This window comes from Streptococcus sp. HMSC078D09 (assembly GCF_001813675.1).
In the GTDB taxonomy this organism is placed as follows: Bacteria; Bacillota; Bacilli; order Lactobacillales; family Streptococcaceae; genus Streptococcus.
In genome coordinates, this window is sequence record NZ_KV813650.1 from 248,312 (window position 1) to 305,982 (window position 57,671).

A 57,671-nucleotide genomic window follows, 5' to 3' on the forward strand; every position below is an offset into this window, starting at 1 on the left:
GATGATCTATCCGGATTTTATTCGACGGTGCATTCTCTTTGTCGAAAATATTCAGGACTATCAAGTAACTCAGTTGGCAGATGGATCCATTACCATTGCCTTGAGTCACCGGACAGAGTCTATGGAGCAAGCGATCTTTACTCAATTTGAACTCTTAGCTCAGCAAAAACAATTCATTCTCCCAAGTATTCTATTTATCGATTACCAATGGGACTCAACACGTAAATTAAAACGTGTTCAACGACTTCAATAAAAGGAGAATCCTATGACTACCGTAAAAAGACATTTGCAAATTAAAGGCTATGGAACAGCGCTTCCAGCTCATACAGTAACTTTCAAAGACCAGACTCGTTACCGCGTGAAAGAAGGAGAAGAAACACAGATTGATCTTGCAGCGCGTGCGATTGAGGCAGCTTTAAAACATGCAGGACTTGATATGACAGACATCGACTGCCTGATTTCTGCTAGTGCGGTTGGTGTTCAGCCCATTCCTTGTACAGCAGCTCTTATACATGAGCGCGTGGCCAAGGGACTGACGATTCCTGCTATGGATATCAATACCACTTGTACCAGTTTTGTATCAGCTTTGAGCACTGTTTCTTATCTGATTGAAGGTGGTGAATACCAACGGGTTCTGATTGTATCCAGTGAAGTAGGAAGCCTAGGGCTTAATCCCAAACAAAAAGAAAGCTTTGAACTGTTTAGCGATGGCGCTGCAGCCTTTATTTTTGAAGCAACAAAGGAAGATAAAGGAATCATTGCCAGTATGCAACGTACCTGGTCTGAGGGAGCCCACGATACCGAAATTCGTGGTGGTTTGACAGCTTATCATCCGAAATTGTACTCTGAAGCAACCAAGACTGATTTCATGTTTGACATGAAAGGGAAGAAAATTCTTTTGCTTTCTGCCCGTGTTATTCCAGAAATGTTCCAAAAATTCCAAGAAAAATCAGGCATTTCTAAAGATGCTGTTGACTATATTATTCCCCACCAAGCAAGTCGCGCTTTGCCACTCGTCATGGATAAATTGGGAGTTAGCAAAGACAAGTACCTCAATATTGTCAGTGATTATGGAAATATGGTTTCGGTAGCCGTGCCTTTCGGCCTAGCCTATGCACTGGATCATGGCTATGTGAAGGAAGGAGATACCATCTTCTTGATGGGAACTGCAGCAGGGATGACGGTCAATATGTTGGCACTGAAACTTTAATGATGAATCCTCTTACTTCAAGCTCAAAAAGCATCAAGTCCCGCTAGTCTTTAGCGGGCTTTTTTGATATAATGAAAGGTATGGAAATTGAGAAAACCAACCGAATGAATGCGCTCTTTGAGTTTTATGCAGCGCTCTTGACGGACAAGCAGATGAACTACATCGAGCTTTATTACGCAGATGACTACAGCTTGGCTGAGATTGCAGAAGAGTTTGGAGTGAGCCGTCAAGCTGTTTATGATAATATCAAGCGGACGGAGAAAATCCTAGAGGATTATGAGATGAAATTGCACATGTACTCGGACTACATTGTACGCAGCCAGATTTTTGATCAGATTTTAGAACGCTATCCGGAAGATACTTTTCTACAAGAGCAGGTTGAAATTTTATCAAGCATTGACAATCGGGAGTGATTATGGGCAGTCTCGTCATTTATCAAGGAATACCTTGCAAACTATTAGTAGCAGAGGAAGTATTTCCTACTCGACTACAGATTATCTCGCCCAATGATATCTCCAAAGCTATGCAAATAGGTTTTAGCTGTTGGGGATATCCAAATGAAATCATGAAAGAAGTCACACCCGAAGAACTAGAATGTTTGCAACATTTCGAACGATTTCCACTGAATTGAAAAAATAGGAGAAAATAATGGCATTTGAAAGTTTAACCGAACGTTTACAAAACGTCTTTAAAAATCTTCGTAAGAAAGGGAAAATCTCTGAAGCGGATGTCCAAGAGGCAACCAAAGAGATTCGTATAGCCCTCTTAGAGGCCGACGTTGCCCTTCCTGTTGTAAAAGACTTCATCAAACGGGTCCGCGAACGGGCTGTAGGGCATGAAGTCATCGAAACCCTCAACCCTGCCCAACAAATCGTGAAGATTGTTGATGAAGAATTGACAGCGATTTTAGGTTCAGAAACAGCAGAAATTATCAAATCTCCAAAGATTCCAACCATTATTATGATGGTCGGTCTTCAAGGGGCTGGTAAAACAACCTTTGCGGGGAAATTAGCTAACAAATTGGTCAAGGAAGAAAACGCACGTCCTTTGATGATTGCGGCCGATATTTATCGTCCAGCAGCCATTGACCAGTTGAAGACCCTTGGTCAACAGATCAATGTCCCTGTCTTCTCACTTGGTACAGAAGTCCCTGCAGTAGAGATCGTTCGTCAAGGTTTGGAGCAAGCAAGAGCCAACCACAATGACTATGTCTTGATCGATACGGCTGGTCGCCTGCAAATCGATGAAAAACTCATGGGCGAGTTGCGGGATGTCAAAGCCCTTGCCGAGCCAAATGAAATCCTCTTGGTTGTCGATGCTATGATTGGTCAAGAGGCAGCCAATGTGGCGCGTGAGTTCAATGAACAGCTCGAAGTGACCGGGGTCATCTTGACCAAGATCGATGGGGATACCCGTGGTGGTGCAGCCCTTTCTGTCCGTCAGATTACTGGGAAGCCAATCAAATTCACTGGTACTGGTGAAAAAATCACTGATATCGAAACCTTCCACCCAGACCGTATGTCTGGTCGGATCCTCGGTATGGGGGATATGCTGACGCTGATCGAGAAGGCTTCTCAAGAATACGATGAGAAACGCTCTCTTGAACTCGCTGAAAAAATGCGGGAAAATACCTTCGATTTCAATGACTTCATCGATCAATTAGACCAGGTTCAAAATATGGGACCAATGGAAGATCTGCTCAAGATGCTTCCAGGTATGGCCAACAACCCAGCTATGAAGAACCTCAAGGTTGATGAACGAGAAATTGCTCGCAAACGTGCGATCGTATCATCCATGACCCCAGCTGAACGGGAAAATCCAGATCTCTTGAATCCAAGCCGTCGACGTCGGATTGCTGCTGGTTCAGGAAATAGCTTTGTCGAAGTCAATAAATTCATCAAGGACTTTAACCAAGCCAAACAGATGATGCAAGGCGTCCTCTCTGGCGATATGAACAAGATGATGAAACAAATGGGGCTTAATCCAAATAACATGCCGAAGAATATGCCTGGTGGCATGCCTGATATGTCTGCCCTCGAAGGTATGATGGGACAAGGTGGCATGCCTGACTTGTCAGCTCTTGGTGGAGGCGCTGGAATGCCTGATATGAGCCAAATGTTTGGTGGTGGTCTCAAAGGAAAAGCCGGCGAATTTATGATGAAACGGGCGATGAACAAGATGGCCAAACAAATGCGCAAGAATAAGAAAAAACGGAAATAATCGTTTCTAATATGGGCCTGGAACACACTGTTCTGGGTTCTTTTAGAAACTACTACTAGAGAAAACATGTTAAAAAAACTATTTCAACAAGTCATTCGTTTCTTTGCAAGATTGTTTTCTTCGCACAGCAAGCCCTTTGAATTCCCAAAAGGGTCAAAGAAACCTCCGATCAGACCGATTATCTTTGTACCTGGGAGTTCAGCCAGTATCCAGCGATTCAACGGAACCATCCGCATGCTCCATCGCTTTTCTAGAAAAAAGCAAAGTCTCTTAAAAATAAAGGTCAATAAAGATGATTCTATAGAGATGGAAGGAAGACTAAATACAAAAGAGCCAAACCCTATGATTGTGATTGGCTTTGAGAATAATCGAGATGGCTACAGCAATATCAAGCAGCAAATCGAATCCCTTAAAATTGCTTTAACCTATCTCCTTGATCACTATTATTTTACAGAGTTCAAGGCAGTCGGGCACTCCAATGGTGGACTAGTTTTGACTGGTTTATTGGAAAGTGGCTTTTTAGAAAAGAAAAAACTGACCGTAAGGAAGCTCGCTATTATTGGCAGTCCTTACCAATTCAATCAAGAAATGTATGAAGATTTTCAAAAATGGAAGCATCGATTAGATAAAGAAGTAGAGGTCCTTAACTTTGTCGGTAGCTTTGCTGGGAAATCAGACGGGATCGTCCCCCTTTCTAGTGCACAAGCAGCACAATCTATTTTTGAGAAACAAGCCTATACAGAAGTAAATTTAAAAGGACGCAAGGCTCATCATTCAGCTTTACCCACTAATCCAGATCTAGTGAAACAATTAAGTCTATTTTTGAATCTATAAGTAAATTACATAATTTCGGTTATGTAATTTTTATTTGTCTCTTGCAATCCTTAAGTAAATATGGTACATTTTTGGTAGCGATTACACATACTTAAGGAGGATTTTATGAAAGATCCCAAATTATTAGAAACAATGAAAGATTATAAGGGACGAGATGAGGTTCCCGCAGATTTTGATACCTTTTGGGATCAAGCCCTAGCAAAGATGACTGAACTGCCTGAATACAAGCTTGAAGAACGAGATTTCAGCATTCCAAATGTTGCTTGTTATGAATTAACCTTTAAAGGAACACGAGATGGATCCGTTTATGCGCGGGTTGTTTTCCCAAAAACGGATCAAAAGGTTCCCGTTATTTTCCATTTTCATGGCTATATGGGCCGTTGTTGGGATTGGGCTGACATGCTGGCTTATACAGTAGCCGGCTATGGTGTTGTGTCTATGGATGTAAGAGGTCAGTCGGGCTTTTCAACCGACGGAGATCGTTCACCACTTGGAAATACGGTAAAAGGACAGATTATCCGTGGCGCCGTGGAAGGTCCGGACCAGCTCTTTTATAAGGATGTCTATTTAGATCTTTACCAGTTAATTGAAATTGTAGCCAGCCTTCCTCAAGTAGATGACAGCAAACTTGCCAGCTACGGAGCCTCTCAAGGCGGTGCCCTGGCCCTGGTTGCTGCTGGATTGAATCCTCGTATACAACGAACGGTAGCCATTTATCCATTTTTATCGGATTTCAGACGTGTATTAGAGATCGGGAACACCAGCGAGGCCTATGACGAGCTTTTCCGTTATTTCAAGTTCCATGATCCATTCCACGAAACCGAAGATCGTTTGATGCAGACTTTGGCCTATATTGATGTAAAAAATTTTGCCCATCGTATCAAAGGACAAGTTCACATGATTACCGGGCTAGATGATGATGTCTGTCATCCTGAAACACAGTTTGCCATTTATAATCGATTAGAATGTCCAAAAGAGCATTTAATCATGCCAGAATATGCCCACGAAGCCATGAACGTTCAAGTCAATGATCGAGTCTATAATTGGCTCTGTGGTAGCAAGATTTCATTTCAATATGTAGAAAAATAAGTTAGAAAAGAAAATAATCAGTAGATCCATGTGATTTGCTGATTGTAAAACTAAAAGTTTATGTACAATTGACCAAACAAGACCTAAACCATTGATACAACTAAATTAGAAGCATAAAGTACATTCTTTAAAAAGTGTACTTTATTTTTATTTTGTACATTATTTTGGAATGGTATTTTGTATGTTTGCTAGTGCATAATATCAGCTAATCGAAGAAATTGATTTGTACATTTTTTTACTCTAGTAACGGTAGAAGAAGTGGTGGTTCAATTGTACATTTTATTTAAAATATTTATAGTTATAAGATTAGTATTTGAAGCATAAATAAAGTAGATACAGTGGTATAATAGTGTCAAAAGACTTTCAGGAGAAATGACATGAGATCGCACACAGTTATTCTAGGTGCTGGTGCTACTATTGCAGCAATTCCAGATGGTGATAAAAACGGCAAAAGTTCTTCAGTTATGAATGGATTGCTAAAAAAACTAAATTTAGAAGAAATTCTTGCTGGTGTTGAATTACAGACAAAGAGCGAAAATTTAGAAGATATCTATTCAGAATTATTTGAGAGAGAAGAGTGCTCCGAAATAGTTAAAAAACTAGAAGAAAGACTCTATGATTATTTTGCTTCGTTGGAGTTACCTGATGAACCAACAATTTATGATCTTTTAATATTAAGTTTAACTAATAAAGATTGCATAGCTACGTTTAATTGGGACCCTTTACTTATACAAGCTTATGTTCGCTGTTCAAAAATTACTCTGAACCTGCCACAAATTCTTTGTTTACATGGGAATGTAGCTGTCGGTTTTTGTGAAGAACATACTGAGTTTGGAACAGTAGATTACTATTGCCCAACATGTTATAAAAAATTAAATCCAACAAAATTATTGTATCCCGTAAAAAACAAAGACTATTCTTCCGATGGATACATAAATTGGTGTTGGAAAGCATTAGATTACTTTGTCGATCATTCATATATGTTAACTATTTTTGGATACAGTGCTCCTAAGAGCGATGTAGATGCTGTTAATTTAATGAAAAAAGCATGGGGAAATATTGAAGACCGACCACTTGAAGAAGTTTCCGTAATAGATATTATAGACGAAGAGACTATGCTAAATACATGGAAAGACTTTATTCATAGCCATCATTATAGGTATTCAAATTCATTTTTTGATTCTTACTTAGCAAAATTTCCAAGAAGAACTTGTGAAACCGTATTTGCAACATTTTCATTAAATGTTCCTTCTGATGGTAGTAGAGGATTTAAAGAGAATTTTAATTGGGACATGATAAAAGAGTTTTTATCTGATATGTTAGTTGAAGAACAGGAAAATAAAGGAAAATCAAATTTAAAATCGAGATATTTAGTTTGGGGTGAAGATGTTAACAAATAATCCAATTAATCATAGTGTACTTAAATTGTCAATGGATTTCGATAATGCTTTTAAACATAAAAATATAGAGGAAATCTATAGACTAATAGAATTTGGAAAAAATATGGAAAACACTATTGATGATATTTCCAAAATTCAATTATTTTATTCTATTGGGACAGCATACGCTGATATATTTGAACTAAGTGATAACTTAGTTTTCAACATAGATACCGATTTTACAGTTCAACAAATTTATTACTTAAGAAAAGCTATAGAAATTTCAAATAACGTTGATATAAATTCTGAGAACAGTAGGTTTGTTTTCCCATTATTATGTTCACTTTACACTAATTACGCAAATTTATTAGATGCTTGTGGTAGAAAGCAGTTAGCTATTAAGATGTATTGTAAATGTATACAAATCAATCCAAGATTCACAATGGCTAGTGGTAACTTGGCTATTTGTCTAGATCATTATCGTAATTTTTTGAATGATAACGAACACCTCCACTTTATTAAAAAAATTAAAAATTTAATAGAAACAAGCATAACTGTTTCAGATCCAAACAGAGTTGATTATGCAGAAAAGCGATTTATTGAACTTTACGAACAATATCTTAATTATAAAGACTTAGATGAATGCTCTTGTAAAACCATCGATTATAATCCTAATTCACAAAAGTATCGCGAATGGTGTTGGAATAACGGGCTGTATCTTAATCCACTTAATGACTTACAAGCTGACGATATAAATAGATATGATGATAATCTTTTACTACCAAGTTTATTATTTCAATCGGATAAAGATTTAAACAAATATATTTCTATGTTTAATCAAATTAAGCAAGAATATGTTTATGCGCGTTATCTCTGTTTTAATAGCATTGAAATTGATTCGGTTCATTATGCTGATGAGAATGTTTATCTTATTGATTGTCTAGACTATGTACAATACTCTATCCGAGTTGAAGGATTAAAAGCATCTTTTAAAACACTATATTCATTATTAGATAAAGTAGCTATGTTTATAAATGAATATTATTCTTTAAAAATTAAAACTCGACAAGTAAATTTCCATTCAATTTGGAGATCAAATAGTGATTTAAATAAAATGTTGGATAAGAATATTGGTCTGTCATCTATATTTTGGATAGAGAAAGATTTTGATAATGGTGATAATTCTTTAACAGCTAATCCAAACTCAAAGCGATTGAAAATTATTAGAAATTATTTAGAGCACAGATTTACTAATATAACATTGAATATTTTTAATGGAAGTGAAGATAATGAAGATAATAATGAAACCAGACTGTATCTAACTGAATTTGAACTTCAAGAGTTTGCATTAGATTTATTAAATCTTGTAAGAGAAGTTATTTTTTCACTCAAAAATGCCATTCAAATAAGTGAAAATGAAAAACAATCTACTATAAGCAGTGAAGTTGCTTTAATTCCGATAAATTATGAAGAAGTAGATTCGGAAGATAAATTATAGCATTGAACATACAATTTATAGTCGTTATAAAAAGCAATAGCCTAAATTCATTTAACTAATCGACTTAACTAGATCTAAACCATTGATAAAACTGAATTAGAAGGATAAAGTACACTCATTAAGCAGTGTACTTTATTTTTGTTTTGTACATTATTTGTTGATTGCTTAATCAATACTACATCGCTATCAGGCAATTCAGTCTCCATTTAGTCCTCTAAAACCCATGTTGAGGCGGTAAGTTTGCTAGTCAAGGAGTAAAACGACGAAGATTAGCATTTACTTCCGCCCATGCGATAGCTGTCCGTGATTGACAAGTGCTAGCACGCAGACAGAACGGAGATAGCGAACCGCTGAGTGTGTCGCTCTGCTCGTAAAAGCTTAGAAACCTTTGAACGAAAGGGATAATGAAAGCCTTGATTGCAAGGCTTTTTGCTTTATGGTGGGTAAGTATCAGAGTGAGAAAATTTTTGGAATGAATAGAAGTGATAGCTAGAAATTATCAGTTTCTATTTCCATTTACCCTGTGGGTACGTGTTTGTTTCCATTGACAAGGAGTTTGTGGGAATAGAAATGTACCCACCTTGTTTGAATCAAGTGAAGTGTAGTTGAAGGAAATCTGTTGAAAGCAATACTTCATTTTACCGAATAAGTAATAATTTAGGCAACTTCAAATCGATTAAAAAAAACTATTTTAAAGGTTAAGAGTAGACAAAAATTGTCCACTCTTTTTTGCAAACTCAATTTATCAATAAATGAAATGAGGGAATGTAAAATGAAATATTTTGAGGTTGAGTTAGAAAATCCTGATGAATTTTTAAAACTACAAACAGAAGATTTTGTGAAAGCTAATCGCTTGCTACTAAGGAAGATAATCCAGAGCGTTACAGTCTATGAAGAAAACTTCGTCATATCCTTTAAATCTGGCATCGAATTGGAAGTATGAGTCTCATTCCATAACTTTTATATTGAACATATCATCTTGTTGTGTTATACTATAAATTGATATAAACAAAGATGTAGGAGGAACCGAAACTATGACAGCCTCAATGCGTTTAAGATAAGCTGGCAATAAAAAAAGCAGAATCTATACCCGATGATAGGCTTTTTTGTTGTGCTTATTTATACGATATTGAGCATTCATTAGTTACGGTGAGGATATTGGTTATTTAACTATACCTTTATTTAACTATGTCTTTAATATGAATGTTTCCAAATTGTATGTATGCAGACCAAAAGCCACATTGTGGGGTTTGGCCTGCATTTTTTATTGCCTAGAATGCTATTCAAAATAGAAATTCAAGCAAAATAATATGCAGGAGATAATATAAATGGAAAAATACAACAATTGGAAACGAAAATTTTATGCAATATGGGCAGGGCAAGCAGTATCATTAATCACTAGTGCCATCCTGCAAATGGCGATTATTTTTTACCTTACAGAAAAAACAGGATCTGCGATGGTCTTGTCTATGGCTTCATTAGTAGGTTTTTTACCCTATGCGATTTTGGGACCTGCCATTGGTGTGCTAGTGGATCGTCATGATAGGAAGAAGATAATGATTGGTGCCGATTTAATTATCGCAGCAGCTGGTGCAGTGCTTGCTATTGTTGCATTCTGTATGGAGCTACCTGTCTGGATGATTATGATAGTATTGTTTATCCGTAGCATTGGAACAGCTTTTCATACCCCAGCACTCAATGCGGTTACACCACTTTTAGTACCAGAAGAACAGCTAACGAAATGCGCAGGCTATAGTCAGTCTTTGCAGTCTATAAGCTATATTGTTAGTCCGGCAGTTGCAGCACTCTTATACTCCGTTTGGGATTTAAATGCTATTATTGCCATCGACGTATTGGGTGCTGTGATTGCATCTATTACGGTAGCAATTGTACGTATACCTAAGCTGGGTAATCAAGTGCAAAGTTTAGAACCAAATTTCATAAGGGAGATGAAAGAAGGAGTTGTGGTTCTGAGACAAAACAAAGGATTGTTTGCCTTATTACTCTTAGGAACACTATATACTTTTGTTTATATGCCAATCAATGCACTATTTCCTTTAATAAGCATGGAACACTTTAATGGAACGCCTGTGCATATTTCTATTACGGAAATTTCCTTTGCATTTGGGATGCTAGCAGGAGGCTTATTATTAGGAAGATTAGGGGGCTTCGAAAAGCATGTATTACTAATAACAAGTTCATTTTTTATAATGGGGACCAGTTTAGCCGTTTCGGGAATACTTCCTCCAAATGGATTTGTAATATTCGTAGTTTGCTGTGCAATAATGGGGCTTTCGGTGCCATTTTATAGCGGTGTGCAAACAGCTCTTTTTCAGGAGAAAATTAAGCCTGAATATTTAGGACGTGTATTTTCTTTGATCGGAAGTATCATGTCACTTGCTATGCCAATTGGGTTAATTCTTTCTGGATTCTTTGCTGATAAAATCGGTGTAAATCATTGGTTTTTACTATCAGGTATTTTAATTATTGGCATTGCTATAGTTTGCCAAATGATAACTGAGGTTAGAAAATTAGATTTAAAATAAACAATATTGGAGGAATATTTATGTATCTTATTTTCATGTAACTCTTCCTGCTAAAATCGCAGGGTTTTCCCTGCATACAAGCAAATGAAAGCATGCGATTATAGACAGGAGGAAATGTTATGGAATTAATATTAAAAGCAAAAGACATTCGTGTGGAATTCAAAGGACGCGATGTTTTAGATATAAATGAATTAGAAGTATATGATTATGACCGTATTGGTTTAGTAGGAGCAAATGGTGCTGGAAAAAGCACTTTACTCAGGGTACTTTTAGGAGAATTAACTCCCCCAGGATGTAAAATGAATCGTCTGGGTGAACTTGCCTATATTCCCCAGTTGGACGAAGTAACTCTGCAGGAGGAAAAAGATTTTGCACTTGTAGGCAAGCTAGGTGTTGAGCAATTAAATATACAGACTATGAGCGGTGGTGAAGAAACAAGGCTTAAAATAGCACAGGCCTTATCGGCACAGGTTCATGGTATTTTAGCGGATGAACCTACGAGCCATTTAGACCGTGAAGGAATTGATTTTCTAATAGGACAGCTAAAATATTTTACAGGTGCACTGTTAGTTATTAGCCATGACCGCTATTTTCTTGATGAAATAGTAGATAAAATATGGGAACTGAAAGATGGCAAAATCACTGAGTATTGGGGAAACTATTCTGATTATCTTCGTCAGAAAGAGGAAGAACGTAAGAGCCAAGCTGCAGAATACGAACAATTTATTGCGGAACGTGCCCGATTGGAAAGGGCTGCGGAGGAAAAGCGAAAACAGGCTCGTAAAATAGAACAGAAGGCAAAAGGTTCTTCAAAGAAAAAAAGTACTGAAGACGGAGGGCGTTTAGCTCATCAAAAATCAATAGGAAGTAAGGAAAAAAAGATGTATAATGCTGCTAAAACCCTAGAGCACAGGATTGCGGCCTTAGGAAAAGTAGAAGCTCCGGAAGGCATTCGCAGAATTCGTTTCAGGCAAAGTAAAGCATTGGAGCTCCATAATCCATACCCTATAGTCGGTGCAGAAATTAATAAAGTATTTGGGGATAAGGCTCTGTTTGAAAATGCATCTTTTCAAATTCCGTTAGGAGCAAAAGTGGCGTTAACTGGTGGTAATGGAATCGGAAAAACAACTTTAATCCAAATGATCTTAAACCATGAAGAAGGAATTTCTATTTCGCCTAAGGCAAAAATAGGTTACTTTGCACAGAATGGTTACAAGTACAACAGTAATCAGAATGTTATGGAGTTTATGCAGAAGGATTGTGACTACAATATATCAGAAATTCGTTCAGTGCTAGCATCTATGGGGTTCAAACAGAACGATATTGGAAAAAGTTTATCTGTTTTAAGCGGTGGAGAAATTATAAAATTGTTGCTTGCTAAAATGCTCATGGGTAGATATAACATCCTAATAATGGATGAACCCAGTAACTTCCTTGACATACCAAGTTTAGAGGCTTTGGAAATACTAATGAAGGAGTACACCGGAACTATCGTGTTTATCACCCACGATAAACGATTACTCGAAAATGTAGCAGATGTAGTTTATGAAATTAGAGATAAGAAAATAAATCTGAAACATTAAATTTAAGGTAGTCGCTGGTCAGTATAGTCTGTTCTGGTTGGCGACTCCATTGTTAAAGAGTATAAAGACTTTAGATTTTATGAATATTAAAAATAGGAACAGTCAATTGAACTGCTCCTATTTTTCTGCTAAATATATTGTAGTTTTCTTATATGTATAATGATAGATTAGCGGATTCTCATCTACGGTACTTACTTCAAATATGAAGAAGTGATCGCGGTTATCTCTGGACTTTTCCTTATTGAGGACAAAGTAATTCTTACGTGAAGTCGCCATTGTTTTTAGGATATCATCAGTTAGGAAGGTCAATGGAATATTCATGTTAGAGTAGCGGTAGAAGTCACGTTCAAAATCTTGGTAGCTCTCGCTATAATAGTCCATTTGTAGGTGATTACGCTGAAACTCAAGCTGATTCATAGAGCACCTCCTCGACAAGTTCAATACTAATAATGTCTTTTAATTTCAAATTGATGTGACCTGTTGTAGTTTTTATCAAAATGAAATCTTTGGTCAGACTTGGTATTGTTCCAGTGTAGGAAACACGCTTGTTTTTTTTAATCACTTGAATGCGTGTGCGTAGCTGCCCGGCGTATACTTGACTGAGGAGTAATAATTTCTTCTCTAGTGATAAGTCAGACATGTACGTTACTTTGTTTGTATCATCAGAGAGTGCTGATGCATGTTCAGATAGGAAAAAGCCCATCCATTTTTGCATCTTTGTATCCTGGTACTCTCTTGCTGATTGAAATGGTAAATATGAACGGTCAATCATATCAAATCCTTTCTATGCAGAGGCAAGGGTATTTTTATCAAATTGAATCGTAAAACCTTGAATTCCCCCACCTGTGTAACATTCTTTAAAGCGATTGATTACCTCAGTATAGATTATCACAGATGAGCTTGTTGGCTTAATGCTAAATGTAAATTCCAATGGTAATCGGTTTTCAGATTTAGCATGTACTAGTCGTATCGATATTTCAGTTGTTTTGAGTTTTCTCTGACGAAGTTTTGAAGTTGCTGTTTCAACGATTCCATGTAAAAATCTTTCAAGCATTTCAATATCATTACATCCTTTGCTACGGATTTCTGAAAATTGTACTGTATTTTTTTCTTGTTTCATTTTAATCCCTCCAATCCACCCGCGGAATGACCACCGATAAGTTTACTGCGTTCAATATTTCTGGAACCTTCAGTTAGGACGGTTCCTTTTTGTATGGCTAAAAAACCAAACTGTTCTCTGACAACATCAATAGCTGTCTGAAGTCTATTATCTTTTTCAATTTGTTCTACATCATCAAAGAGTGATAGTAGAGTATAGCTTTCATCTACGAAGCCACTATAAGATACACCAATTTGTCTCACTGCACCAGAGGTGTATTTTTTCGGAATAATACAAGTACATGACTCACCATTGTTTTGGGGAGATTTGCGGGTTCAATTTTATTCTGAGCATTTATAGATTTTTTCATCTCAGTCCTAGAATAGCCAATATGAATAGAAACGACAGTAGTCAATACTAGGGCTACTGTTCCGTTCCACAGTATCATTTAAAAATCATTTTCACACCCTTTCGTCTATTAGTATAGAAGAAAGCTCTCAGCACACGTTGAGGCAGTATCACTGCTTGTACGAGCTTAGAAAAAAATGTTGACGAAAAAGCCTTGGTGTCAAGGATTTTTTGCTATCCTCAAAAAGATAATTTTATAATTGACAATTTGTCAGTAGAGCAGTATAATTTATAATCAGGAGGAATAAAATGCGAGATGTAAAAGATCCGGAAATTCGACGGGCTGAGATTATGGATGCTTCTATGCTCCTCTTTATGGAGAAAGGATATGCGAACACAACAACTCAGGATATAGTCGATAAGGTAAATATATCACGAGGTTTGTTATACTATCACTTTAAGAACAAAGAAGATATTCTATATTGTCTTGTGGAACGATATTCAGAGAAATTATTGAGAGATATTCATGTGATTGTCAATGATGACGACAAAACTGCTATTGAAAAAATAAGAGCCTTTATAGATGCCACAATAATCTCTACAGATAACGTTTCAGCGGAGGGAACTGAGTTACAAAAGACGGTTGATCTTAAAGAAAATCGTTATATGTTAGATAAGTTATCCCATAAGCTCATTGAAAAACTGACTATATATTTTGAGAGGATAATAAATCAAGGCATCTCAGAAAAAGTATTTTCTGTAAAATATCCATCTGAAACAGCAGAATTTCTTATGACAGCCTATGTTTTTGTTTCAAATAACATAGGTATAAAAACATCAAAGAAAGAACCTGTCAAAGATTACTTGAATGCATTTAAGATAATGCTGGAACAAAACCTAAATACAAAAGGACTCTTTAGCAATTAAAAAAAGATAGAATGTTTGTAAAGAGAACTATGTACCGATAGCTGAATCAAAACAAGCTATCGGTATTATTTCAAAATATGACTGACAAATTGTCAATAGAGGTGAAAATATGTTAGAGATAAAGAATTTTAGTAAAAGTTATGGGGATAAGAAGGTTGTGGATAACCTATCTATTTCAGTACAGCCTGGAGATATTTATGGTTTTATTGGAGCAAATGGTGCGGGAAAAACGACAACGATAAAGGCAGTTGTCGGTATCCATGATTTTGAAGACGGAAGTATAATTATCAACGGTCATTCTATTAAAGAAGAACCTGTTATTTGTAAAAAAATGATGGCGTATATCCCAGATAATCCAGATTTGTATGAACATATGACAGGACTTCAATATATTAATTTCATTGCTGACCTGTTTGAAATTCCTACAAAAATACGCAGGGAGAGAATCCAAAATTACGGTGATTTATTTGATATGACTGAGCATCTTTCGGGGATAATTTCTTCATATTCACATGGTATGAAGCAACGAACAGCCATTATTTCTGCACTTGTACATTCTCCCAAACTATTGATTTTAGATGAACCTTTTGTTGGGCTAGATCCCAAAGCAACTTTCCTACTAAAGAAAATTATGCATGAGTGTGTTTCAGATGGAGGTGCTATTTTCTTTTCAACCCATGTATTGGATGTTGCGGAAAAATTATGTAATAAGATTGCCATTATCAAAAATGGAAAGTTAGTTGCAAGTGGTAATACAGGAGATATCAAAGGTAATGAATCATTGGAAGCATTTTTCATGGAGGTGCAGGGCAATGAGTAACATTTGGATACTAATTAGAGCACAATTGATAAATTTTTTTCCCATTAACCAGATTAGAGAGACGGGAAATAAAAAACAAAGTTCAATGGCTATTGCGAGTTTTGGCATAGTAACTCTTGCCTTATTTTGCTTTTTTTATAATATCCTAACAGCTAAAACATTGGTACAAGTTGGACAACAAAACTTGATTCCGGCATATATGGTCTCTGTCTCAAGTTTTTCGATATTATTTTTGACAGTTTTTTATTCGAATGGCATTTTATTTGGCAGTCGAGATATGGAAATTCTCCAATCCTTACCTGTTAAAAGTTCGTATATTATCACCAGCAAGTTCATGTTTATGTACTTATTGAATTTTTTAATAGGCTTGATGTTTATGCTTCCGGGTGGAATTGTATGGGGCTTGAACGGAAGTTTAAACCTCCTACAGATTATATTGTATTTTACTTCTATATTTTTTGCCCCTTTGATCCCCATGTGTATAGCGGCATGCATGGGACTCGTTATTGTTGTCGCTTCATCTTTTTTTAAAAGAAAAAATGTTATCTCTCTTATTTTTTCATTTGCGATGCTAGGTATAATTGGATATTTTGCATTATCAGCTTTGCAATCAGGTGATGAAAGTAGTATTGGGGTTACTCTGGCTAAGCAAATTACTGGACTGTATCCAATTTCTAGACTATTTATGTCATACTACAATTTTCCAATGTACTATGGGATGGGATTTTATATAGTTCTTTCAATAGTCGTCTTTTATCTATTTGTCAAAATTGCTTCGTTGAAGTATGGACTACTTAATACACTTGCCAATACAAAATCAAGTTATGCTAATGACAAAGTATCTTATGAAAGAAAATCGGTATTTTTTGCCTTGTATCAAAAAGAGCTTGGACGATTTTTAAGTTCTTATATGGCAGTCTTGAATGCTGGGCTTGGAGTGATTCTTTTATGTGTCTTTAGTATATGTTTCCTGTTTAATTCTGTAGGTCAAATAGGAAATTCTGCAGGAATTGAAAATATAAATGAGTATCTTTCAAACTTAGCTCCCGTCTTTATTGCATCTATGCTTTCACTCAGTTGTCCAGCAGCTTCATCTATATCTTTAGAAGGTAAAAATATTTGGATTTTGAAAAGTTCTCCGGTTGAGATAAAAATGATTTTAAATGCTAAGATAGCTGTCAACCTTACACTTCATTTGATTGGATATATGATTTCTGTATCAGTATTTATGCTGAAACTTGATATGAATCCTATTCAAGTTATGAATCTAGTTATTGTTCCTATATGTTACTCCCTTTTTATAACGGTAATCGGAATTTCATTAAATAAAAAATATCCTAACTATGATTGGGACAGTGAGATGATAGTCGTCAAACAAAGTCTACCTGTTATTGTGACTGGAATTATTGGTATGATTGTACTTATTACGCCTATTTTTCTTAATTGGGTGTTAAATATTCCGATTACATTTGTTTTGCAGGTAGTATCAGTAGTTTTATTGGTTATTACAATGGGTGTTTATATAACAATGAGCAAGTCGAATTTTATCTAGTTAAAGGAGGAAAATAAGATGAAAAACAGACTGACAAAAGATATTTTGGTGTTGCTAGGGATGACAGTCATAATAGTTGTTATTTGTAGTTTTCTCCCAGAGGAAGTTCCTATCCATTTCAATGCAAAAGGTGTTGCAGATATGTTTGCAAATAAATATTATCTTCTACTGGCTACAGTAATTCCATACTCTGCATATTGGAAGATTGTTAGGGGGAAGGAAAATAAAAAGATTAAATGAAACCCCATCTATATTTACAGATTGCATCAAAATTAAGAACAACTATTTTAAGAGGTGATTATGTGCTTGGACAAAAAATTCCTTCGATAAGGAGTTTAGCAGAAAATGAGAAGTGTAATCCAGCAACAATCCAAAAAGCAATGAAAGTTCTCGAAGAACAGAATTTGGTTATTAGCTGTGGAACATTAGGATATTTTGTCATAGCAAGCGAGCAAGAAATAAAGGAGTTAAGATATCAAGAATCGAACAAGCTAGTGAAAATTTTGTTTGAAAATCTAGGTGAGCTAGGATTTTCGGAAGATGAGATTGTCAATTTATTTTTTTGAAAAGATGCTTAGATGAAGTTGAATGGAAATTTATTAGGATTATTTTTGAAAGTATATAAAAGCCTTGATTATAAGGCTTTTTTTGCATTTTCCAATAAAGAACTTGACATTATTAGTTACTTCCACTACAATAGAATTACATACCATCGGTATGATAGAAAGGAACAAAAATGGCAAGGAATAGAAACTCACATGAAACTAGAAAAAAAATACTAGAGGTCTCTAAAAATCTATTTTTAGAAAAAGGATTTGATAATACATCAATACAAGATATCATAGATGGATTAGGTGGATTAACAAAAGGTGTTATCTATCATCATTTTGAGTCTAAATATGATATACTGCAAACAATCATTAGCGAAAATAATCAAGAAATTTTAAATTATAATTGGAGAGGAAATACTGGATTAGAAAAGATACAAAATTCTTTGATGGACTCTTTCTCTAATTTTGAACACCAAAGGCTCGTTTACTCTGCCTCAATCATGCTAAGAAGTCCACGCTTATTGGGAGAGCAGTATCTAGGTCTATTTTCTGATTTTTTACCCGAAATTAGAGAAAAGGTTTACGAAGGAGTTGAAGATGGGTCTATTAAAACAGAATATCCAGAAGAGCTAGCAGATTTAATTGTTTTATCTCTAAATATTTGGATTGGTTTTCAAATTTCCGTTTTTTCATTAGTAGAATTAAAGCGTAAAATGAATTTCATTAAACTTACTTTTGAAGGTCTAGGGGTACAGTTAATTTCTGATGAAATGATGGAGGTGATTTTCAACTTATTTGATCGCTTAAAAAAATAGTAAATAAGTAGTCGCATGACATTCATGTTAATACTAATTTCTATTTATGTGTTATCAATTCAATAAATTATCTTACATAATTTATAGTTAAAAAATAACATACTTTAAGTGTGTTATTAAAAATCTATTATACATACCGAGGGTATGTTTGTTTTTAGTATATACATACCGATAGTATGTATGGTGCCATTGTCTGTAAAATAAGCTTATTTTTAAATATTTGTCGAGATTAGTCTGAATAGTTTATTCTTTATTTACGCTTTGGAGGAAATAATCTATGTTGTCGCTTATTAAAATTGAATTAAATAAAGTTTCTAAATCTAAATTATTTTTAGCCTGGTTGTGTACTATATTTATAGTGTTAGGTATTACAGCAATCATTATTATGGGTTTAGGTACTGACAATAAACTAGGAGAATTTACTGGACAGGATTCTAATGTTATTAGAATTACTGGTAAATGGGAAGGTTGGGCAATTGTAGCTTCATTGTTTTCATCTTTATTTACAAAAGCAGCATTTTTGATTTTCGAATCTTATTTATTATCTACGATTATTATTGATGAATTTAAACGAAGAACAATTTTTCAGTTGTTTTCTTACCCTATTTCTAAAATAAAGTTACTTTGGGGAAAAATTCTTTCAGTCATTCTAATAGCATTTATTGCCCATTTTTCTGCACATTTAGTGACTCAATTATTCATTAGATTCATGGCTGTTGTAACTGAATCTAGTTATATCCCTCTAGCTAGTCAATTAATTAACTTGGCTGGAATAACGTTTGCAACAGTACTAATAGGGTTACTACCATTTGTTTTAGGTATGATTAAACATTCAACAGCTATAACAATGCTTTCAGGACTTGGTTTAGCAGCATTACTTTCAAATGTAAGTCCAGGAAGTTTATCTAATAATATTGCTGATAACTTATTCTTTTTGATATTTGCAAGTTTCATAAGTTTAATGATTACTTCATTTTCAATTTTTAATATTTCAAGACAAGATATTAGTATCAAGTAGCATACCTAAGTTTAATTGAAGGAAAGTGATAATTCCTTAATGATTTCTATAAAAAAAGAGACTGTATAAATTAGTATTTATGCTCTGGGAGAAAAATTCTTGCATTTAAAACTGGATATAGAAAGAGAGATAGAAATGAGAAATATTGTTGAAATAAAAGAAGTTTTTAAAACAATTGATAAAGAAGAAATTTTAAGTGGTATCAACCTTCAAATTGCTGAAGGAGAAATCTATGGTTTTCTAGGACCGAATGGTGCTGGAAAAACAACGTTAATGAAATGTATGTTATCCTTATCAACAATTACATCAGGTAGTATTGAAATTTTTGGGAAAAATCTACAAGAACACAGAGAAGAAATCCTAAGTCAGATTGGAAGTATTATTGAATCACCAATTTTTTATGATAACTGCACTGCAAAAGAAATTTTGGAAATTCACGCTCAGTATATGGGGAAAACTATTACTGAATCAGATATAATAAGAGCCTTAAGAATGGTCGGATTAAAAAATACGACTAAAAAAGTAAAAGATTTTTCGTTAGGAATGAGGCAAAGGCTTGGTTTAGCTCGTGCCTTTCTAACAAAACCTAAATTGTTAATTTTAGATGAGCCAATCAATGGTTTAGATCCAATAGGAATTCAAGAAATTCGAAATCTTTTGTTGTCGCTTTCTAAGGAGCATGGAATTACAATACTAATATCGAGTCATATATTATCGGAAATTTCACAGATAGCAGATAAAATTGGTTTTATCAAAAATGGAAAAATTGTAGAACAGGTCTCTATGAAAGAGATTAGGAGAGAGAATATTGACTTAGAAGAATATTTTATGTCACATTTTCTAAATTAAATTAAGAATTATGAGGTAGATTAAGGATGAAACAATTGATAAAGAACCATCAGAAGGCTTTTTATGCTTTCATGATATTTAATATACTGGTCCCTTTAACTAATATTGCTTTTGCTTATTCTATTAAAGGTATTATTGATAGTGGCATGTCTCAAAATAAAGAAGCCTTAACTCAAGCGGTACTAGTAGGAGCTATTGTTATTCTCATATATGCAGGGCTCAACTTTATATCTCTTCGATTGAAAAATAAACTTGTTAGGCAAATCATGTCAAGATACAAAAATAAGGTGTTCCAATCTATTTTAGATAGGGATTATAGAGACTTTTCTAAAGAAAAATCAGGGAAATTTATTTCTGTATTAACCGAAAATATGAAGAAAATTGAGCAAGATTATCTACACCAGTATTTTAATATTTCAAAAAACCTTTCCTTAATGATTTTTTCGCTCCTAGCTATGTTTATAGGTAATTGGTATTTGACCTTATTGGTTATCATTGCTAGCATTATTCCAATGATGATTTCTGGATTCATTGGACAAAAATCAGCTTATCTTCAAAAGAGTGCCATGATTGCAGATCAGAAGTATTTAGCTAAGGTTAAAGATATTTTAGCAGGATTTCTTGTTATTAAAAGTTTTAATGTGAAAGATGCTATCTGTGAGGATTATAGTTATGAAAGCGAAAAATTGGATGAGATATATTTTATAAAAGGAAAATTTGATGTTTTAGCAAATGTTATTTCACAGCTTTCAGGGATGATTGTTTTTTTGGTAGCTTTTGGTGGAGGGATGTACCTCGTATTTAATGGTTCTACCACAATTGGGAGTGTGACAGCTATTGTTCAACTAGTCAATTTTGTAGTAATGCCACTAAATGAAATTGGTATGGGAATGAGTAAATTTCGTGAAGGGCAAGCAACACTTAATGCATTTGAGGTAAAAGATGTAATTGGACTTCAGACTGGTGAAACGAAAGAATATTTCGATGATGTCATTTCTTTTTCAAATATAGACTTTTCTTACCCTAATGCTGAAGAAAAAATTTTTAATCATTTATCTTTGAAGATTCAAAAAGGGGAAAAAATTGCAATTGTAGGAATGTCAGGGAGTGGAAAATCAACTTTGCTCAATCTATTGCTGCGTTTTTATGATGTAACAAGTGGACATATTTCAATTGATAATCAAGATATACAAGCTATTTCAGCAGAGAGTCTTTATAACTTGATGACGATTGTTCAGCAAGATATTTATATCTTTGATGATACTTTAAGAGCAAATATTACTCTTAATCAATCCTTCACTGATGAGGAAATAAAGAAAGCTGTACAGCAGTCAGGTTTAGAAAGTTATGTTTTAGAAAATGAATTAGGTCTACAAGCTTTATGTGGAGAGAATGGATCAAATTTATCTGGCGGACAAAAACAAAGAGTTAGTATTGCGCGCGCCTTGATTCGAAAAACACCAATCTTATTATTGGATGAGGCTACTTCATCTTTGGATAATCAAGTAACTACTGAAATTGAAAGTTCAATCTTGGATATTAAAAATTTGACTGCACTTGTAGTAACCCACAAGTTGAATGAGAACATTTTGAAAAAATACGATAGAATTCTCTTTATGAAAGATGGCGTTATTGTTGAAGATGGTTCTTTCAGTGATTTGATGGATAGGAGAGGTGAGTTTTATAAGTTGTTTGAGTTGAGTGTGTAATTCTCTTTCATTTTATAGTATAATTTTATAAAACGCTCTAAAATCATTAAATTGATATAAAAGTGTTTTTTATTGTCAAAATATACAATTGAAAAAATTTCCAGTTTTTTTAAAATCACTTTCTTAGATGACAATTTAATCAAAATATGATATAATACAGAAAAAGTAAAAATAACAAAAGTAACTTACAGAAGTAAAAGAAAAAAAGTAAATAGATAGCCACGGCGGATATTCCTTTCATCGTTTAGAAGGAGTTGCTGTGGTTATCGTTGTTGCTGAGCTAATAAATTGCTCTTATTACTTAGATGAAGTTACTTTTATTATTGAATTAATTTAAATAATAATAACGATCAATGAAAGTACTCATCGATATTCCCTTTATGCAGTTTAGAGCACAAAGGAAAATGGTACTGATTTGATCGTTTTTTTGTGTATTGACATCATAAAACACAGTCAGAACCTTCAGTCATAATAAACAAGGAGATAACATGAGATTTGTTGTATATAAACATTCGCTAATTCTAGGTGATAATAATATCGTTACAAAGCAATTGATTGCACTCAAACATGATGATGGTACATTACAATTCACTGATTTTCATAGATATGTAAAATCTGCCACAAAGATTAAATCTATTTCAGACGATGGAAACAAACGATTTTCATACGTTGTTAAGTTTTTGAATTTTATCTACGGAACAGTTGGGGTTAACAATCTTGATCAACTAACTTTAGAAATGGTCAAGGAGTTTTTTATGCTTTATGGTTTAGGACAACTTCCAGAAGATAGAAAAAATAGAAAGAAAAGTACAGTCGAAAAATGTGTAAATGCAGTTCTTGATTTTTTAACTCTATACTTGAATGAACGAAAAGGAAAGGCTAATTTGAAGCCAGAAGACCTTTATTCTATCAATACATTCACTAATAGACGAGGTAGAGTCATTAAACGGAAAGAACTGAATTTTGAGATATTTGTTGATGATAGCAACGCACAGAAGTCAATTTTTAGAGATATGCCAAACAGCGCCTTTGAAATGCTCTTTGCTCACATTGCTCAATATCACAAGGATTTACTTATGGTTGTTGCTTTGGGAGCATTTGTTGGTTTGAGACCATCAGAAGCATGTAATGTAAGACGTGAAGATAGTCCTTTGGGAGCAGGTATCTTATTTCACCAAAGTGATAATCAAGTATTTAAGATTGAGATTGATCTGCGAAAAGAAATGCCCCTTAGAAGTGATTTAAAGCCAACTGGACGAATTAAAAAGGAAAGACTTCAAGCTGTACCTTATATCTTCTTGGAGGTCTTTTTAGACACTTATAATGACTATATGAGTTATCTAGAGGGTAAAAGGTATGAGAAAGATTTTGGTCCATTAAACCTTAACAAGCAGGGTAAAGCATTATCATACGATGTGTACTATCAACGATTTCGTAAGATTATTCGCGAAGAAATGATCCCAATATTTCTTAAATCTGATGACCCAGAGGTTGTCTTTTTTGGTCAACTCTTGCAAGAAAATAATATTTCACCCCATATCTTTAGGCACTGGTACACCACTCAATTAGTGTTGTCAGGCGTTAATGAAGTTAGTGAGCTGATGTCCGCTAGAGGGGACAATTCACCAGAAAGTGCTTGGGTATATTTACAAAATAAAGGAGAAATTGCAAAACAGTATGGTCAGGTGAACAATGGTGTTTTTGATTATATGAACTGGCAAGCAGAAAAATTATTTGGTGAACACTAGAAGGAGTAGCTGTTGGTAGTAGATTTAAAAAGTTATCTTGAAAGAATATTAGTCGAGTTAGGTGATGCTACAATAAAACACCGTGAGAAAGTCAGTGGATTTTTACTAGACAATGATTGGTTTGGTGTGTCTATAAATCTTGATGATTATACTATTACGGAAAAAGATGCTGAAGTTCTTAAAAATCACATCAAAGACTATCTAACAACACCTCCTGGAATTAAGAGTATGGAAGGAATCTTTTCAAAAAAATTCCCTCCTACAAATGAATTATTCGTTCAATTTGCTGAAGAAGAAAAACTGAGTGAAACAAATCGTTTCTATCTACTTGATTTTTTAGCATACTACTTAACAAAAGATTTGTTTCTATATAGTGATGCTGAAGTGGAGACCTTAGTAGAAGTAGCAACAAAAGTTCTCACAAAATATCTAGGTGATAATCTCATTCAATTTATTAAATGGCTACTCAATAAAGGTGTTACTCGTTATCGAGTGAGTTTTGAAATGACGAAGCGTTACACGATTGAGAGTGCAAATGGAGCGTATGAATTAGATGAATACCTTGAATTAATGTACTACCTATTCAACGAGGACTACATCATAAAAAATGATATGTTTTGTAAAGCAGCAAATTCAAAAAACTATGCAGATACATGGTTGTATCTAGGGTTACATTTTATTTGCGCACTAAGATCAACAGACTTGGAAAGATTAGGACATCCTAAATTAACAAGAGAACCATTAGAAGTTTTAGAAGCAGTAGTAGATGGAACTTGGAGTAGTAGTGAAGCTAGAAGGACTTTACTAAGTATTACAACAAGATTGACTTATTTAAACTTAACACCTAATAAAACAAAAAACGCTTCTAACGTTACTCAGCTAAAGTTTCACGTCCCAGAAAGTTGTCAGGTTCTTATTGGAACGTTATTGGCTATCTGTGAAGCACATTTTCAACTTCAAATACCATACAATGCAGAAAACCCATTAATCAGACGAATTAAAACTTATGAAAAGATTACTAGTTATATGGGGGAGGAAATCGGAAATTTATTTTTAGAGCGTAACTTTAGTAGTCGTTCTGCAAACAAGTCTTACTTACAATCTGTCGCAATGTTAGCAGATGACGTTCTTGAAGAAAAGTCAGAACTGAATATTAAAGGTTATTTTTTAGCAGCATTAGCTCGTAGCCATAAAGGTAATTTTAATGAATTTGCGCAAACTACAACAACGTATCTAAAAGATGCCCAACTTGGACAACTAAAACCTGAAATGGTTGCAAAAGAACTATTTGAGCGAGGCGTATTATCCATGATTCCGTCTATGCTCTTGACCATTGTAACTAGAGGAAAGTATAAAGAATTAAGTCCAAGCCAACAAACTCAAATGATTAAAAGTTTAGATCTAACACCAGTAGAAATTGAGAAAACGTTAGAATTGAGCATTAGGGCTGATTTGCGTTCTCAACAAGCTTTAAAAACTCTAGTTGAAAACAACGTTGAACCTGAACAATTACTGACAATCTGTCATCGAATTGGCAACGGAGAGGCTTTCTCTAAGCAGGGAGAAAGTATGTGTCTCTTATCTGCGTTAGGGAAACTATGCCCCTATGATGACCGTCAACATTGTGTAGGTTGCCAGTATGAATTGCAGACAAAATCTACTTTGCTTTTGTTAATCGGTGAGTTTAATCGGCTTAACAAGCAATACTCTAAACTAACAAATGACCTTGAGAGAGGTAAAGTTAGAGCAATTTTAGAAAAACAGATTAAACCATGCCTTACAGAAATGTTAGGAGCTTTATCAGAACAATATGGTGAAGCTGTATTGTCTGATTATGAGGATATTATTAAGGAGTTAGTCAGTTGAATAATCAATCAAAATTATTTCGTAAAGTAAATGAAATTATCCTGTTTGATGATAATATGATTGAAAGCGCAAAAGAATGTTTTCAAGATTATGTTGAAAAAGGGATTATATTAACCACCAATTTTGAAGAGAATAAATGGGTTACAACTAATGAATATTCTAATGTAAGCTTCGTTTTTAACTTGAATAAATTCCGATATAAAAGATTTTATGAACAAGTATTTCAATTATCTTTTGATGATTTTCTTACCTACTTAAAGAGTTTTTTAGTGCTATCTATGGAGCATCATGTTTTAATCACTCTCCAAGCCTTTTTAAGAGATATAAAGAAATTAGTCAAAGAACTAAAAGTGAACGAAGTCTTCTCATTAGCAAATATGAAGATTTCCAACCCCTCAGTATGTATAGATTTTCTTTCTACACTACCATGTTTAGAGAGTAACGAATTAACCCAACTGATTGAGCAACTAGACGAACTTTTAAATGTTAGTTATCAACTGAACACTAAAAAACAGCGAAAGTTAGCCCAATTTCAATCCTATTTTTTATTTAATGATATTTTAAACGACTATTGGGTTAAATCATTATTAGATGAGGAAAGATTGTTTTACTACCCTCTTTACTTATGGTGGCAAATAACAGCAGTAGTACCACTTAGACCAAGGGAGTTTTTGCTCACTCAGAGAAATTGTCTCACAGAAAAAGACGGAAAATATTACTTAACTCTCAGACGAAATAACTTAAAAGGAAAAGACAAGGGAGTATCCCATAAAATTTCAGAGGATTATTATTTAACAACTTACGAAGTACCATTTAAGCTTGCGAGTGAGATTTTAAATTATTTAGAACTAACCAAAGATTTATCATCTACTCAGTTGGATACTCTATTTGTGACAGACTCTCATTATCGGAAATGGAAACGTATTTCTGGTACTAAAAACCGTTTCTTGACATACAGTAACTTAAATACAATTTTAAAATATTTCTTTAATGAGATTGTATCTCAACAGTATGGGTATTTTGTCCATCATATCAATTCCCCAAAGCAATTAGACGATCATGAGATTAATTTCATTCATATTGGAGATACTAGACACATTGCAATGATCAATTTGATAGCAGAAGGAGCTAGTCCAGTAACAGCAATGCTCTTAGCTGGACATGATAGTATCACAACATCTTCACATTATTTTTCAAATCTGAGTCAGTTTATTGAATGTAGGAGCTATCAGCTTTATCGTAAATTAACAAACTCTCAAACGTCTTACGCTATAAGTAAAACTCAACATAAATACACCATTAATAAAAACTATGTTCCTCTTGATAATAAGGGCAGATGTTATTCACCTCGATTTGCGGAAGGTGATTATTCAGACTGTCTTAAAGTCATTAGCTCACATGCAGAGCTTGGTGCTTGTACTAGTTGTCCATTTTACAGAAAAGCTGGAAAAGATTATTTCTCTATGGATAAATCCTTTAAGAAATCAATCGACGAGGAAGCTTTAATTGTAGATGAGGCTATAAAAAGAGTTCGACAAGGAAAGGGGAATATAGAAGATATTGGTGAGGCATTATTAAAACTTAAAACAGTTAGTCATTCTTATCAAGAATATCTAACTGAAAAACATTTATCCTTACAGGAGTTCTCAAATGGCTAGAAAGAAGTATATTGATAATCAAGAATTGCTATTATTATTTGAACATTATTTACTGGAACATTGTTCGAATAATCCTAGACTATTCAAAATTCCACAGTTTGGAAATTACCTTAGAAGCAACGGATTTCCGCAGGTTGCAGACACAACGATTAGAAGAAACAAAGAATTTAGACAAGCCCTTAATGATAGATTGGAACTATTTGAAGACGACACTTATCAAACAGTTATAACGTATAAAACTCTAGATGTAGAACGTTTCTTAATGACCAATAGAACCCCTAAAGCAATCAAATCAGCATTGATGGAACTTAACAATTATTATAAAAGAGTTGTTGATGCAGCAATAGAATATAAGGAAGAAGCCAGTAAGCTCAAAACAAGAGTTTCAGAGTTGAAAAATGAGGTAGCACAACTTAATGAAAAGAATGCTGAAATAAAGGAGCAGACAGCGTTAAACAAAGAATTATTAGAGGAAAACAAAAAGTTAAGGAATCTTCTTAAAACTAGTTTGTATCCTGATATTGCGAATGAATTGTTAAAAGAAGAGGGCTTGTTAAAATCTGATCAGCAACTAGTAACTAAGAAGTATCTTAGTGAGAATGTTATTACTTCAGACACAAAAATATCTTTTGAAAAACATACTCATACTGAAAAGCAAACAAGCAAAAGTAAGATTTTGGAAATAAAAGACTTACTGGATAACAAGACTAAGTATTAGGAGGAGAAAATGTCAGACTTAATCACTGATTTTCCAGCCTTATTGAACTATTGGGACTTTGACAAGAATATCAAAATAGATGTAGAAAAAATAACAATTACCAGTAAAAAACACATTAACTGGAAATGTCCTACCTGTTCTTATGAATGGAAAGCAAGTACATCAAAATCTTATAAGAATATTCAAAATCATTCAAAAATCTGTCCTGTATGTGAGCTTGGAAAAGTGTTCATAAAAGGGGAAAACTCTATATCTGCAAGGATTCCTAACTTTCTAAGGTACATAAACTTTCATTATGAAAATATAGAAACCATTCAGGAAGAGATTGATAATTTATCTTTTTCTTCAAAGAGGTTATTTCACTTCAAATGTCCTACCTGTCATGTTGGTTGGAAAGATGTAGCAAACACTTCTAAATTAATCAATAAACATAATCAAGAGCTTGTTCATGTCGGATGTAATGAAAGTACACATTTTGTACCTTACACTAAAGCATACCCTAATCTTCGGAAAATTTATCTTCCAGGGGAGCAAAACGATGTAGAGTTTAATGATTTGAAGTTAAGTGACAATGTTACAATCCCTAGAAATTGGAAATGCGACAAATGTGACCATATCTTTAAGTTGTCTATTGATCAGCTAATTTCAAGAATCAAAAGATATAGTTTCTATTGTACTAACTGTAAAGCTACATTCGATACCCCAATTAAAGTGAAAGCGAACCCCCTATTACATACAGATAGAAATCTTTTTAAGCAATTTATTCCAACTCATGTAAAAAGTAATATGATTGATAGTTTATCCAACATCTTAGTAAGATGGCAGTGTTTTAAATGTCATGGTCAATATGAATGTAGTGTTGTCAAAAGGCATCTTGAAGGCTGCCCTTATTGTGATAATAAATTGATGTTAAAAGGATATAATACTTTACAAGAAACTCATCCTTATTTAGAGAAATTTTGGGATAAAAGTAATGATAAACCTATTTCTGAATACTGGTATAAGTCTTCTAAATGCATAAATTGGAAATGCCCTTGCTGCAAAGTCAGTTTTTATTGTAGTCCAATTGAAATGATTTTAAGAACCGACTTAGAGAATAGTAATTTTCAAACTTGTCCTAATCGTTGTGATTGGGATACACTTGTTTTTAACAATGATATACTCTATAATTTCCCAAAATTACAGGAAGAATGGAGCGATAAAAATGGATTGCCTGTTCATTTAGCATTGAGCCACATCGAAACAAAAAAATATTGGTGGAAGTGTTCTGTTTGTCAAGGTGAATACCTTTGTTCAATTCCAATAAGAAAAGAAGTAATAGATAGCTGTCCATATTGTAATGATGAACAAGCATTAAAAGGTTATAATACAATTGCAGATACTTATCCTGAGTTGTGTGACCTTTGGAGTAGCAAGAATGTAGAAAAACCTGATGAGGTGACGAAATCGTCAGAAACCGAGAATAAAATATTTAATTGGATTTGTGATTGTTGTGATTTAGAATTTCAGGAGAGATTAGGGATTGTTCTAGGTGTGTTTACAAACAATAATTCTAATAGTCTCAATTCTATATGTCCTTACTGTAATAAAAAAATTCCTAAACCAAATGAAACACTAAGCTATGTTAAACCGTACTTAAACAATGAATGGGTAAAAGAACTGAATGGTGATATTGATACCTTCTTTTATAATTCAAATGCTTTAACCAATTGGATTTGTCGAAAATGTCACAGAAGTTTTAAAGCAAAAATTTCTGATCGCCACAAAAACGACCAATGTTGTCCATATTGTTCTTTTAAGAAGACTGCAAAAGGTTATAATGATCTTGAAACAACACATCCTTGGTTAATTAAAGAATGGTCATCATTAAATAAACAAGAAATGTCTTCAGTAAGGGCAAATTCAACATATAATGCATGGTGGAAATGCCCTGTATGTACTGGAGAATATCAGAAAGTTATTAAAGAAAAATTTTACAGAGAAAATTCTTGTCCATACTGTAGAAATCAAAAAGTATTAAAAGGATTTAACGATTTAGCAACAACGCAACAAAGTCTAATGAATGAGTGGGATTATCTAAATAACTCCTTGATAGTAAGTCCAACTGAAATTACAGAGTTGAGTATTCTGCCTGTATGGTGGATATGTCAAGAAAATCTTAATCACCGTTACAAAATTCAAGTAAAAGAAAGAATGGCATACAAAAAACGCAATAAAAGGTCGTGTTCCATTTGCAAAGGCCACAGAAGAAAGCAAGAACACTTTGTACAGTTTGAAAAAATATAGATAAATAAAAACACTCTAAATTTCATTAAATTGATATTAGAGTGTTTTTTTATTGTCAAAATGTACATTTGAAAATTTTTTAGTTTTCACTTAAATAAAGTACATTTTCAACTGAATTGAGAGTAGTAAAAAATTCCAGTGTTCACTTAAATAAAGTACATAATTGAGTATAATTGGCTTAAAAAATTTTTTTGGTTATCTTTTTGGATACAAAACAGTCCTATATAAACCCTATAACATCTTTCCGAAAAACTATAATTTTCTTGAAAAATATATCTAGCTATGCTATACTACTAGTATAGAAAGATTTGGAGAAAAACATGAAACGCGAGATCTTATTAGAACGGATTGATAAACTCAAACAAGTCATGCCCTGGTATGTATTGGAATATTATCAATCAAAATTGGCTGTTCCCTACAGTTTTACAACCTTGTACGAATACTTAAAGGAATACGATCGATTTTTCACCTGGGTCTTGGAATCTGGTATATCAGATGCTGACACCATGGCCGAGATCCCCTTAGACGTTCTGGAGCACATGACCAAGAAAGACATGGAATCCTTTATTCTTTACTTACGTGAACGCCCTCTGCTCAATGCCAATACAACAAAAAACGGGGTTTCTCAAACAACCATTAACCGTACCCTTTCTGCACTATCTAGTCTCTATAAGTATTTGACCGAGGAAGTTGAAAACGAGCAAGGCGAACCGTATTTCTACCGCAACGTTATGAAGAAGGTTGCTACCAAGAAAAAGAAAGAAACCTTGGCGGCTCGTGCTGAAAATATCAAACAAAAGCTCTTTTTAGGGGATGAAACTGAGGGATTTTTGAATTATATCGATGAGGAATACCCTAAAACACTCTCAAATCGCGCCTTATCTTCCTTTAATAAGAATAAAGAGCGAGATTTAGCCATTATCGCACTCCTTCTTGCATCTGGTGTCCGTTTATCTGAGGCAGTCAACTTGGACCTTCGTGACCTCAATCTTAAGATGATGGTGATTGATGTTACTCGAAAAGGTGGGAAACGTGACTCAGTCAATGTTGCTGCCTTTGCTAAGCCTTATCTGGAGCAATATCTTGCTATTCGAGACAAACGTTACAAGACTGAAAAGACTGATACAGCCCTCTTTCTGACCTTGTATCGAGGTGTTCCAAACCGAATTGATGCTTCTAGCGTTGAAAAGATGGTCGCCAAGTATTCAGAAGACTTCAAAGTCCGCGTGACACCCCATAAACTTCGCCATACATTAGCAACCCGTCTCTATGATGCAACCAAATCACAGGTTTTGGTCAGCCACCAGCTGGGACATGCTAGCACACAAGTTACAGACTTGTATACGCATATCGTTAATGATGAGCAGAAAAATGCTTTGGATAGTTTATAAAACTACATAACTTAAATTATGTAGTTTTTAGAGTTAAAAAGAGCGTAGATTTCTTATAGAATCTTACGCTCTTTTATACTTTCTATAAAAATTCGATCCAATAATTACGGTGTGGCTCAATAATGACTGGTTTTCCCCAAAATGATTTTAGATAAGCCAGGTTTGCAGGAGTGACAGGTCTTTTCTCACCATTGTACTTCTCTGCACTTTCTTTAGTTAAAAAGCATTTAACAGCTTCATATGGTGTACCATCGCTCGCTATTCGATCAATTCCTAAATAAGCAATCTCATCACCGGCTTTTGGAAAATCTGTAAATAGTTTACCAATAAAATAAACCGTCTTATTTTTCATTAATTCATAAGCTTTACTATTTTCCAATCTGTTATTCGCTGCAGCGTACATAATACAAAAGCTATCCACGATATCTTTCAAAGGCATTAATTCTTCTTTGCTGACTATAATTTCGTCGGGAGCAAGTCCACCAATGATTAAATTTTGATAATGAGGTTGCTGGATGATATTATCTAAAGCCATTCCTAATGGTAGTTGGACAGCTTGATAGCCTAATGGTTCGAGCTCTTGCTTTTTCTGGTCAAGGTGTTCTTGTGTAATACTGACATTCAAATCATAAGGACTGGAAGGTTGTTGTTTGCTAAAAAAAGCCACTACTATACGATCTAATTGTTCAAATAGACCAAGATTTTCAACTGGAACTTTCATCATCGAATATAATCCCCTTTTGTGTTCAGATTTCCTCTATATTGTACACTCATGGTTTTCGAATATCAAGTTTAAGATAAAAGATATCCATGTTAAATGGATATCTTTTACTTTATTCAACCACTGCTTCAGCAATTTCTTCTGCAGTGATTCCTGCGAAGTAACGACCTAGGTTAATGGTTTGTAGGGCTTTAAGAACGTCTTCGCGTTCGTATTTGACACCACGAAGGACATCTTCTACTGCTGCAACATCTTCGATACCGAAAAAGTCACCGTAAATCTTGATATCTTGAATTTTTGACTCAATAACATTCGCAAAGATTTCAACCTTACCACTTGGGAATTTAGTTCCACGACGGACGTTATACTCTGGTGATTTACCATAGTTCCAGTCCCAAGTTCCAAACTTAGTTTCTTTGATGCGATTGATTTCAGCTAATTCTTCATCTGAGAATACATACTCAGTCATCTCAGGGTATTCTTTTTTCATGTATTCCAAGAGTAAATCACGGAATTCTTCAACAGTGATCTTTTCTGGCAACTCATCGATGATATTGGTCACACGAGCACGAACGGATTTAACCCCTTTAGACTCAAATTTGTCCTTAGATACCTTAAGCGCATTAGCAAGGACAGACAAATCCACGTCAAAGAGAAGACAACCATGATGCATGATCCGACCATTGATATAGGCTTGGGCATTGCCACAGAATTTCTTGCCGTCGATTTCTAAGTCGTTACGGCCTGTAAATTCAGCTTTAACACCAAGTTCAGCCAAAGTATTGATCACTGGAGTAGAGAAGCTCTTGAAGTCAAAGGCCTTGTTTTCATCTTCTTTTGAAATGATGGTATAGTTAAGGTTGTTCAAATCATGGTAAACAGCTCCACCACCACTGATTCGACGGACTACTTCAATTCCATTTTCACGAACATAGTCACGGTTAATTTCCTCGATGGTATTTTGGTGACGGCCCACAATGATCGATGGTTTGTTAATCCAAAGAAGGAAGATTTGATCCTCGTCCAAAAGGTGTTTAAAAGCATATTCCTCTAAAGCAATATTAAAAGCAGTGTCGTTTGAATGATTGATAATGTATTTCATAGTAATTCCAAAAAATTCGTTTTATAAATCCTACTCATAGCAGGATGAGCATTAGACAGAAATAGTTGAATTTCACTTAATTTTCTGAAGTAGTAAAAAGAAATGTAACGAGTTATCGTTACATTTCTCGGAAAAATTGAGACAAGTGGCTCAATTTTTAGGCATGGAACTCTAATAGAGGTCGCTGCCGTCCGTACTACTTTAAGAAAATCTAATTGAAAGAATGATATTATTTCTTCTTAGGTGAATGGATGGCCATTCCAAGTACATCCGCAAAAGCTTCGTACATCACTTCTGAGAAGGTTGGGTGCCCATGGATGGTCTTGAGCATTTCTTCTACAGTGATTTCCATCTCAATGATAGTAGAAGCTTCGTTGATCAATTCAGCTGCTGCTGGACCAATAATGTGAACCCCAAGAACTTCACCATATTTCTTGTCTGCAATTACTTTTACAAATCCTTGAGCCGCATCTGATGCAATGGCACGTCCGTTAGCCGCAAAGTTGAATTTACCGATTTGGACATCATATTTCTCACGAGCTTGTTCTTCTGTCAAACCAACAGCTGCAACTTCTGGAAGGGTGTAGATCGCTGCAGGAGTCAAGTTCAATTTTGCAACAGCATGATTTCCCTTAAGAGCATTTTCAGCCGCTACTTCACCCATACGGAAGGCAGCGTGAGCCAACATCTTGGTACCGTTGATATCGCCTGGCGCATAGATGCCTGGAACAGATGTTTCCATGTATTCATTGACCTTGATCCGTCCACGATCCAATTCAAACTCGACTTCACCGATACCTTCAAGGTCTGGAACACGTCCGATTGATAGAAGAGCTTTGTTAGCAATGATATCATCTTTGCCTTCAACCTTGATACGGAGTTTTCCGTCTTCTTCAATGATTTCTTGCAGTTTTGTATCGGTCAAGATGGTCATCCCCTTGCGTTCAAGAATCAAACGAAGGTTCTTAGATACTTCCGCATCCATAGCTGGAACGATGCGGTCCATCATTTCGATGACTGTTACTTTTGAACCAAAGGTCATGAAGGCTTGACCAAGTTCGATCCCGACAACACCACCACCGATGATGACAAGGCTTTCTGGAACTTCATTCATTTCAAGAATATCGTCACTGGTCATGACAAGGGATGATTCCATACCAGGAACGTTGATTTTACTTACTTTTGAACCACCAGCAAGGATGATCTTCTTCGTTTCAAGCAATTCAGAACCATTTACCAAGACATTCTTATCTTTCGTAATGGTACCGATACCCTTGTGAACATCCACTCCGTAGCTGCGAAGAAGCCCTGCAACACCACCAACCAAGGTATTTACGACCTTGTTCTTGGTTTCAAGTACCTTATCCATATCTACTGAGAAACTTGGATTTTCAATGATAATACCACGGTTTGCCGCATGCCCAATATTTTCAATAATTTCAGCGTTGTGGAGGTAAGTCTTAGTTGGGATACATCCGCGGTTCAAGCACGTTCCACCAAGTTCAGATTTCTCAACGAGAGCGACCTTACCACCTAATTGAGCTGCCTTAATGGCAGATACATAACCAGCAGGGCCCCCACCGATCACTACGATATCATAGGCATCATCACTCTTATTGTCATCGTTTGAAGCACTTGCTGCAGCTGGTGCTGGACTCGCTTCTGGTGCTGCTCCTCCAGCTGTTGGGATGTTTTCCCCTTCTTCACCAAGATAACCGATTACTTCTGTTACAGGAACAGTTTCTCCATCCCCTTTCAGGATAGCGATCAAGTACCCATCTTCTTCCGCTTCCAACTCCATGCTGACTTTGTCTGTCATGATTTCAAGGAGAACTTCTCCTTCTTTTACAAATTCGCCGACTTTTTTATTCCACTGAACGATTTGTCCTTCGGTCATATCTACGCCGGCTTTTGGCATAATTACTTCTAAGGCCATTTTATTTCCCTCTTTTTCTTGCTTCTATTCTCTCTCGTTGATTAGACCAACATTGAAATCGGGTCTTCAATCAAGGCTTTCAAGTCTTTCATGAATTTGGCACCAGCCATTCCATCGACAACGCGGTGGTCAATGGTCAAGCCCAAGCTCATGATTGGACGAATGACAATTTCACCATTCACAACAACTGGTTTTTCAACCGTTGCACTAACTCCAAGGATGGCAGAGTTTGGTTGGTTGATAATCGGTCCAAATGATTGAACACCAAACATCCCTAAGTTACTGATGGTAAAGGTTGAGTTTTGCAATTCACTTGGAGCAAGCTTACCATCCAAGGTACGTCCGATAACGTCCTTGAAGGCTACCACCAACTCTGACAAGGTCATCTTTTCAGCATTGTAGACAACTGGAGTCATCAAGCCATTGTCCATCCCAACCGCCATCGCTAAGTTGACATAGTTATGAGTGATGATGGTTTTGCCATCTTCTGTCAATGACGCATTGATGTATGGGTGCTTCATCAAGGTCTTAACAACTGCTAGAGAAAGCAAATCTGTTACAGTGACTTTCTTGCCAGTTGCTTCCATGATTGGATCCAAAACCTTCTTACGAAGGGCCAACATTTGAGACATATCAATGTCATAGTTCAAAGTAAAGGTTGGTGCTGTCAAGTAAGATTCCACCATCCGTTGAGCGATCACCTTCCGCATTGGTGTCATCGGAATCCGCTCGATCTCACCATAAGGTGTCATATTATCTGGAGCTTCCTCCACCTTCTCGATTTCAGCAGGTGACTTAATGGTCTCATTCTCAATATTTTCAGGAAGGAAAGCAAGGACGTCCTTCTTCATGATCTTACCACGATGACCAGTTCCTTGAATCTCTTGCCAAGCAATATTGTGTTCTAAAGCAATTCGTTTTGCAAGTGGTGAAATGCGAACCACATTTGTGTCTTTATAGGTTTCCACGTCTTCTTTGTGGACACGACCGTTTGCGCCTGAACCAGAAACATCATAGAGGTTGATCCCAAGATCATCCGCTAATTTTCTAGCCGCAGGAGTCGCTCTTAGCTTATCATCAGCCATGACCTCTCCTATTCTATACTAAGATATCAAGGACGTAGTGGACAAAGAAAAAATAGGAGATTGACGCTGTGTTCCATGAACACAAGGAAATCTATCTTTTTTTTACAGTCCTCCGTCCGGATTCAGTTATAAGATACTAAGGGCGTCAAAAGTCAAAGTGAAAATAGGAAACTTGACGAAGAAACTTTAGTTTCTAGGAAAGTTTCTCTTTTTCACCCAGACTTTAGCCCGTGCTCTAATTTAAATGACATTACATAATTTATGTTATGTATTATTCTTTGTTATATGTTTTACGAATAGCATCTTTGATGCTTTCAACTGTTGGAATCATTGCATTTTCAAGGTTTTGTGCGTAAGGCATTGGCACATCTTCCCCCGCACAACGGCGGATTGGTGCATCCAAGTAATCAAATGCTTCTGATTCAGAAATAATAGCTGAAATTTCACCAATATAGCCACTTGTTTTGTGGGCATCATTGACAAGGACTACTTTTCCTGTTTTCTTGACAGAATTAATGATGATCTCTTTATCGAGTGGGACCAAGGTCCGTGGGTCTACTACTTCTACTGAGATGCCTTCTTCTGCCAATTCTTCAGCAGCTTGCATCACGCGACGAAGCATTTTCCCGTAGGTTACAACAGTGACATCTGTACCTTCGCGTTTGATTTCTCCGACACCAAGCGGAATCGTGTAGTCCGGATCAACAGGCACTTCCCCTTTTTGGTTGAATTCTGATTTGTATTCCAGAATGATAACGGGGTTGTTATCACGGATAGATGACTTGAGAAGTCCCTTCATATCCGCTGGCGTACCAGGAGCAACAACTTTCAAACCAGGAATATGAGTAAACCATGATTCCAAAGATTGGGAGTGTTGAGCTGCAGATCCAACTCCATTCCCAGCAGCACAGCGAATGGTCATCGGTACTTGACCTTTCCCGCCAAACATGTAGCGAGTCTTAGCAGCTTGGTTGACAATAGCATCCATGGCAATTACTGAGAAATCCATGAAGGTCATATCAACGATTGGGCGAAGTCCAGTCATGGCTGCACCAGCTGCTGCACCTGAAATTGCAGCCTCAGAAATCGGACAGTCACGGACACGTTCTGGACCAAACTCTTCCAGCATCCCTACAGAAGTCCCGAAGTCTCCACCGAACACTCCGACATCTTCTCCCATCAACAATACATTTTCGTCGCGACGCATTTCCTCAGACATAGCAAGGATAATGGTATCGCGGAAAGACATTAATTTAGTTTCCATAATTCTCTACTCCCCCTTAGTCTGCGTAAATATCTTCGAAAGCTGATTCGAGTGGAGGGAATGGGCTTTCTTCCGCAAATTTCACTGAAGCTTCAACTGCTTCTTTTACTTCTTCTTGGATCTGATCCAATTCTTCTGCGCTCGCAATCTCATTTTCAAGGAGATACTTGCGAAGGTTTTCGATTGGATCTTTCTTCTTCCACTCTTCGACTTCTTCACGGGTCCGGTATTTACCAGGGTCTGAAGATGAGTGACCAAGCCAACGATAGGTGACACTCTCGATCAAGACAGGGCCTTTACCAGAGCGGACGTGATCGACTGCCTTCTTAAATCCTTCATAGACATCAATAACGTTGTTCCCATCAGGAATAAACATTCCAGGAATGCCGTAAGCAGCACTACGCTCGTGGATATGCTCCACATTGGTCATTTTCTTGATATCTGCTGAGATTCCGTAACCGTTATTGATACAGTAGAAAATAACTGGCAGATTCCAGATAGAAGCCATATTGACCGCTTCGTGGAAGACACCTTCGTTGGTTGCGCCGTCCCCAAAGAAGCAGACGACAATCTTACCAGTCTTTTTCATTTGTTGAGTAAGGGCAGCACCTACTGCAATTCCCATACCACCACCAACGATCCCGTTAGCACCAAGGTTACCAGCATCGAGGTCAGCGATATGCATGGAGCCACCCTTCCCTTTACAAGTACCCGTATATTTCCCCAGGATTTCAGCCATCATGCCATTCAAATCGATTCCTTTAGCAATGGCTTGTCCGTGTCCACGGTGGTTAGATGTCAGCAAATCATCGTCGTTTAAAGCCAACATCGCTCCAACGTTAGCCGCTTCTTCCCCAACAGAAAAGTGCGTCATACCAGGCACTTTCCCTTTTTTTACTAACTGTGCAATTTTTAAGTCCATGCGACGGATTTCTTCCATTTTACGGAACATTTCCAATAAGAGACTTTTATCTAATGTTGCCATCATTTCGCCTTTCTTAGCATTTATTCATTCATTTTTATTCTAGCCAAATATGAAAGCACTGTCAAAAATAATGCTCAAATGATTTCACAAACTATATACCTTGGAGGGAGGTTTTATAAGCATTTTCAACTTCAAATAAACCATTTCACAAACTTTTCTTTCATAAGATTACATTAAAATATAAAAAAACCGATAGGATCCTATCCTACCGGTCGTTATCTTATGATTGGCGTTGGCCAAAGTCATGAATCATTTGTTCCAATTCTTCACGACTAGGTGTAGTAAGCATATAGAGGTAATCTCCCTGAAGTTCCGCAAAGGCCGCTGGCATGTCTTTCTTGACACGGAATTGATCATGGTATTTAGCCAAAACTTCTTCCTCTGACAGAGCATAAGCTGCATTGGCACGACGAGAGGTTGCCAAGCAATAAAGAGGCTCAAACTCAGAAGCTGGGAAAGGTTCTCCTGCTACAATGGCGGCATAGCCACGGTACAAATCAATCGAGTGAGCGTAGTTGTAGACATCGATGGTAAAGCCACCTGCAGGGCGATTATTGTACTCTATCGCAATATAGTCATCCCCATCGCGGAAGAACTCAATGTGGAAGAAACGTTCCTTCATGCCAAAAGCTTTGACAATGGCTTCCCCGTATTGACGCAATATTGGATCCATCTCTTTGAGGACATAATAAGAATTGTCCATCTTGTAGAGCATCAAATCGAGTGGCGTATAGGCATAGTCAAAAGTAGTCGAGAAGACAATATTACCATCGCGATCGACCAGACCATCAAAGGTACAAATCTCACTAGAAGTGACGAATTTCTCAAAGAAATACTCCGTATGTCCATCCCATTCTGCCTTGAAATGATCTACATCTTCTGGTGTTTCAAGTTTAAAGGTCGCCGCTGCTCCTACTCCATTGTCAGGTTTGGCAATCAATGGCAACCCAATCTTCTTCACGGCCTTATCAATGTCTTTTTCTGTTTTAACCACAGCACCCGGAACGACTGGGACTCCAGCCTTCTTGAAGAGTTTCTTCATTTCGGATTTGAACTTGGTTTTCTTCAGATCTTTTGGCTTAGCCCCGAAGACATTGAATTGCTCCCGAAGCGCCGCATCCAATTCCAACCAGTATTCATTGTGGGATTCGATACGGTCGATTGGACCATGTTTGTAAAAGAGAAAGGCTACCGCACGCTTCACTTCATCCAGATTTTCCAAATTTTCAACACGGAAATATTCTGTTAAGCTGTTGCGCAAAGGCTCATCTAACTGTTCATATGGCTCTTGACCAATTCCCAAGACAGTAATCCCTTTATTAGCCAATTCAATTGTAAATTGTTGGAAGTTTTGTGGGTAATATGGTGAAATAACGATATAATTCATTGAGGTCTCCTCCCTTTTTACTTAAAGATGCATTTGGCCTAGGAAGTATGGCATTTGTTTGCGCCACCATTCCCAATCGTGGGCAACATCATGTCCCCATTCAGCGAACCATGCAGGAATATTTTTGTGATCAAAGGCTTCTTTCAGTTTGTAGAAAGATGGAAGTCCATCTTGTTCCCAAGCTCCTAAACCAGTACAAATAACGATTTCGGCCTGACGGTAACGATCGATAAACCAGCCATCATTTTGGTTCCAAATATAATCAGATGGAGAATTTTGGTAAATGGCTTCATCGCCTCCAAAATCACCAACAAAGAAACGAGCGTCATAGACACCACTCAAGGCAATCACTTTGTTGAAGACATCTGGATGTTGCAAGAAGAAATTGAGCGCGTGGTAGGCTCCCATAGAGCAACCAGTTGTCATCATCGGATTAAACCAGCCTGTTTTGTGTTTGATAAAAGGAATGGCTTCTTCAATCACATAGCGTTCATAAGCTCGGTGCATTTCTGCTCGATCGTGAGGATTCTTCCAATTACAAAGCCAGCTATCACTATCCACACTCGAAAGGGTAAAGAATTGAACCCGTCCTTCTTCGATAAACTGAGCACAAGCATCAATCATACCAAAGTCATAGTACTCGTTATGGCTTCCACCTGATGAAGCAAAGACTACAACAGGAATCCCTGCGTGTCCATAGCGATTCAAATACATTTCACGGTTGAGTTGGCCACTCCAGTGGCTTAAATGTTCAATATTCATAAGTTCCCTCTTTCTCTATAATTCTTTATTTACAGGCTATTAATCCCATTTTTCTGCCAAAAAACGAAGGCATTCTGGTAAATGTTCAGCCCAAGCTTCTTCATGGTGAATAGCACCGGATTGAATCCGAATGGCAATATGATTGAGATCGACTCCTTGTTGAATGACATCGTGATAGTAACGAAGGGATGAGTCAATATAGGCTTGCTTGATATTCCCCGCCATCAGCGTTTTATCTGTATCATCCGCCTCTTCAGTCCCCACATAGATGTAGATCCGTTGATCTGCATATAGATTCTTGCGCTCGATATAGCGGTCAAAGGCCTCTTGGTGCAACCAGTTAGCAGAGGAGAAGACTCCCAGACAACCAATTTGGTCTTGGTACTCTAAGCCCAAGAATTGGGTAATATTCCCACCCAAGGAAGATCCAATCATGGCCGTATGTTCTCGATCAGCAAGAGTCCGGTATTCTTGGTCGATAAAAGGTTTCACCACCTCCATGACAAATTCGCCGTACTCAACTCCCTTGCCACCAAATTGCATGCCAGGAATATTGGATTCCTTGTACTTCCAGGCAGAGTATTCATTCATGCGTTGGAAACCATCATTATCGATCGCAACAACAATCATGCGACTAATATCGGGATTCCGCTTAATAGCTGGAATGACTTTCCAGGAATGACCCGCATAAGCTTCCTTGCTGTACAAAACGTTTTGCCCATCGTGAAAATAAACCACAGGGTAACGTCTATCAGTATCCGTTTCATAATTCTTAGGTAATAAGACTCGCACACGACGGAGTTTTCCGGTATAAGGCACTTTCAACTCGTGTGTCTTCATATCTAAATAAAAATAGGATTTGTTCATTGTCAGAAAACTCTCTATATTCTAAATTTTATTCATTATACCATTTTTAGAAGAAAAAGTCTGGATTTTCTCCAAACTTTTTCCTTTCTTGAGTTATTTTTCCATAAACTGAGCCAAATCTTGTAAAGAACGTTCGGCAATTTTCTCATACCGTTCCTTTTTATCTCGAATGCGTGGTCCTTCCAGCTCCTTGATAATTCCAAAATTGACATTCATCGGTTGGAAATGCTTGCTGTCGGCATGGGTAATATAGTGAGCCAGGCTTCCGATAGCTGTCGTTTCAGGGAAAATCGCTGCTTCTTCTCCTTTGAAAAGGCGAGCTGCATTGATTCCAGCTACCAAACCTGAGGCTGCTGACTCAACATAGCCTTCTACCCCTGTCATTTGGCCTGCAAAGAAGAGGTTCGGTTGTTTCTTAGAACGGTAGGTTTGTTCAAGCAGATTTGGAGAATCCATGTAGGAATTGCGGTGCATGACTCCGTATCTGACAAACTCCGCATGTTCCAAACCTGGAATCATTTGGAAGACCCGTTTTTGTTCGCCCCATTTAAGGTGAGTTTGGAAGCCAACGATATTGTAGAGGCTGGCAGCCGCATTGTCTTGGCGCAACTGAACGACTGCATAGGGTGTCTTAAACTCCCCATCACGTGGCCCTTTGTAATCATCTGGATACTCGAGTCCAACTGGTTTCATAGGGCCATAGAGCATAGTTTTGATGCCTCGTTTGGCCATGACTTCAATGGGCATACAACCTTCAAAATACTTTTCTTTTTCAAAAGAGTTGAGCGGGGCTTCTTCTGCATTGACCAAGGCCTCGTGAAAATCCATAAATTCTTGTTTGGTCATTGGGCAGTTGAGATAGGCTGCTTCTCCCTTGTCATAGCGTGACTTGAGATAGACCTTGTTCATATCGACCGTATTGACATCGATGATTGGAGCTGCTGCATCATAGAAATAGAAACCATCTCCACCATTGAGGGCATGGATCTTTTCTGCCAAGGCATCACTGGTTAGAGGCCCTGTTGCGACCACTGTGATGGCATCTGTCGGCAATTCCGTAATTTCATCACGAATGACTTCAATAAGAGGGTGTTGGGATACCTTCTCCGTTACCCGACTAGCAAAGCCTTCCCGGTCCACTGCCAGTGCTCCACCAGCTGGTACACGAGTCGCTTCTGCTGCTTCAAGGATGACAGAACCAAGACGGCGCATTTCTTCTTTGAGGAGCCCGACAGCATTGGTGAGAGAATCCCCACGAAGAGAGTTGGAACACACTAACTCAGCAAAGTTGTCTGTTTTATGTTGCGGAGTGGATTTGACCCCACGCATTTCATAGAGCTTGACCGGAATTCCCTGTTGGGCAATCTGGTAAGCTGCTTCCGAGCCTGCAAGGCCCGCACCGATCACATTGATATAAGATTGAGACATGACACTAATACCTCTTTGGGTATCAAAACACCTCACTGAACTGTTAGACACCCACAAATCTTTCTAATTTTCTACTTGGTCCATTATACCAAAAAGCCAAGTAAAAAGACAGGGAAGCTTTTCCTTCCTGTCTTAGACTTTACTATTTATTTTCTTATAGACACAACCAAGCTGCTAAGAGGGCAGAGAGGATACTGAACAAGGACCCGATCAAGTAATACTCCGCAAAGGCTGGATTCTCCGAAATTTTATTGTAGCGGGCGATGGATTTGGCTGTAAATACTAGGCCGATAGAAGCAAATTGCCCATAGGTGAGACAAGCGCCGATCACCAAACGCTCTAAAAAGCCAATCATGGAACCAGCCCCAGTGATCGTATCCATTTTCTTCTTGCTGGTGGGTTGATACTTGGCAAACAGAATTTTAAAGGCAATATTGCTCGGTTTCCCAACTAGGAGGACATAAAAGATTAGATTTAAAGTGTCCAGAGGCAGATAGGTCGAACCATTCTTCGCTCCTAAAAGGACTAGACACGTCAAGATGCCAATATGCAAGACTTGATCCAAGGCAAAGGTCCATGCGGTTGGTAATTTCAATTGCTTCTGCACGATCGGTTTTAAGAAATCTATTCCAGCATGAGTTAGTAAAATGACCAAGCAAATCCACCACAAGTCTAAATGAAAGAGCGAAACAACGAACAAAGGCAAAGCCACATACAGAATGTGAAGTCCGAGCACCTTCTTATCCTGATCCTTGCGATCCGCCATCTTCTGACTTTGAAAATAATAATCCGATAACAAATGACAAATCAACAAGAGGATCAAATATGGATTCGTTACGATACTAGACAATCCGCTCATGGGCCTCTCCTTTCTCTAAGCTATGAATACAAGCTAGTGTTGCTGCTCGTCCCCGTAAATAAACACGAATACTGCTACTTTTTAAGCGCTTGGACAGAGCACTTGGGTTAAGCCCTAGCGATTGAGCCAAATCTTGCTGACTAAAGTTTTCACTATAGACAGATCTCTTTAGCAGATTGAGCAGGATCTCTTCCTGACTCTCTCTCCAGCCCGAACGTATGGCCTCTCCAGAAGCGATGAGCGCATTCACCACTAAGTCCTGGTTGTCATTACCGCTCAAAAAATAGATCTGGGTATTGCCATAATCATTTTTCTGATGGACCAGATTAATGGCTGCGCGTGCATTCCAATAGGCTGGTCCATCTGCACCGATACTTTGCAGAGGATCAATATCCGTTACAATCTCCCCGAGGCCAATGCCGAAACGAAGTTGAGTCGGTTTTAGTTCTGAACGCAAGGTATCGATAATTTGAAAAACGGGAGCCTCTACTTTCAAAAGCGCCTGAAACTCATCGCCCAAAGTTAAGGTAAAAGCCGATGCTAGGCAGTCTTTAAAAAGCTCATTGATCTTTTGAAGCGTTTTTTCTAACTGTTTTTGCAGATCAAAACGTTCTTGTACGATTTTGGAATCAATCACATCTGCAATCAAGGCAAGATACATAAGCCCACCTCCTTATGTCTATTATAACGAAAAAAACACAAAATGTCTATTGTAACAGACATTTATAAAAATTGCCGTTATAATAGACATTGAATTGTTTGAAAACTTATTTCACTTTTTCTTCTTCGTAGTCGCCATTGCTACATACGACTTGTTTGCCGCCACCACGAACTTTTTTCTCAACTAAGTAGTGGCTACATTTTGGACAATCCCGACCGATCGGCTTATCCCAAGAGGTAAATTCACACTCTGGATAGCGATTGCATCCATAGAAGATACGATTGCGCTTGGTTTTCCGTTCGATGATTTGTCCCTGATGACAGTCAGGACACTCCACGCCGATTTCTTTGACAATGGCCTGGGTATGACGACAATCTGGGAAATTACTACAAGCATAGAACTTACCAAAACGTCCTAATTTAATCACCATCGGGCTTCCACAAACTTCACAATCAAAACCAGCTGGTTCGTCTTTAATTTGGATTTTTTCCATCTCTTCTTCAGCCTTTGCGACTTCCTTAGAGAATGGTTTGTAGAAGGCATCGATGACTTTTTGCCACTCTTCTTTTCCGAGTTCGACATCATCGAGTTTCCCTTCCATTTCTGCTGTGAAGGTTACATTGACAATATCTGGGAAGAATTCAACGATCAGTTTATTAACGATTTCCCCTAACTCTGTTGGTTCAAAGCGTTTGGCTACCAGCTTCACATAATAGCGTTTTTGAATGGTCTCAATCGTCGGAGCATAGGTTGAAGGACGACCAACCCCATTTTCTTCTAAGGTCTTAATCAAGGTCGCTTCAGAATATCGAGCAGGTGGTTGGGTAAAGTGTTGCTCAGGCTTGCTATTGACTTGCTTAACGATATCGCCTTCTACCATATCCGGCAACATCTTGTTCTTATCTGAGTCGTTATAAATCGCCAAATAACCATCAAACTTCACTTGGCTTCCGTTTGCCGTATACTGAACCCCATTTTGACCTAAACGGACATTCATGGTATCAAAGACAGCTGCAGTCATTTGACTAGCTACAAAGCGGTTCCAAATCAAGGTGTAGAGCTTGAGTTGGTCTTTGTCCAAGTATTTAGCAATGCTTTCAGGTGTATTGAAGACGCTGGATGGACGAATCGCTTCGTGGGCATCTTGGGCACCAGAAGCATTCTTCACGCGGCTTCCATGCTTGGAATATTTCTCACCAAAGCGATCTACGATAAAGTTAGCTGCCTCATTTTGCGCAACTGGACTGATCCGTGTAGAATCGGTACGCATATAGGTAATCAAACCTTGAACACCAGAGCCAATATTGATTCCTTCATACAATTGCTGAGCGACCATCATGGTCTTACGTGTACGGAAGTTGATCTTATTGGCAGCATCCATCTGCATGGAAGAGGTGGTGTATGGAAGTGGCGCATTCCGTCGACGTTCTTTCTTTTCCACCTTTTCAACGGTAAAATCTTTGCCATCTAAGCGTTCAAGAACAGCTTTCACCTCTTCATTGGTGTTGAGCTTCATCTTCTTGCCATCAATCCCATAGAAGCTGGCTTGGAATTGCTTGGTCCCTTTTTTAAAGACGCCATCAATGGTCCAATATTCTTCCGGTTTGAAATCATTAATTTCGTTTTCGCGATCAATGATTAATTTGAGAGCAACAGATTGCACGCGCCCTGCAGAAAGTCCTTTTTTAACCTTTTTCCAAAGAATAGGCGAAATTGAATACCCTACAATCCGGTCCAAGACCCGACGTGCTTGTTGGGCATCGACCAAGTCCATATCGATTTGGCGCGGTTCTTTAAAGGCGTTTTTAACTGCATCCTTGGTGATTTCGTTAAAGACCACACGGTTTTTTTCTTTGGCATCCAAGTTCAAAATATGCGCTAAATGCCAAGAAATAGCTTCTCCTTCTCGGTCCGGGTCACTTGCGAGAAAGACTTGTTTGGCTTTTTTAGCTTCTTTTTTCAAATCATTGATCAAGGGACCTTTTCCGCGAATATTGATATACTCCGGTTCATAGTTATTGTCGAAGTCGATCGACATCGTAGATTTTTTCAGGTCCCGAATATGGCCAACACTGGCCATGACTTTGTAGTTACGACCAAGGTATTTCTCGATTGTTTTGGCCTTAGCAGGAGACTCCACAATCACCAAATTTTTCTTGGTTGTACTGCTTTTCTTTTTTGTTACCACGTTTTATCCCTCTGTATTGTATAAATCTCATTGAGTTTAATACATTTTAAGAAAGATGTCAACTAGGAACTTCTCCTATAGGAAAATCACAATTCGTATTTCAATTCATCAAGAATGTCCTGGCCTGATGTGATAAGCTTTGCTCCTTCTTGAATTAGGTGATGGCAGCCTGCAGATTTTCCATCTAAAATATTTCCTGGAATAGCGAAAACGTCTCGGCCTTCTTCCATAGCACGCTCACAAGTAATCAAACTGCCTGAACGGAGTCGCGCCTCTGCCACAATCACTGCCTGACAGAGACCAGCAATGATGCGATTTCTCTCAGGAAAATGAAACTTAAGTGGTGCCTGCCCTGGACCATACTCGCTCAAGATCAGATGGTGTTCCCCCATATGGGACTGTAATCTCTGATTGCTTTTAGGATAAAAGACATCCAGTCCCGTTCCTATCACTCCGATAGTCTTGCCACCATTGCGAATGCTGGCATAATGTGCTGTCGCATCAATCCCCTTAGCAAGTCCACTAACAATGACCAATTCATTCCCAAGTTCCTTAATTATCTTCTCGACAGAACGAACCCCTTCTCGCGTGGTCTCCCGAGCTCCAACAACTGCAATTTTTGGTCTGGTTAACAGTTGCAAGTCTCCTTGGTAAAAAAGGAGTACAGGAGGATTGTAGATCTGTAACAATTCCTCAGGGTATTCAGGATTAAAAATGGATAGAGATGGGAACCGTTCAAACTCCTTGTGTAAATGGTCTTCATCCAGTTGCCGGTATTTGTCTACAAAATGAAGGATACTGCGACAGCGAGCGATCCTCGCTATCTCTTCTAAGCTTGGTAAGACTTGCTCTTTCCTACAGTAGTCCAAGACTCTCAAGACTTGCTCATTTGATAAACCGGCTTCTTTTAATTTAAAGATTTCAAATTTCTCCATGGTCACCTTCTACTTCCTCTCACTTATTTATTCGAAAAAGAAAAGAAAAAAGCTCTATTTCTAGAACTTTTTTTGATGTGTCGAAGAATAAAAGTAAGATGCGGTACCAATCAAGTTGCTTTCATTATGGAAGCGAGCCGCTTGGATGGGCAAGACCTCAAATTGTTTATGCCCTTTTTGAGAGAGTAGCTCATGGTATTGTCGACTGATCTCATCGATCAATAGTGGTTGACTACTAATGCCCCCTCCAATCGTCACCTTTTCAATCAGGAGCAAAGATTGAAGATTAAAAATCAGAATAGCAATATCGTGACAATACTCCTGAAACAAGGATGTTAGTTCCTCACGGCCTCCTTGATCAAGTGCCTTGAAAACAGCTATGCCGTCTGGCTTTTCTAGCTTCAAGATGTGACTAGCTTTCTCAACAAATCGAACAGCAGAACCGGTGTTTTCCAAAAGATTGGAAATGCCTTGCAAAAAGAGTTCGCGATGAAAGCGGCGATTTTCTGGTGTTCTTTCTGCCTTATCAATAGACCGAATGTATTCTGTCAGTTGCCATCCTCTCAATAGGTCACCATTCGAAAGAAGAGCAAGACCAACTCCAGTCCCTAAGACCAAGGTCGCACCGCAAGGACAATCTTTTAGATTACCAAGCCTTGCTTCCGCTAGACCAGCAGCTTCTCCATCATTAAGAACGGTGACGGGTACTTGAAATGTTTGTTCTAGTCTACTGGCTAGAGGAATGCCTCGCAAATATGGAATGAGACCACCTCGAAAGACAAAGCCAAGGCTCTTTTGGATCTCACCAGGGCATGAAATGGCGATTCCCTCGATTTCTTCCCGTACAGGAGCAACGATTCCTTCTAATCCTTGCCAAAAGTCCTCAATCGTAGATGGTGTTGGGATTTTGTCTGTACGGATCAATTGATAGTCTGCATCCATCAGACCGTACTTTATAAAGGTCCCTCCGATATCGATGGTAAATAGCATAACCTAATCCTCACACATTGATTTGACGGGTTCAAATGAACGCCGATGGATAGGAGTCACTCCCAGTTGGACGAGGCCAGCCAGATGCTTAGCCGTCCCATAGCCAGCGTTCTTCGCAAAATCATAACCCGGATATTCTTTATCAAACTCTTCCATCATCTGATCCCGAGTCACCTTGGCTACGATGGATGCTGCAGCAATGGATAAGGAGTTGGCATCCCCTTTGATGATACTAGTTTGGGGAATAGGAAGATCTAACTTCATGGCATCAATCAAAAGATGCTGGGGTTGAGGCTCTAGCTGACCAATGGCTTCCAACATGGCTAGCTTCGTAGCTTCATAGATATTAACCTGGTCAATCACGTGATTGTCCTTAATGCCGATTCCAATCGCAATGGCGTTTTGGAGCACAGCCTCATAGATTTCCTTGTGTTTGGATTTTGGAATCTTTTTACTATCGTTGAGTCCTGGAATCTTACAAGCTTTCGGCAGAATGACGGCTGCTGCGACGACAGGGCCAGCCAGAGGACCTCTCCCTACTTCATCCACACCTGCAATAAGGTGAATCCCTTGAGTATAAAGTTCTTTTTCATAGGCTAGCATTTTTTCCAAACGCAAATCTTCGTCCACTTGTTTTTGGAGTTCGCGTTTTCGTTTGCTGATAGCCGCTTGAACGCCTGCTCGACCATCAAGGATCAATTCTTCAAATAAGGGATGATCTAGATCGTCAATCGTTGCCAAACGCTCTTTGATTTCTTTAATCGTTGGCATCTATTTCACCTACACGATCAAGGGTATACCGTCCCAATTTCCCATCGCGAACATCTTTGACAAAGAGTTGGTAAAAACGGTCGTAATCTTCACGAAATCCTAATTTCTGGGTCATTTCCATAATGATTTCAGGAGCTTCTTGTTCCAGATCCATTTGTTTAAAACGTTCCTGCAAAACAGCTGGATAATGCTCTTTAAAATAGTTAAGGCCAAAGATGGTCACTTCATCCATTGGAAGCAACTGATCCTTTATCGCTCCTGTTAAGGCGAGCTTTAAAGCCACTTCTTCATCTTCAAACTTTGGCCAGAGAATCCCTGGGGTATCCAAGATTTCAAGGTCTTTATTGGTTTTCAACCATTGTTGCCCCTTGGTCACCCCTGGTTTATTTCCAACAACAGCAATCTTTTTCCCCGCTAAGCGGTTCATAAGAGTTGATTTCCCGGCATTAGGAATCCCGATAATCATGGTCCGAAGGGTTTCAATCTGAATCCCTCGTTCCTTCTGACGAGCAATTTTATCGGCCATCAAAGACTTAGCAGCATCTGTGACCTTCTTAACCGTAGATTGCTCTTTGGAGTTGATCGCCAAGGTTTTAATGCCTTGAGACTCAAAATAGTCCTGCCATTCTTTTGTTGCCACAGGATCTGCCAAGTCTACCTTGTTCAAAATCATTAATTTAGGCTTATCACCAACAATTTTGGTTAACATAGGATTTTGGCTTGATAGTGGCAAACGAGCATCTACCAGAACCGTCACAAAATCCACAAATTTTAAATTTTCTTGTACTTGTCTTCTAGCTTTGGACATGTGTCCAGGAAACCATTGTATAGTTGCCATGTTCTCCATTCCTTTCCAGTTCAATCTCTTCTATTATACCATGTTTTCTTGAATTCTCAGCCTTAAACGAGAATACAAAAAATGAAGCTAGCTAGGTAACTTCATTTTTATATTCTAGCGAATTTGCTCAAAATGCAAATGCACGGCGATATGATCACCATAGCCGCTCCGTTCCAAATCGCGTTGCAAGCGATAAGAAATGTAGTGTTCTGCAATGGTAATATAACCAGCACCAAGTAAACGGTGCTCAACCATTGATTGGATCATGCTGATGGTTGCGCGTTCTACTTGTGCTTCATCCAAATCCATAGCAACTTTCTTGGTCACTTGAGCTAGGTTTTGTCGCAAATCATCTGTCAAAACATAGACCACTTGCGCAGCTTTCAAAATAGCTTGGTAAATTTTATCTGGGTTGAATTCAACCACTTCTCCACTACGTTTAATGACTTCCATCGGAGTCTCCTTTATGTTTAAATTTTCATGAATACTCCATTTCCCTTAGAAAGAAATGAAGACCTACTACTTTATTATATAATTTTTTTGCCAAGAATCAAAGCTCTTTTCAGGACTTAGTGTAGTTGATTGGATGAAAAAATCTAACGATCACTTTTTTCCATGACCACATCTTCTTTTTTATAGCTGTAGGCTAATCTCCAAAGATGGTCAGAGACATGGTCCAAACGGAAGGTCTTCAAAATCTTCTTCAGAGGTAACTTCTCCATCTCTATTTTTCTAAGGAGTTCCACTAATAGTTCACCACCAGCATTGACAGCAATCAGTTGATCTTCGTCACTATCATATTGGAGAAGGACTGTTTTAGTCGGTTTATAGAGAACATTATAGAGATTATAGGCTCTATCAATTTCAAAATGTTTATCCTTATCGGCTTCTCTTGAGTAGCGGTGTATTGTAAGAGGACCGATTTGAAAAGCCCCTACTAAACTAAAAATGAATCCTAAAGCTGCTATCGTTTCCCAAAGAAGATTGAGTAGCTTGGAATCGAAATCAAATATGAAATGAACTAGGAACAAAATAATTCCTGTTCCAAATCCAATTAAAAGTAAGAGAGCGCCGATGCATCCAGCTTTTTCACCTGTTTTAATGGTCGGTTTATCATGGACTATCACACCATTTAACTTTTCAAGGCTATGACGTTCTTTAAATTTTTCTAGTTCTGATTTCTCCGAATCCGTTTTTTCTAACTCTGTTTTCTCTATCTCTGACATACATTCCTCATGACAATTTTATTAATAATCCGGACGAAGAACTCCCGTAATGATCTCTTTGGTTGCATGGTAATCCCCATCTACTACGACCTTGATGATGCGCTTCGCTTCTTCTGCCGGTGCTGGCACCAATGGTAAACGAGTTGGCCCTGCTTCAAAGCCCATATAGTTTAAGACAGCTTTGACAGGAGCTGGACTCGGATATGAGAAGAGAGCATTGACTTTAGGGATAAATTGACGTTGGATAGCCGCAGCCTTTTTAATATCGTTGTGTTCAATGGCTTGGAACATATCATGCATTTCATCTCCATTTGTATGAGAAGCCACTGAGATCACTCCATCAGCCCCAAGGTTCATCGCATGGAAAGCATCTCCATCTTCCCCTGTATAGACCAGAAATTCTTCTGGCTTGTGTTCAATCAAATAGGCCATATTAGCAAGGGTTGTGCACTCTTTTACCCCAATGATATTTGGGTGTTCTGCCAAACGAAGCATGGTTTCAGGCGTCATTTCCACAACCACGCGTCCAGGAATATTGTAGATAATAATCGGAAGATTAGATGCATCCGCAATCGCTTTAAAGTGTTGATACATTCCTTCTTGCGATGGTTTGTTGTAGTAAGGGACGATAGCCAATCCTGCTGCAAAGCCACCAAAAGCATCCACTTCTTTAACGAACTCAATCGAGTCGCGGGTTTCATTGGTTCCCACACCAGCGATCAAAGGAACTCGACCATTGACAATCTTTTGAACAGCCGCAAAGAGTTGTAATTCCTCATCGTGGGTCAGAGTTGGACTTTCTGCAGTCGTTCCAGCTAAGAGAATCCCATCTGTATGATGAGCCAAGAGGTGCTCGATCAAGTCAGGAAGAGCGTCAAAATTAATGCTCCCATCTTCATGGAAGGGGGTGATAAATGCAGTGATGATTTTACAATCTTTTAAATCATTATAAGACATAGAAAAACCTTTCTCTATATAAGAAAGAGGCTGGGGCTTGCTTGCCTTTGCCTCATGATCTGTTCATAAAACAAGTTGATTCGTTAGAAAGCTGAGGAAGAAATCAAACTCTTCGAGTTGCTGATTTCTGTTTCGTGACGCAATTGTTGATTGCTCAAAGCATTGCTTTGAGGTGGCAGATAAAACTTACGAAGTAAGTCCTTCCTTAAGTTTTAACATGCTATCAAATAACTAAAGATAACCTAATCAACTGTGCGGGGGCGAAACTACGAAATCAAACTCTTCGAGTTACTGATTTCTGTTTCGCTCCCTATTTCAATTCAAACTTCAATTCAGCTGTTGGACGTACGAGTCCACGTTCGTGAAGAGTTTCTGCGATTTGGACTGAGTTCCAGGCAGCTCCTTTAAGGAGGTTATCTGAAACCACCCACATGTGGATTCCTTTTTCAGCATCCAAGTCTTTACGAATCCGTCCAACGAAGGTATCGCGTGAACCGACCGCATTAACCGCTTGCGGATAAACTTGGTGAGCGACATCGTCTTCAAGGACGGCACCTGGGAATTCTGCAATAGCAGCTTTCACTTCGTCAATTGGTGCCACTTCTTTTGTTTCAATGTAGACTGACTCTGAGTGAGCTGACAAGACTGGAATCCGCACACAAGTTGCTGAAACGGCAATGCTATCATCTTCCATGATTTTCTTGGTTTCGTTTGTCATCTTCATTTCTTCGTAAGTATAGTCGTTTTCTGTGAAGACGTCGATTTGTGGAAGAGCGTTGAAAGCAATTGGGTAATGTTTTTTATCACCACCACATGGCAAGATTTCCGCTTTGACATCGCGTGGGTTGACCCCATCATTCAAGACTTCCTTCAACTCACGTTGGGTTTCAAGAATAGCTCCCATACCAGCACCTGATACAGCTTGGTAAGTAGACACGATGATACGGTCCAAGCCCCATTTTTGACGAACGGGTTCAAGAGCCACCATCATTTGAATGGTTGAACAGTTTGGACAAGAGATGATTCCGTTGTGAGCATCAAGCGCATGTGCATTCACTTCAGGAACAACCAATGGGACATCCGGATTTTGACGGAAATAAGAAGTGTTATCAACCACTACTGCGCCTGCCTTAACAGCATAAGGTGCGTATTTTGCAGAAGTTGATCCACCAGCTGAGAAAAGAGCAATATCAACGCCTTCAAAAGCATCTTCAGTCGTTTCTTCGATGGTCACGTCTTTCCCTTTGAATTGCAAGACTTTTCCTGCAGAACGTGCTGACGCAAGGTAGCGAATTTTATCGATTGGAAGAGTAGATTCTTCCAACATTTTGATCATTTGAGCACCAACGGCACCTGTAGCACCGACAACAGCAACTGTGTATCCCATAGTAAATCCTCTTTCAAAATTTTCTAAAAATTGAGTATTTGTACTATTATACAATTTTTTAACATAAATGAAAAGTACCAACAGTAGGAAAAAATCCTGATTCTAAGACCAGGATTCTTGATGGTTATTTATCATAAATAGCTCTTTAGTTCAGGTCATAGTTCAAGTCGCTTAAATCTTTCTTACCTTGTGTTTCTTCAGCAAGGAATGGAACTTGATGGATCCCCTTTACACCTGCTACGATAGACGCTGGAAAGGAAACAATTTCTTGATTGATGTGGCTGACATTACTGTTGACAATTCGCTTCGCTGCAGCAAGATCTTCATTTTCGTCAGCAATTTCCTTTTGCAAGGCCAAGAATTGGTTAGAAGACAAGAGCTCTGGATAGTTTTCACCGACTGCACGAATTTGTGCCAAGACATCATTTTGATTGGTAATAACTTGGTTGGATTCTTGAATAGTCGCTCCTTGGCGTAAAGCAACTAAATCAGTGAAAATCTGTTGCTCATGTTTGGCATAAGCTTTGGCTACTTTTAACATTTCCGAAATGGTATCATAGCGTTTTACGAGAACGATATCGACCGTTCTCTTTGATTCTTCAATGGTCACTAGATAGCGATTGAGACGATTTCCTACACTAATAAACCAAATAGCCAATAGGGCAACAAATATGATTAAGCCGATAATGAGATTCATGATGCTTCTCCTTCAAAAATTGCTGTTATTTCTTTAATTAAAGCTAGCTCTCTGCATAATTTATGATATTCAGATACCAAGGATAGTTGATCAATATCTTCTGGTTTTTGGGGCGTCGGAAAGATATAGCGATCGGTATACAAAGAAATAAATAGTTTCTTGTCTTTCAAAAATACACACATGGCATTTTGAGAAATTTGTCGATCAAACCATTCCAACATCTTAGGGGTGAGAAATTTACGAGCAGACAGTTCATCCGTGCAGTAGATATTGTAATTCTCGTTATTGCGAATATCCTCTGTTTCAATCTGAACTTCATTTCCTCTGGCTCCAGGATAAACCCCATTTACCTCTCTCTTAAAAAGAAAGGATTTCTTGGTTGGCACAACCCGAAGATGACCGGAGAAATTGATCGGTAGACATAAAGAGAACACTTGTCCAAGGAAATCTGTAACTTCCACATGTTCCGTCCTCATATGTCCATTAGATGTCCGGTAACGAGTCTCCGTATGATGGGCATAGAGATTTGACACCGTCAGCTCTTTGTCATCATGAAACGATAGCTCTTTAAAACATAGAAAATCAGTCGACCGAGGACATAAATGCGAGAGAGCTTCAGAAGGGATGGAACCGTCCTCTTTGATCGAAGCCTTAGGAAAAACTTCCTTTAATACAGGCGACAGGATATCATCAAGATAGATCTCATCGTTCGAACGAATTCGATCCCCAAACAAGGCTTTTCGTTTTTTATATTGCGGCCAATAATACAAACCAACAACTAAAAGGATCAAAGGAATAGCTGCAAAACGCAATAAAATGAGAGACAGTATGGCGCAAATTATACCAAAGGATCGCAAAACATTCCACTGAAGATTGTTCTTCATCTGTTCTCGAATCAATCCGATAGCATCCTGAAATGGTTTAGAGTTTTCAAGCTCTTCAATTTTATGCGAATAATCTGTAGATGCTGAATCATTAGAATGATAGAAATCTCCCAATCAACTCCACTCCTTTCTGACCTAGGCACTTCACTATATTATAACACCAACATAACTTTGTAGCAACTGTATTATAATAGTTTTGGGCCTTTGAAGGTACAAAAAAATCCTGATCCGAAGACCAGGATTCGAGGCACCTTTCAGTGAGAACAGCCGGTTCACACAACTATTCAAGGTCCGCTCCTGCGTTACAATTGAATGTAGACCTCCTCAGCGCAAAAGGCTCCTAAGAGCCAATCGACTCATCGCATGAGACTATTATATCATACTAATCGCTAGAGTCAAGAAGTAGATTTCATCAAGTAACGACTTGCTAGCTATTTGTTTAAAATATTATAGCATACAAATAAGAAGTAACTCCATCTACATCAAAGGTCCAATCAAAGAAAAGAGATAGCCACTCAGACGATGAGCTATAGGCATTTTAGACAAGCTATCCAGAGTAACTTCCTCTGAGAGAGCCTGGGTTTTCTCAAAATCTTCTTCAATCTTAAGCACTTCCAGATTTTTGTAGAGATAAACCCCATCTTCAAAATTTTGATAGAGACTTCGGTAGTCTGTATTAATGGTTCCTACAACAGCTTGTTTGTCATCAGATACATAAACTTTAGCATGGACAAAGCCTGGGGTATAACGGAAAATACGGACGCCAGCATCCAAGAGCACTTTAAAATAGGTCGTCGCAATATCAAAGGCATACTGTTTATCTGGAATCCCTGGCATAATGATCCGAACATCTACTCCTCGTTTGGCCGCAAAAGTCATGGCTCTAACCAATTCGTCATCCAAGATCAAATAAGGGGTCATGATGTGAACATAATCGGTCGATGTATTCAGTAAATGAAGATAAACATCCTCAGCCACCTTATGATAAGTCAATGGAGAATTGCCATAAGGAAGAACCAAGCCTTGACCCTTCCTTTGTTGAGGTTTTTCTTGTAGATAGCGCTCCATATCCCTTTTATCTTCTATTCCAGTCACTGTCCACATGGTCAAAAAGAGAGTTTTTAGCGTTTGAACTGCTGAACCATCTAATCGAAGGGCCGTGTCCTTCCAATGACCAAAGCGTTCTCGTTTATTGACATACTCATCAGCGATATTAACGCCACCAGTATAAGCAACTTGACCATCAATTACTGTAATTTTTCGATGGTCTCGGTAATTGTAATAGGTTGATAGAATGGGCTTGACTGGCGAGAAGGCCTGAGCTTTTATCCCAACCTTGTGCAAGCGCTCGATATAATCATAGGACAAGGTAGTCATCTCATTCATTCCATCAAACATGACACGAACGTCCAGACCTGCCTTGGCCTTCTCCTCCAAAATGGCTAAAATCTCGCCCCACATGATCCCTTCGTCAATGATGAAATATTCCATGAAGATATAACGCTCTGCCTTTTTCAAATCCTCCAACAAGGCTGGAAGCATGTCATCTCCAAGTGGAAAATAGGTAACCTCTGTGTTTCTGTAGATAGGAAACTTGGCTGGACTATGCTCCAAAAAATAAGCTAATTTCTGTAATTGGCGATCACTTTGGGATAAATAATCAGCAACTTCTGGATCTGTGCTTAGATAGTCAGATGCCTGCACTGTAACATCCTCAAGCCGCTTCTTCAAGCGTCTCACACCCAAATCAGCTAACGAAAAGTAAAGCAGAGCCGTCCCAAAAATTGGAAAGAGTGCAATGATAATCACCCAGGACAGTTTGGAACGAGAATTCATGGAACGATTGAGCAAGTAAAAGAAGGTAAAGACACTCAACAAGTGTTCCCATAAGATAATGGATGGGAAATGCTCTTGTAGACTGAGATATGAAAAGACAAGAAAGGCCAATTCCAGTAAGAAGAATAGGAGGATGGGAACCTTTCGGTTAAGTAGAATTTTGGCCCATCTTGAGGGCTTTTGAGGTAACA

At 37.7% G+C, this 57,671-nt stretch carries 55 protein-coding genes (2 of these 55 running past the window's edge); 27 read left to right on the forward strand and 28 right to left on the reverse strand.

The window, feature by feature from the left end; translation table 11 throughout:
* From HMPREF2926_RS01250 to msr(D), 12 genes are all read left to right on the forward strand, one after another.
* Positions 1-253, forward strand: partial view of a F390 synthetase-related protein gene (locus tag HMPREF2926_RS01250; protein ID WP_070586203.1) — the 3' end only. Its footprint begins 1,013 nt before the window's first position; the window shows 253 of its 1,266 coding nt (coding positions 1,014-1,266); its start codon lies beyond the left edge, outside the window; the stop codon is at positions 251-253.
* A 12-nt stretch (positions 254-265) separates the two neighbouring features.
* A complete protein-coding gene (locus HMPREF2926_RS01255; RefSeq protein WP_070586204.1) occupies positions 266-1,210 on the forward strand; it encodes a 3-oxoacyl-[acyl-carrier-protein] synthase III C-terminal domain-containing protein in 945 nt (314 codons plus the stop codon).
* Between the two features lie 80 nt (positions 1,211-1,290).
* Positions 1,291-1,623: a putative DNA-binding protein gene (locus tag HMPREF2926_RS01260; protein ID WP_003001435.1), complete on the forward strand. Its 333-nt coding sequence runs from the start codon at positions 1,291-1,293 to the stop codon at positions 1,621-1,623.
* A 2-nt stretch (positions 1,624-1,625) separates the two neighbouring features.
* A complete protein-coding gene (locus HMPREF2926_RS11255) occupies positions 1,626-1,841 on the forward strand; it encodes a hypothetical protein (protein WP_031573261.1) in 216 nt (71 codons plus the stop codon).
* Between the two features lie 17 nt (positions 1,842-1,858).
* Positions 1,859-3,430, forward strand: a complete 1,572-nt coding sequence (ffh, locus tag HMPREF2926_RS01270) for a signal recognition particle protein (RefSeq protein WP_070586205.1) — start codon at positions 1,859-1,861, stop codon at positions 3,428-3,430.
* A 66-nt stretch (positions 3,431-3,496) separates the two neighbouring features.
* Positions 3,497-4,264, forward strand: coding sequence for an alpha/beta hydrolase (locus HMPREF2926_RS01275; protein ID WP_070586206.1), 768 nt, complete (start codon positions 3,497-3,499; stop codon positions 4,262-4,264).
* Positions 4,265-4,369: 105 nt separating this feature from the next.
* Positions 4,370-5,353, forward strand: coding sequence for an acetylxylan esterase (locus HMPREF2926_RS01280; RefSeq protein ID WP_070586207.1), 984 nt, complete (start codon positions 4,370-4,372; stop codon positions 5,351-5,353).
* A gap of 377 nt (positions 5,354-5,730) precedes the next feature.
* Positions 5,731-6,753 carry a hypothetical protein gene (locus tag HMPREF2926_RS01285; protein ID WP_036757376.1) on the forward strand — a complete coding sequence of 341 codons (1,023 nt, stop codon included), beginning with the start codon at positions 5,731-5,733 and terminating at the stop codon, positions 6,751-6,753.
* Positions 6,740-8,230 (forward strand): LA2681 family HEPN domain-containing protein, encoded by a 1,491-nt coding sequence (locus HMPREF2926_RS01290; protein WP_009664121.1) that lies wholly within the window; start codon positions 6,740-6,742, stop codon positions 8,228-8,230. Before HMPREF2926_RS01285 ends, HMPREF2926_RS01290 begins: the two co-directional genes overlap by 14 nt.
* A 772-nt stretch (positions 8,231-9,002) precedes the next feature.
* Positions 9,003-9,173: a hypothetical protein gene (locus HMPREF2926_RS01295; protein WP_000873143.1), complete on the forward strand. Its 171-nt coding sequence runs from the start codon at positions 9,003-9,005 to the stop codon at positions 9,171-9,173.
* A gap of 385 nt (positions 9,174-9,558) precedes the next feature.
* Positions 9,559-10,776, forward strand: a complete 1,218-nt coding sequence (mef(A), locus tag HMPREF2926_RS01300) for a macrolide efflux MFS transporter Mef(A) (protein ID WP_000417519.1) — start codon at positions 9,559-9,561, stop codon at positions 10,774-10,776.
* 119 nt (positions 10,777-10,895) lie between these two features.
* Positions 10,896-12,359: an ABC-F type ribosomal protection protein Msr(D) gene (gene msr(D) / locus HMPREF2926_RS01305; protein ID WP_000420313.1), complete on the forward strand. Its 1,464-nt coding sequence runs from the start codon at positions 10,896-10,898 to the stop codon at positions 12,357-12,359.
* Between the two features lie 117 nt (positions 12,360-12,476).
* Here the strand turns inward: msr(D) and HMPREF2926_RS01310 are convergent, their stop codons facing one another.
* From HMPREF2926_RS01310 to HMPREF2926_RS01325, 4 genes are read right to left on the reverse strand one after another with little or no spacing between them, the layout of a single operon-like run.
* Positions 12,477-12,776, reverse strand: a complete 300-nt coding sequence (locus HMPREF2926_RS01310) for a DUF5960 family protein (RefSeq protein WP_001072467.1) — start codon at positions 12,774-12,776, stop codon at positions 12,477-12,479.
* On the reverse strand, positions 12,763-13,131 hold the full coding sequence (locus HMPREF2926_RS01315; RefSeq protein WP_070586208.1) for a hypothetical protein: 369 nt from the start codon (positions 13,129-13,131) through the stop codon (positions 12,763-12,765). The genes HMPREF2926_RS01310 and HMPREF2926_RS01315 overlap by 14 nt, the downstream gene beginning before the upstream one ends.
* A gap of 12 nt (positions 13,132-13,143) precedes the next feature.
* Positions 13,144-13,479 (reverse strand): DinB/UmuC family translesion DNA polymerase, encoded by a 336-nt coding sequence (locus HMPREF2926_RS01320; RefSeq protein ID WP_000806926.1) that lies wholly within the window; start codon positions 13,477-13,479, stop codon positions 13,144-13,146.
* The gene (locus HMPREF2926_RS01325) at positions 13,476-13,721 is read right to left on the reverse strand and encodes a hypothetical protein (RefSeq protein WP_001813542.1); all 246 of its coding nucleotides are present in this window, start codon (positions 13,719-13,721) and stop codon (positions 13,476-13,478) included. Before HMPREF2926_RS01325 ends, HMPREF2926_RS01320 begins: the two co-directional genes overlap by 4 nt.
* 394 nt (positions 13,722-14,115) lie before the next feature.
* Between HMPREF2926_RS01325 and HMPREF2926_RS01335 the strand changes: the two genes are divergently transcribed.
* The 15 genes from HMPREF2926_RS01335 to xerS all read left to right on the forward strand — a co-directional run bounded on the left by HMPREF2926_RS01335 (position 14,116) and on the right by xerS (position 31,714).
* Positions 14,116-14,733: a TetR/AcrR family transcriptional regulator gene (locus HMPREF2926_RS01335; RefSeq protein ID WP_009664199.1), complete on the forward strand. Its 618-nt coding sequence runs from the start codon at positions 14,116-14,118 to the stop codon at positions 14,731-14,733.
* Positions 14,734-14,842: 109 nt separating this feature from the next.
* Positions 14,843-15,553 (forward strand): ABC transporter ATP-binding protein, encoded by a 711-nt coding sequence (locus tag HMPREF2926_RS01340; RefSeq protein ID WP_009664098.1) that lies wholly within the window; start codon positions 14,843-14,845, stop codon positions 15,551-15,553.
* Entirely contained in the window at positions 15,546-17,105 is a 1,560-nt protein-coding gene (locus tag HMPREF2926_RS01345) for an ABC transporter permease (protein ID WP_009664211.1), read from the forward strand. The genes HMPREF2926_RS01340 and HMPREF2926_RS01345 overlap by 8 nt, the downstream gene beginning before the upstream one ends.
* 18 nt (positions 17,106-17,123) lie before the next feature.
* On the forward strand, positions 17,124-17,345 hold the full coding sequence (locus HMPREF2926_RS01350) for a DUF1648 domain-containing protein (RefSeq protein ID WP_009664127.1): 222 nt from the start codon (positions 17,124-17,126) through the stop codon (positions 17,343-17,345).
* Complete coding sequence (locus HMPREF2926_RS01355) at positions 17,342-17,671, forward strand: GntR family transcriptional regulator (protein ID WP_035620602.1); 330 nt, start codon at positions 17,342-17,344, stop codon at positions 17,669-17,671. The genes HMPREF2926_RS01350 and HMPREF2926_RS01355 overlap by 4 nt, the downstream gene beginning before the upstream one ends.
* Before the next feature lie 170 nt (positions 17,672-17,841).
* Positions 17,842-18,471 (forward strand): TetR/AcrR family transcriptional regulator, encoded by a 630-nt coding sequence (locus tag HMPREF2926_RS01360; RefSeq protein ID WP_009664054.1) that lies wholly within the window; start codon positions 17,842-17,844, stop codon positions 18,469-18,471.
* A 277-nt stretch (positions 18,472-18,748) separates the two neighbouring features.
* A complete protein-coding gene (locus tag HMPREF2926_RS01365) occupies positions 18,749-19,489 on the forward strand; it encodes an ABC transporter permease (RefSeq protein ID WP_009664163.1) in 741 nt (246 codons plus the stop codon).
* A 135-nt stretch (positions 19,490-19,624) separates the two neighbouring features.
* Positions 19,625-20,338: an ABC transporter ATP-binding protein gene (locus tag HMPREF2926_RS01370; protein ID WP_009664206.1), complete on the forward strand. Its 714-nt coding sequence runs from the start codon at positions 19,625-19,627 to the stop codon at positions 20,336-20,338.
* 26 nt (positions 20,339-20,364) lie between these two features.
* A complete protein-coding gene (locus HMPREF2926_RS01375; protein WP_046165602.1) occupies positions 20,365-22,047 on the forward strand; it encodes an ABC transporter ATP-binding protein in 1,683 nt (560 codons plus the stop codon).
* 488 nt (positions 22,048-22,535) lie between these two features.
* On the forward strand, positions 22,536-23,795 hold the full coding sequence (locus HMPREF2926_RS01380; protein ID WP_037600646.1) for a site-specific integrase: 1,260 nt from the start codon (positions 22,536-22,538) through the stop codon (positions 23,793-23,795).
* A 12-nt stretch (positions 23,796-23,807) separates the two neighbouring features.
* Positions 23,808-25,661 (forward strand): hypothetical protein, encoded by a 1,854-nt coding sequence (locus tag HMPREF2926_RS01385; RefSeq protein WP_070586209.1) that lies wholly within the window; start codon positions 23,808-23,810, stop codon positions 25,659-25,661.
* Positions 25,658-27,319 (forward strand): hypothetical protein, encoded by a 1,662-nt coding sequence (locus HMPREF2926_RS01390; protein WP_070586210.1) that lies wholly within the window; start codon positions 25,658-25,660, stop codon positions 27,317-27,319. The genes HMPREF2926_RS01385 and HMPREF2926_RS01390 overlap by 4 nt, the downstream gene beginning before the upstream one ends.
* Complete coding sequence (locus tag HMPREF2926_RS01395; RefSeq protein WP_003007349.1) at positions 27,312-28,037, forward strand: MreC domain-containing protein; 726 nt, start codon at positions 27,312-27,314, stop codon at positions 28,035-28,037. Before HMPREF2926_RS01390 ends, HMPREF2926_RS01395 begins: the two co-directional genes overlap by 8 nt.
* A gap of 9 nt (positions 28,038-28,046) precedes the next feature.
* Positions 28,047-30,323: a zinc-ribbon domain-containing protein gene (locus HMPREF2926_RS01400; protein WP_070586211.1), complete on the forward strand. Its 2,277-nt coding sequence runs from the start codon at positions 28,047-28,049 to the stop codon at positions 30,321-30,323.
* A gap of 320 nt (positions 30,324-30,643) precedes the next feature.
* Complete coding sequence (gene xerS / locus HMPREF2926_RS01405; RefSeq protein ID WP_049498823.1) at positions 30,644-31,714, forward strand: tyrosine recombinase XerS; 1,071 nt, start codon at positions 30,644-30,646, stop codon at positions 31,712-31,714.
* An 82-nt stretch (positions 31,715-31,796) separates the two neighbouring features.
* Here xerS and HMPREF2926_RS01410 read toward each other — a convergent pair whose 3' ends face one another.
* From HMPREF2926_RS01410 to cls, 24 genes are all read right to left on the reverse strand, one after another.
* Positions 31,797-32,438, reverse strand: coding sequence for a hypothetical protein (locus HMPREF2926_RS01410; RefSeq protein ID WP_070586212.1), 642 nt, complete (start codon positions 32,436-32,438; stop codon positions 31,797-31,799).
* Positions 32,439-32,547: 109 nt separating this feature from the next.
* Positions 32,548-33,537, reverse strand: coding sequence for a lipoate--protein ligase (locus tag HMPREF2926_RS01415; protein ID WP_006145561.1), 990 nt, complete (start codon positions 33,535-33,537; stop codon positions 32,548-32,550).
* A 229-nt stretch (positions 33,538-33,766) separates the two neighbouring features.
* A complete protein-coding gene (lpdA, locus tag HMPREF2926_RS01420; protein ID WP_070586213.1) occupies positions 33,767-35,473 on the reverse strand; it encodes a dihydrolipoyl dehydrogenase in 1,707 nt (568 codons plus the stop codon).
* A 41-nt stretch (positions 35,474-35,514) separates the two neighbouring features.
* On the reverse strand, positions 35,515-36,558 hold the full coding sequence (locus tag HMPREF2926_RS01425; RefSeq protein ID WP_003007379.1) for a dihydrolipoamide acetyltransferase: 1,044 nt from the start codon (positions 36,556-36,558) through the stop codon (positions 35,515-35,517).
* Positions 36,559-36,829: 271 nt separating this feature from the next.
* Positions 36,830-37,822 (reverse strand): alpha-ketoacid dehydrogenase subunit beta, encoded by a 993-nt coding sequence (locus HMPREF2926_RS01430; protein ID WP_003011072.1) that lies wholly within the window; start codon positions 37,820-37,822, stop codon positions 36,830-36,832.
* 16 nt (positions 37,823-37,838) lie between these two features.
* Positions 37,839-38,807 carry a thiamine pyrophosphate-dependent dehydrogenase E1 component subunit alpha gene (locus HMPREF2926_RS01435; protein WP_070586245.1) on the reverse strand — a complete coding sequence of 323 codons (969 nt, stop codon included), beginning with the start codon at positions 38,805-38,807 and terminating at the stop codon, positions 37,839-37,841.
* 220 nt (positions 38,808-39,027) lie between these two features.
* Positions 39,028-40,194 carry an ATP-grasp domain-containing protein gene (locus tag HMPREF2926_RS01440; protein WP_049507790.1) on the reverse strand — a complete coding sequence of 389 codons (1,167 nt, stop codon included), beginning with the start codon at positions 40,192-40,194 and terminating at the stop codon, positions 39,028-39,030.
* Between the two features lie 21 nt (positions 40,195-40,215).
* The gene (locus HMPREF2926_RS01445; RefSeq protein ID WP_049507792.1) at positions 40,216-40,956 is read right to left on the reverse strand and encodes an esterase family protein; all 741 of its coding nucleotides are present in this window, start codon (positions 40,954-40,956) and stop codon (positions 40,216-40,218) included.
* Positions 40,957-40,995: 39 nt separating this feature from the next.
* Entirely contained in the window at positions 40,996-41,823 is an 828-nt protein-coding gene (locus HMPREF2926_RS01450; protein ID WP_070586214.1) for an alpha/beta hydrolase, read from the reverse strand.
* A gap of 93 nt (positions 41,824-41,916) precedes the next feature.
* The gene (gene trmFO, locus HMPREF2926_RS01455) at positions 41,917-43,251 is read right to left on the reverse strand and encodes a methylenetetrahydrofolate--tRNA-(uracil(54)-C(5))-methyltransferase (FADH(2)-oxidizing) TrmFO (protein ID WP_031573201.1); all 1,335 of its coding nucleotides are present in this window, start codon (positions 43,249-43,251) and stop codon (positions 41,917-41,919) included.
* Between the two features lie 154 nt (positions 43,252-43,405).
* Positions 43,406-44,110, reverse strand: a complete 705-nt coding sequence (locus HMPREF2926_RS01460; protein ID WP_070586215.1) for a DUF3307 domain-containing protein — start codon at positions 44,108-44,110, stop codon at positions 43,406-43,408.
* Entirely contained in the window at positions 44,094-44,771 is a 678-nt protein-coding gene (locus HMPREF2926_RS01465; protein WP_070586216.1) for a SatD family protein, read from the reverse strand. The genes HMPREF2926_RS01460 and HMPREF2926_RS01465 overlap by 17 nt, the downstream gene beginning before the upstream one ends.
* A 106-nt stretch (positions 44,772-44,877) precedes the next feature.
* Positions 44,878-46,959, reverse strand: coding sequence for a type I DNA topoisomerase (gene topA / locus HMPREF2926_RS01470; protein ID WP_070586217.1), 2,082 nt, complete (start codon positions 46,957-46,959; stop codon positions 44,878-44,880).
* 86 nt (positions 46,960-47,045) lie between these two features.
* Positions 47,046-47,894, reverse strand: a complete 849-nt coding sequence (gene dprA / locus HMPREF2926_RS01475) for a DNA-processing protein DprA (protein ID WP_070586218.1) — start codon at positions 47,892-47,894, stop codon at positions 47,046-47,048.
* A gap of 60 nt (positions 47,895-47,954) precedes the next feature.
* Positions 47,955-48,884: an ROK family protein gene (locus tag HMPREF2926_RS01480; protein ID WP_070586219.1), complete on the reverse strand. Its 930-nt coding sequence runs from the start codon at positions 48,882-48,884 to the stop codon at positions 47,955-47,957.
* 3 nt (positions 48,885-48,887) lie between these two features.
* Complete coding sequence (locus tag HMPREF2926_RS01485) at positions 48,888-49,655, reverse strand: ribonuclease HII (protein WP_070586220.1); 768 nt, start codon at positions 49,653-49,655, stop codon at positions 48,888-48,890.
* Complete coding sequence (ylqF, locus tag HMPREF2926_RS01490; protein ID WP_049492892.1) at positions 49,642-50,493, reverse strand: ribosome biogenesis GTPase YlqF; 852 nt, start codon at positions 50,491-50,493, stop codon at positions 49,642-49,644. The genes HMPREF2926_RS01485 and ylqF overlap by 14 nt, the downstream gene beginning before the upstream one ends.
* Positions 50,494-50,607: 114 nt before the next feature.
* On the reverse strand, positions 50,608-50,946 hold the full coding sequence (locus HMPREF2926_RS01495) for an ATP cone domain-containing protein (protein ID WP_049514815.1): 339 nt from the start codon (positions 50,944-50,946) through the stop codon (positions 50,608-50,610).
* Between the two features lie 143 nt (positions 50,947-51,089).
* The gene (locus HMPREF2926_RS01500) at positions 51,090-51,719 is read right to left on the reverse strand and encodes a hypothetical protein (protein WP_070586221.1); all 630 of its coding nucleotides are present in this window, start codon (positions 51,717-51,719) and stop codon (positions 51,090-51,092) included.
* A 21-nt stretch (positions 51,720-51,740) separates the two neighbouring features.
* Positions 51,741-52,676: a 4-hydroxy-tetrahydrodipicolinate synthase gene (gene dapA, locus HMPREF2926_RS01505; protein ID WP_070586222.1), complete on the reverse strand. Its 936-nt coding sequence runs from the start codon at positions 52,674-52,676 to the stop codon at positions 51,741-51,743.
* 310 nt (positions 52,677-52,986) lie between these two features.
* Complete coding sequence (locus tag HMPREF2926_RS01510) at positions 52,987-54,063, reverse strand: aspartate-semialdehyde dehydrogenase (protein ID WP_070586223.1); 1,077 nt, start codon at positions 54,061-54,063, stop codon at positions 52,987-52,989.
* Between the two features lie 145 nt (positions 54,064-54,208).
* On the reverse strand, positions 54,209-54,760 hold the full coding sequence (locus HMPREF2926_RS01515) for a LemA family protein (RefSeq protein WP_024055977.1): 552 nt from the start codon (positions 54,758-54,760) through the stop codon (positions 54,209-54,211).
* The gene (locus tag HMPREF2926_RS01520) at positions 54,757-55,758 is read right to left on the reverse strand and encodes a DUF3137 domain-containing protein (protein WP_070586224.1); all 1,002 of its coding nucleotides are present in this window, start codon (positions 55,756-55,758) and stop codon (positions 54,757-54,759) included. Before HMPREF2926_RS01520 ends, HMPREF2926_RS01515 begins: the two co-directional genes overlap by 4 nt.
* A 363-nt stretch (positions 55,759-56,121) precedes the next feature.
* Positions 56,122-57,671, reverse strand: partial view of a cardiolipin synthase gene (gene cls / locus HMPREF2926_RS01525; RefSeq protein ID WP_070586225.1) — the 3' portion only. 25 nt of this gene lie beyond the right edge of the window; the window shows 1,550 of its 1,575 coding nt (coding positions 26-1,575); the start codon falls outside the window, past its right edge — the gene reads right to left on this strand; it ends in the stop codon at positions 56,122-56,124.

Bases quoted from the DNA above. Each gene is read 5' to 3' on its own strand.
- HMPREF2926_RS01255 (WP_070586204.1), top strand. From the start codon at position 266: ATGACTACCGTAAAAAGACATTTGCAAATTAAAGGCTATGGAACAGCG.
- HMPREF2926_RS01260 (WP_003001435.1), top strand. From the start codon at position 1,291: ATGGAAATTGAGAAAACCAACCGAATGAATGCGCTCTTTGAGTTTTAT.
- HMPREF2926_RS11255 (WP_031573261.1), top strand. From the start codon at position 1,626: ATGGGCAGTCTCGTCATTTATCAAGGAATACCTTGCAAACTATTAGTA.
- ffh (WP_070586205.1), top strand. From the start codon at position 1,859: ATGGCATTTGAAAGTTTAACCGAACGTTTACAAAACGTCTTTAAAAAT.
- HMPREF2926_RS01275 (WP_070586206.1), top strand. From the start codon at position 3,497: ATGTTAAAAAAACTATTTCAACAAGTCATTCGTTTCTTTGCAAGATTG.
- HMPREF2926_RS01280 (WP_070586207.1), top strand. From the start codon at position 4,370: ATGAAAGATCCCAAATTATTAGAAACAATGAAAGATTATAAGGGACGA.
- HMPREF2926_RS01285 (WP_036757376.1), top strand. From the start codon at position 5,731: ATGAGATCGCACACAGTTATTCTAGGTGCTGGTGCTACTATTGCAGCA.
- HMPREF2926_RS01290 (WP_009664121.1), top strand. From the start codon at position 6,740: ATGTTAACAAATAATCCAATTAATCATAGTGTACTTAAATTGTCAATG.
- HMPREF2926_RS01295 (WP_000873143.1), top strand. From the start codon at position 9,003: ATGAAATATTTTGAGGTTGAGTTAGAAAATCCTGATGAATTTTTAAAA.
- HMPREF2926_RS01310 (WP_001072467.1), bottom strand. From the start codon at position 12,776: ATGAATCAGCTTGAGTTTCAGCGTAATCACCTACAAATGGACTATTAT.
- HMPREF2926_RS01315 (WP_070586208.1), bottom strand. From the start codon at position 13,131: ATGATTGACCGTTCATATTTACCATTTCAATCAGCAAGAGAGTACCAG.
- HMPREF2926_RS01320 (WP_000806926.1), bottom strand. From the start codon at position 13,479: ATGAAACAAGAAAAAAATACAGTACAATTTTCAGAAATCCGTAGCAAA.
- HMPREF2926_RS01335 (WP_009664199.1), top strand. From the start codon at position 14,116: ATGCGAGATGTAAAAGATCCGGAAATTCGACGGGCTGAGATTATGGAT.
- HMPREF2926_RS01340 (WP_009664098.1), top strand. From the start codon at position 14,843: ATGTTAGAGATAAAGAATTTTAGTAAAAGTTATGGGGATAAGAAGGTT.
- HMPREF2926_RS01345 (WP_009664211.1), top strand. From the start codon at position 15,546: ATGAGTAACATTTGGATACTAATTAGAGCACAATTGATAAATTTTTTT.
- HMPREF2926_RS01350 (WP_009664127.1), top strand. From the start codon at position 17,124: ATGAAAAACAGACTGACAAAAGATATTTTGGTGTTGCTAGGGATGACA.
- HMPREF2926_RS01355 (WP_035620602.1), top strand. From the start codon at position 17,342: ATGAAACCCCATCTATATTTACAGATTGCATCAAAATTAAGAACAACT.
- HMPREF2926_RS01360 (WP_009664054.1), top strand. From the start codon at position 17,842: ATGGCAAGGAATAGAAACTCACATGAAACTAGAAAAAAAATACTAGAG.
- HMPREF2926_RS01365 (WP_009664163.1), top strand. From the start codon at position 18,749: ATGTTGTCGCTTATTAAAATTGAATTAAATAAAGTTTCTAAATCTAAA.
- HMPREF2926_RS01370 (WP_009664206.1), top strand. From the start codon at position 19,625: ATGAGAAATATTGTTGAAATAAAAGAAGTTTTTAAAACAATTGATAAA.
- HMPREF2926_RS01375 (WP_046165602.1), top strand. From the start codon at position 20,365: ATGAAACAATTGATAAAGAACCATCAGAAGGCTTTTTATGCTTTCATG.
- HMPREF2926_RS01380 (WP_037600646.1), top strand. From the start codon at position 22,536: ATGAGATTTGTTGTATATAAACATTCGCTAATTCTAGGTGATAATAAT.
- HMPREF2926_RS01395 (WP_003007349.1), top strand. From the start codon at position 27,312: ATGGCTAGAAAGAAGTATATTGATAATCAAGAATTGCTATTATTATTT.
- HMPREF2926_RS01400 (WP_070586211.1), top strand. From the start codon at position 28,047: ATGTCAGACTTAATCACTGATTTTCCAGCCTTATTGAACTATTGGGAC.
- xerS (WP_049498823.1), top strand. From the start codon at position 30,644: ATGAAACGCGAGATCTTATTAGAACGGATTGATAAACTCAAACAAGTC.
- HMPREF2926_RS01410 (WP_070586212.1), bottom strand. From the start codon at position 32,438: ATGATGAAAGTTCCAGTTGAAAATCTTGGTCTATTTGAACAATTAGAT.
- HMPREF2926_RS01415 (WP_006145561.1), bottom strand. From the start codon at position 33,537: ATGAAATACATTATCAATCATTCAAACGACACTGCTTTTAATATTGCT.
- lpdA (WP_070586213.1), bottom strand. From the start codon at position 35,473: ATGGCCTTAGAAGTAATTATGCCAAAAGCCGGCGTAGATATGACCGAA.
- HMPREF2926_RS01425 (WP_003007379.1), bottom strand. From the start codon at position 36,558: ATGGCTGATGATAAGCTAAGAGCGACTCCTGCGGCTAGAAAATTAGCG.
- HMPREF2926_RS01430 (WP_003011072.1), bottom strand. From the start codon at position 37,822: ATGGAAACTAAATTAATGTCTTTCCGCGATACCATTATCCTTGCTATG.
- HMPREF2926_RS01435 (WP_070586245.1), bottom strand. From the start codon at position 38,807: ATGGCAACATTAGATAAAAGTCTCTTATTGGAAATGTTCCGTAAAATG.
- HMPREF2926_RS01440 (WP_049507790.1), bottom strand. From the start codon at position 40,194: ATGAATTATATCGTTATTTCACCATATTACCCACAAAACTTCCAACAA.
- HMPREF2926_RS01445 (WP_049507792.1), bottom strand. From the start codon at position 40,956: ATGAATATTGAACATTTAAGCCACTGGAGTGGCCAACTCAACCGTGAA.
- HMPREF2926_RS01450 (WP_070586214.1), bottom strand. From the start codon at position 41,823: ATGAACAAATCCTATTTTTATTTAGATATGAAGACACACGAGTTGAAA.
- trmFO (WP_031573201.1), bottom strand. From the start codon at position 43,251: ATGTCTCAATCTTATATCAATGTGATCGGTGCGGGCCTTGCAGGCTCG.
- HMPREF2926_RS01460 (WP_070586215.1), bottom strand. From the start codon at position 44,110: ATGAGCGGATTGTCTAGTATCGTAACGAATCCATATTTGATCCTCTTG.
- HMPREF2926_RS01465 (WP_070586216.1), bottom strand. From the start codon at position 44,771: ATGTATCTTGCCTTGATTGCAGATGTGATTGATTCCAAAATCGTACAA.
- dprA (WP_070586218.1), bottom strand. From the start codon at position 47,894: ATGGAGAAATTTGAAATCTTTAAATTAAAAGAAGCCGGTTTATCAAAT.
- HMPREF2926_RS01480 (WP_070586219.1), bottom strand. From the start codon at position 48,884: ATGCTATTTACCATCGATATCGGAGGGACCTTTATAAAGTACGGTCTG.
- HMPREF2926_RS01485 (WP_070586220.1), bottom strand. From the start codon at position 49,655: ATGCCAACGATTAAAGAAATCAAAGAGCGTTTGGCAACGATTGACGAT.
- ylqF (WP_049492892.1), bottom strand. From the start codon at position 50,493: ATGGCAACTATACAATGGTTTCCTGGACACATGTCCAAAGCTAGAAGA.
- HMPREF2926_RS01495 (WP_049514815.1), bottom strand. From the start codon at position 50,946: ATGGAAGTCATTAAACGTAGTGGAGAAGTGGTTGAATTCAACCCAGAT.
- HMPREF2926_RS01500 (WP_070586221.1), bottom strand. From the start codon at position 51,719: ATGTCAGAGATAGAGAAAACAGAGTTAGAAAAAACGGATTCGGAGAAA.
- dapA (WP_070586222.1), bottom strand. From the start codon at position 52,676: ATGTCTTATAATGATTTAAAAGATTGTAAAATCATCACTGCATTTATC.
- HMPREF2926_RS01510 (WP_070586223.1), bottom strand. From the start codon at position 54,063: ATGGGATACACAGTTGCTGTTGTCGGTGCTACAGGTGCCGTTGGTGCT.
- HMPREF2926_RS01515 (WP_024055977.1), bottom strand. From the start codon at position 54,760: ATGAATCTCATTATCGGCTTAATCATATTTGTTGCCCTATTGGCTATT.